Genomic DNA, 57,671 nt, shown 5'->3' with positions numbered 1-57,671 from the left:
CCTGGCATATTGGAGCAAGTGGTGTTATTTATGGTTTGGCAGCCTTTCTCATTGTCGGTGGTTTTATCCGTAACTATATCCCCTTAATGGCGATCTCTTTGATGGTCATATTTCTATATGGAGGAATGATCTGGGGTATATTCCCTTTAAAATGGGATGTGCCTTATTCATGGGAATCTCATTTGTGGGGAACAGTTGCTGGTGGAGTACTGGCAGTTATCTATCGCAAAAAGGGTCCTCAAAAGCCAGTGAAGGAGTGGCCCGATGAAGACTATGAATATCCTTTTTGGGAAGTGAGTAGCGAAGAAAGGGAAACGGAAAAGTAATTAAGATGAGACTTTTTGTTGCAATAGACTGTGATAGAGCTAAAAATGAATTGGTTCTTGCTCAAAAGGAATTTGCGACTTTAAACGCACGTTTTACACAAAGTTTCCATCTTACGCTTTTGTTTATAGGTAAAGTCGATAACGACAATGCTGAGGTGATCATAGATAAGTTAAGAACAGTTCCTTTAACTCCCTTTGAGCTGCACCTAACTCAATTGAATACATTTAAATCACACGCTCAAAAGGTAATCTGGTGCGGTGTTAATGAGTCACAACCATTACTGCAGTTGCATGAAGATATATCTAAAGCAATATATGGTGAAAAGACGATTCATAAATATTCGCCACATATTACGCTGGCACGGGTGAAAAATTACCGAAGCCTGACGAACAATGAAAAAATAGTGTTGGATAGAGGATTGAAGAAGGAGGTGACTGCTTGTAGTTTCGAGGTCAGGCACTTTGTTCTTTATGAGAGCAGGAGTTCCCCTGGGGGACCAATTTATAAGGTGCTTAAAAAATACTAGTGATGGATTTGGAGAGATGTTACGTGCAGGTGGAGGGCGATTTGTTTCCATAGTGATTACGTTTTTATTAAACTTTCTAAAACAAAAGTGGTAAAAGACAAATAGCAAGAAAAAACTATTCAATGTTTCAATAATCTTTCTCTACTAACAACAGCTGTCGTTCAAAGAATCGATATATTGGTCGTTGGTAGATAAAATAATGCTGTTTGTAGAAAAGAAAATCCATTAATTGAAAATGCGGTATTTTTGTAATATGATAAAATGGGCACGATCAAGACGTAAAGAAATAATAGTACATGCAGCCTGGTGGATTGGCTTCGGGCTTTTACTGTCTTATTTTCCACTGATTATAATGGATACTGCAGATGCTGTCGTTTTTGTGTTTCGAACATTAATTGCCAGTATAATAATATTTTACATTAATGCCTATTGGCTCTTGCCACGTTTTATAGGCCGGGGGAAGTACCTTAAATATTTGCTGGGTATCCTCATTACTATTTTTGTTACAGGTATAGTGTTTCATCTTTCCAACGGACGACGGGGAGTTGGGCCGGCCCCTTTTACCCAACGTGACAGGGAATGGGAAGAAGTTATTGAAAGCGATCGCTTTTTGAGTGAAAACAAGGAACTGATTTACCAACCTATACGTCCTAAAATAAAAGACAGGCGCTTTTTTGGAATGAGTATGATGGGGGTGCCATCATTTATAGCAATGCTATTCATCAGTACTCTGTTCTGGATCTACAGCGATTCACGTCAACGTAATCAGCATGAGTTAAGTTTAGTTAATCAAAACCTGGTTAATGAGATGAAGTTTTTGAAGTCTCAGATGAACCCACACTTTTTATTTAATGCACTCAATAACATTTATAGTCTGTCAATGCTACATTCTGTTAAAACGCCAGAGATGGTGTTAAAGCTATCTGCCATGTTGCGTTATGTTTTGTATGAATCAGAGGATGTGAAGGTAAAACTGGGTAAGGAAGTTGATTACATTAAAAACTTCATTGAGTTTCAACGAATCAAGATAGAGGGTATTCCCAATATACATGTAGACATAGACCGTGCTGATCGTATGAAAATGATCGAACCGATGTTATTGATTCCCTTTGTTGAAAATAGCTTTAAACACAGTAAAATTGAGGATACTGATAATGGATGGATCTCTATGACATTAACCACTTCAGATAAAGAAATAAATTTTGAAGTATCCAATAGTGTTCCAAAGAAGAAGTTGGCCGCAGATAAGAACAGTGGAATAGGTGTTGAGAATGTTAAACGGCGTTTACAATACCTATACCCGGGAAAGCATAATGTGGATATAAAGGTTGATGAGAAGGAGTATAAGTTGAATTTAAGAGTAATAACTGATTAAAAAGGAAATGGATAGTAACATCCTGCGCTGAAAACATCAGGATGATTACCCCAAAGTATGTGTTCATTTCTATACATAAATACAAACCAGGAACAGATGAAAGTTAAGTGCATAATTGTTGATGATGAGTTTCCGGCACGTGAGTTGTTGCAAAGTTTCATAGCTAAGTTTGCCCATTTAGAATTGATAGGCAGTTTTAAGTCACCACTTGAGGCCATGGGCATCATTCAAAATGAAGAAGTTGACCTGATGTTTCTGGATATTCAAATGCCTGATATTACAGGTATTGATTTCCTGAAGACCCTCACGAAGAAACCATTGGTCGTTTTTACTACCGCCTATGAAGAATATGCTGTTGAAAGCTATAAATTGGATGTGCTGGATTATCTGGTAAAACCTTTTTCGTTTGAACGCTTTATGCATACAATCAATAAAGTAGGTGACAGGTTATCCTATAAAAATGTAGTCAACGATTTTCAGACACTTCCTCCAAAGGTTGAAACCAAGAACTTTATGATGGTTAAGGCAGACCATAAAATATACCGCGTTAAGTTTAAGGATATCCTGTATATTGAAGGTTTACGTGAGTATGTAACATTCTTCTGTGTCAACGAAAAGATTGTATCTCTCGAGTCGCTTAGAAACCTGGAACAGCAGCTGGAAAGTCATGGGTTTATGCGTGTCCATAAATCATACATTGTAAATATTGAGCGGATTGTTGCTTTTTATGGTAACCAGTTAAAGCTCGATAATGTTGAGAAATACATTCCGATTGGAAAGTCATTTAAAGAAGTGGTTAACAAACGGCTTGTGAACAGTTAATAATTAAATCACCAGAAGGGAATAGTCGGTCAAATATCCTGTTATACTTTCTCTAATTTTTCTATTTTTGCGCCTAAATTTTTGGCTTGTTATTTGTTTCAGGCTTATAAAACAAAAAATAGACAAATATGAGTAACCCAGTTGACAATACCCTTGAAGTTAAAAGTGATTTAGAAATTGCTCAGGCTGCCCTGATGCAAAACATTTCTAAAATTGCTGCCAAACTAAACATTTCCGATGAGGATTTGGAATTGTATGGAAAGTACAAAGCCAAACTGCCTCTGGAATTAATTGATGATACAAAGGTAGACAGCAATAACCTTATTTTAGTTACTGCCTTGACACCAACTCCTGCCGGTGAAGGAAAAACAACCATTTCCATAGGACTTACCGAAGGTCTGAATAAAATAGGCAAACAAGCTACTGCTGTTTTGCGTGAGCCATCTTTAGGACCTGTTTTTGGTATTAAGGGAGGTGCAGCAGGCGGAGGTTATGCTCAGGTTGTTCCAATGGAAGATATCAACCTTCACTTTACAGGTGACTTCTCGGCTATTGAGAAGGCAAATAACCTATTAGCAGCGTTAATAGATAATAATATACAAAGCAAAACACGTAGCCTGAACATTGATCCCCGAACTGTTATCTGGAAGCGTGTGATCGATATGAATGATCGTACTTTACGCGATATCGTTGTTGGATTGGGTGGTACACCAAACGGAATTCCTCGTCAGGATGGTTTTAATATCACAGCAGCTTCTGAAATCATGGCTATTCTTTGTATGTCAAATGATATTGCTGATTTAAAACGTCGCCTTGGTAATATCTTCGTTGGTTTTACCTATGACAAAAAAGCCATTTATGCGCGTGATCTTAATGCCCAGGGTGCCATGGCATTGCTACTGAAAGATGCAGTGAAGCCAAATCTGGTTCAGACGCTTGAAGGTAATCCTGCTATTATTCATGGTGGGCCATTTGCTAATATCGCACAGGGTACTAATACCATTCTTGCCACAAAAATGGGCTTGTCATTATCTGATTATGTGGTGACTGAAGCTGGCTTTGGCGCTGATTTAGGGGCTGAGAAATTCTTGAATATCAAATGTGTTGCGGGAGGCTTGAAGCCAAAAGCAATGGTAATTGTTGCTACCATCCGTGCTTTACGTCACCATGGTGGTGCATCCAAAGAGGAATTAAATACCCCGGATACAGATAGAGTAAAGACAGGTTTTGCCAACTTACAGAAACACATCGAAAATGCTAAGAAATTTGGCTTGAACCCGGTAGTTTCCATCAATAACTTTATTTCTGATACTGAAGAAGAAGTTGAGTTGGTGAAGGCTATGTGCGCCGATCTGGGGGTTAAGGCAGTACCTACCAAGGCATGGGCTATGGGAGGCGAAGGTTCAATGGCATTAGCACAGGCGGTGGTAGAAGAGGTTGAGAGCGGTAAAAACAGCTTCAAACCTTTATACGATCATAATCTTGGCGTTAAAGACAAAATCAAAACCATTGCTCGTGAGATTTATGGTGCTGATGGTGTTGATTTTTCAAAACAAGCATTGGCTGACATCAAAAAAATAGAAGGATTACAGCTGGATAAGCTGCCAATTTGTATGGCAAAGACACAAAAGTCCTTCTCTGACAATGAAAAGCTTATTGGTCGCCCTGAAGGTTTTACAGTGACGGTTCGTGAGTTTGAAATAGCAGCGGGTGCAGGTTTTATCATTCCTATTTTAGGTAAAATGATGCGTATGCCAGGATTACCTTCTGTTCCTGCGTCTGAAGGCATGGATATAGATGAAAATGGCATAATTACCGGTTTGTCGTAAAGACTTGTAATGGACTTATGATATAAAAAAACCTCGCATCTGCGAGGTTTTTTTTGTATCGTATATAATAAGGTCTTACTTCTCTGCTGGTAATTCTTTTAACTTAAGGTGGTCACCCGAGTCTTTTACAATAGTTTTGTAATATTCCTGAGAATAACCAGGGAATTTAGCATGCTTTGGATTACCATGCTCGTTGCGCAGAAACTCACCATCTACTTCTTCGTGTAAGTTACCATCATTGTACTTAACCAATAAGAACTCACCAAGCTTGCGCCATCTGTTAGTCACCAGTTCAGCCTGATTCATCGAGAAATCAGTCAGGAACTGACGGGCTAATTCAGGGTTTTGATCATACAATGCTTTGGCTGACTGGTCAATGGCAGTTGTATAAGAAGTTAAGTTATCTTCTAATTCGGTCTGTACCTTTTTAATATCTTCGATCATGAAGCTGTAGCGGCCATATGCACGGTTACTTACAGTTGTAAAAACCCAGAAGGCAGAACTGTCAGAGTATGTTAGAAGATCGCCATTGCCCTGGGCAAGACAGTTAGGAACAGCTGTCATACCGGCATACATTGGCATATATACGCTTGAAGCCGCATCATCAACACCAAACCAAAGAATACCACCAATATGAGCTGGTAACCAACTACGCATTTGAGCGACAAATGAGAAACCGGTTTGCTGAGTAGCAATGGCACGTTCGTTGAAATACTTTTCTCCATCAACTTCCCATGTTAAAGGACGGAAACGGTAAGGTTTACTATAAGGACCAGCACCTGCATCTTTAGTCATGTCAAGAGCAGTTCCTTCATAATGGTCGCGCATGATATTCATTACATCGCGATGCGAAATCTTACGATCAGGCTTGATATACAATGGCATTCTTTCTGTTGAATTACCCAATGCATAATCTTCGTATTGACCCATATCTGCAGGGTTCATAATATTAAAAGCACTCCATACGCGTGCGTCGCAAAAACGAACAGCACCAAAGTCAAGAGGAGCATAGGCATCTGCAAAACTAAAATCTTTGTTCTTGCCATTAAAATATCCTTTTTCGCGAGCAAATGAGATTACATCTTCAGAGTAAAGACAATTATCGCTGTCTTTTAAAGGAAATGTCGTGATACGAGCCTGGTTAGCGTGTGCAGAAACATATCCGTCAGGAATTTTTACTGCAACCCATACAGCCCCTTTATTACCTTCGCCCTTACCAATCATCTCCATTACCCATACTTCATTGGCGTCGGCAATTGAAAATGATTCACCAGAACTGTAGTAACCGTATTTTTCAACTAATTCGGTCATTACCTTGATCGCTTCTCTAGCTGTCTTAGCACGTTGCAATGTAATGTAGATCAAGCTACCATAGTCAATTAGACCATCATTGTTTTTAAGCTCTGAACGACCACCAAAAGTGGTTTCGGCAATGGTTAACTGGTGCTCATTCATATTACCAATTACAGTGTAAGTCTGAGCCGCCTGCTCAATCTCACCAAGGTATTTACCAGTGTCCCATTCATATACTTTCAACATTGTACCGGCTTCATAAGTAGCAGCAGGCCAAAAATATAACTCTCCATAAAGGTCATGAGAATCTGCAGCATACGAAATTAATGTAGAGCCATCAACAGATGCATTTTTTGTAACCAAAACGTTGGTACAAGCGTTAGCAGGAGCGAAATGGAATAGCAATGCTGCAACCCCAACTAAAGCCATTATTTTCTTCATCATATCAAATAATATTAAGTGAAAATGTTTGTTCTGACACAAATATATAAAATCCCAACTATTAGAAAGTGAGTTTTGACAGGTTTAGCAAGGCTTGTTTTGAGATGTCATAAACGAACTAACGTTAATGACATATTAGTGTAATAGTTTGCGTTTTACTTTCATTTTTACTTATTTGCATAAGGTATATCGGGGAAAAATGGATTTAAGCGATGAACTTATTCAAGCATTAGACTATTCTGAAAGCATTGTTGTACTTACGGACGATAAAGGCAATGTGCGTTATGTGAATGAAAGTTTTGTAAAAAAGTATGGCTATTCAAAAGAAGAAATAAAAGGACAAAATCCTCGATTGTTCAAGAGTGATTACCACGACGAAATATACTACCAAAACCTATGGAATACCATCAGAAATGGTGAAACCTGGAGAGGCATTTTTAAAAACCGAACAAAAAGTGGTGCTTATATCTGGGAAAAAGCAATTATAAGTCCGGTTGTTATCAATGATAAATTAACTGGTTACATTGCCGTAAAAGAAGATATAACCCGCCAGCGGGAACTTGAAAGTCAGCTGGACCGGGATAATCATTTTCTGGATGAGCTATTCGATAACTCCCCAATCGGCATTGCTATTATACAGCCACAATACAATGAAGAGAAAGAAGTCACAGACTTTATCGTGATACGTGCCAACCCATCTGCCGGCAATGTAATTGGAAAGTTGGGATTAGTGGGTTTAAAGGTTTCTGAGATACTTCCTAAAAATGATGTGATTGATAAACGGTTGCGTTTAATATCCAAGCGAAAATCATCCTTTGAAGCGCATTTTAAGGAGCAGGGAAAGTATGTCAAGTATCGTACGTTTCCCTTTGGCAAGGATAATATTTGCCTTTTCTTTTATGATGTATCACCTTATCGCCAAACCATCGAGGCCCTTGGCGCCAGTGAAGAGAGGTATTTTTCATTGGTTGAGGATGCTCCCGCATTGATCAGTCGTTTTGATAAGGACGGTCTTTTAATATATGCCAACGAACAGTATTGTAAAACCTTTGAAGTTGACAAAGAGGAACTGGTAGGGAAATGTATTTATGACTGGTATCCTGATGAAGAAAAGGAGCGGGCAAAACGAACCATTGAATCACTGACTGCAGATAATCCCATTAGCGTTGTTGAGCATCAGCTGTTATTAAAGAATGGCAAAGTAAAATGGATGCGCTGGTTAGACAGGGCTTTGGTTGATTCATCAGGAAACATATTCGAATATCAATCGGTAGGTATGGATTTGACGCCACTGAAACAGACCGAGATAGAGTTAATACAACACAGGAATAAACTGGATGCGGTGGTCAATAGCACTGTTGCAGGTATTGGCGTGGTTTCGCCAAAAGGTAAGTTTGTACTTGTCAATGAACGCTTGCAGAAGCTATTGGGTTTTGGATCAAAGGAAGCCATGTATCAATACAGTCATTTGGAGGTGACACATCCTCTGTGGCAGCATGAAGCCGAAATGTATTTTAATAAATTACTGGTTGGTGAAATTGATGATTACAATCTGGAATGTCAATTTATCAGAAATGATAAAGCAACTTTTTGGGGCGATCTGCATGTTTCCCCTATAAGGGATGTGAACGGGCAGGTATTGGAAATTATAGGCATTGTTACAGATATTACCAGTAAAAAAGAGATAGAATTTCAATTAAAGGAACGGGAAAAAAAGCTGAAAGAACTCAATGCTACCAAGGATAAACTGTTTTCGATAATTGCTCACGATATTAAAAATCCGTTTAATAGTATTCTGGGTTTTGCAAGTCTGCTGAAAAACAACCTGGAGTTCTATACACAGGAAGAGGTTAAATACTATGTGGATCAGATAGCAATAAGTAGTGAAAATGTATATAAGCTATTGGATGATTTGCTGATATGGGCAAAAAGTCAACTTGGACAGATGAAGGTTAAACCACAGTTTTTTAAACCCCGACATCTGGTTAATGAAGCCATTGATAATTATGGTATATTGGCAAAAAACAAACAAATTCACCTCGAGAATGATGTTAGCCACCAATTGGTTGTATATGCTGATCTGGATATGATTAAGTTTGTAATACGCAATTTGCTTCATAATGGTATTAAGTTTACCAATGCCAATGGAGAAGTGAGATGTTCATCATATGAATCAGATGATTACAATGTTATTTCAATACGGGATACGGGAATTGGCATAAGACCTGAAAAACTAAAGGTTCTTTTTGATATAAGTGATTATATCAGTACCACCGGTACAGCTGAAGAAAAAGGAACCGGGCTGGGGCTGCATTTGTCGAAAGATATGATAGAGAAGAATAAAGGTCTGATAGAAGTGGAGAGTCAGGAGGGCAAAGGAACCGAGTTCAGACTCTTATTGCCAAAAGATAAAAACGAAAAAAGCACCGAATAATACGGTGCTTTTTATAATTAGAACTTGTTTACTACTTTTCGTATTTCTACCAACCGGGACATCAAACCTTCCAGTAGATCCAAATGAAGCATATTGGCACCATCAGATTTTGCATTGGCAGGATCAAAATGTGTTTCTATAAACAGGCCATCAGCTCCAACTGCTATGCCTGCACGGGCTACAGTTTCAATTAACTCTGGTTTACCACCTGTAACTCCACTTGATTGATTTGGCTGCTGTAAAGAGTGTGTAATATCCAGAACAACAGGTACATCAAATTGCTTCATGGCTGGTATGCCACGGTAATCAACGATCATATCCTGGTATCCAAACATGGTTCCACGGTCGGTCAATACCACATCGTTATTGCCCATGTCACGCACTTTTTTAACTGCAAACTGCATGGCTTCAGGGCTCAGAAACTGTCCTTTTTTGATGTTAACCACTTTGCCTGTTTGGGCTGCAGCTACCAATAAATCGGTCTGACGGCACAAAAATGCCGGAATCTGCAGGACATCAACATATTCAGCAGCCATTGCTGCTTCATCTGCCGCATGAATATCAGTTACTGTAGGCACATCAAATGTTTCACTTACCTTGCGAAGAATCTTCAATGCTTTTTCATCGCCAATACCACTAAAAGAGTCAATGCGAGAGCGGTTTGCTTTACGGTAAGATCCTTTGAATATGTATGGTATTTCAAGTTTATTAGTAATCTCAACCACACGCTCAGCAATTCGTAAGGCCATTTCTTCGCCTTCGATGGCACAGGGACCGGCTAATAGAAAGAAATTGCCACTATCAGTATGTTTGATTTTAGGTATCTTATTAATATCCATGTTTTTAATTTAGTTCGAATTCCGTAAGTCCGAAGTCCGTTGTTAATGATTGAAGTACAAAAATAGTAATTGATAAGCGATTAACACTAATTCATTTGCATTCTTATGGACAAAGCAAGTTGTCTATTGTCTTATAGAATCAGACTTGAGTCACTTTTAATCCTTGAATCTGTCTTTCCAAAGAAATTTCATTCGTTCATCCACTTTGCTTTCCTGCGGGTTATTCTGTGGTTGATAAATACGTTGGTCCTGCAATTCATCAGGCATATAATCCTGGATGACAAAGTTATTGGGGTAACTATGCGCATACATGTATTCTTTGCCGTAATTCAGCTCTTTCATCAGCTTTGTTGGTGCATTTCGCAAGTGCAGCGGAACAGGCAAATTACCGGTTTGCTTAACAATTACCTGGGCATCTTTAATGGCCTGGTAGGCCGAATTACTTTTAGGGCTGGTGGCCAGATAGATGGTTACCTGTGACAGGATGATGCGCGCTTCGGGCCATCCCACCATTTTAATGGCTTCAAAGCAGTTAGTTGCCAATAGCAAGGCATTAGGATTGGCCAGTCCAATATCTTCAGAAGCAGAGATGATCAATCGGCGTGCAATGAACTTAGGATCTTCTCCTCCTTCGACCATGCGTGCCAACCAGTACACAGCAGCATCGGGGTCGCTGCCACGTATGGATTTGATAAAAGCGGAGATAATATCATAATGCATTTCCCCATTTTTATCGTATTGAGCCGGATTCTGTTGCAGATGTGTGGTTACCAGTTCATCGGTTATTTCAATTTTATCGTTATTTATCTCAGCATTGGTAACCAGTTCGAGAATGTTCAGTAATTTACGGGCATCACCACCTGAATAGCGCAGTAGGGCGGTATCTTCTTTAATATCAATTGTTTTTTCCTTAAGAAGAATGTCGGTGCTTAAAACTTTATTGACCAGGTCAAGTAAATCTTCTTTTTCAAGTGATTTTAAAACGTATACCTGGCAACGCGAAAGCAATGGTGAAATCACTTCGAACGATGGATTCTCGGTTGTGGCACCAATCAATGTAATTACGCCCTCCTCAACGGCTCCCAAAAGGCTGTCTTGTTGTGATTTACTAAAGCGATGAATCTCATCTATGAACAATATGGGAGAGGGAGAACTGAAAAAACGTGCTTTTCTGGCTTTTTCAATAGCTTCACGTACATCTTTCACACCCGAATTAATGGCAGATAAAACAAAGAAAGGTCTCTCCAGTTGTTTAGATATTATCTTGGCCAGGGTGGTTTTACCAACTCCCGGAGGCCCCCACAGTATGATGGATGAGATAACTTTACGATCCAGCATTTTTCTAAGTACGGCGCCTTCACCAACAAGGTGCTTCTGACCAATATATTGTTCAAGGTTTGTAGGCCGCATTCTTTCAGCCAGGGGAGGATATCCACTCATGTAATATTGTTTTATGTGACCAAAATTACAAAATGAAAATTAATTTTGTACTCATTGACACCTTACAATATGGCAAAACAAACAAAGACAAATGCAATGCGTATTCTTGATCGAAACAAGGTTGAGTATGCGTCTTTTCATTATTATACCGACGATGAAAATACAGATGGTACCTTGGTAGCCCGTCTGAATAAGCGTGATGTTAAGCTCGTGCACAAAACACTGGTAGCCAGAAGTACGAAACATGAATTGTATGTCTTTATAATTCCCATTAGCAGTGAGTTAGACTTAAAAAAAGCGGCACTTGCGGCTGGAGAAAAGAAGATTGAGATGTTACCTCATAAAGATCTCCTGAAATACACCGGGTATGTCAAAGGCGGCTGTTCGCCAATTGGTATGAAAAAACAATTCCCTACTTTTCTTGAGTTGAGTTCAGAACAACAGGCTAAAGTTATTGTGAGTGGAGGTAAAAAAGGTCAGATCATAGAAATTGAGATCAATAATTTGCTTTCTGCAATAAAGGGGGAGCTAAAAGATTTGATTAAGCTGTAACTCATGTCATCGCTATCAACGATGAGATCAATATATAAATTAGCATGCTCTTAACACTTAAAATTCCTGAATGTTATTAGTTTTGCTTCCAACAAAATTTAAACAGAATAATATGACAATATTTAGTTTTGGTGAGTACAACAACGAATTAGGTTATAAAGTTGTTGATGAGCGCGTTTGGCGAGGTAGTGCCGGCATAATGTTATTGCTGGGTATCATTGCTTCCATAAATGGCTTTATCCTTAATAAGTATGAAATAATACCTTATATATCAGGTTTTTTAGCAATTAACTTCGCCATAGGCGTTTTTATTAATCCGAAGTTTTCTCCTACAGCACTGGTTTCACGAATGGTGACCTATAACCAAAGCCCGTTGTGGATTGGAGCTGTTCAAAAGCGTTTTGCCTGGAGTTTAGGTCTGGCTTTATCAGTTACCATTTTTGTTTTATCGCTTCAGTTGGTTAACGATGTTAGCTATTTTGGACCGGTTTGTATGTTGTGTTTACTCTGTTTACTGTTGTTATACCTTGAGTCTGTATTTGGAATTTGTGTTGGTTGCCAGCTGTACCATGGCGCCATAAGATTGAAGATCATTAAAGCACCAGAGGTAAAGCCCAATTGCATGGGCGATGCCTGTGAGGTGTAGATAAAAATATTAATGTATAAAAGCTCAAAGCCGCATAGCCTGCTTTGAGCTTTTTTTGTTTACGTATGTCATTGCTTCAAGTGACGACATTCCTGATTAAACATTCCTCTTTTTGCCCTGTTATGCTTGAAAGAAATAGATATGAGAGCAATTAGTTACATAATTTTAACCCTGGTATTAAGTATAAATATGAATGGACAAAAGAGAGCAACAGCAACTTTTGGAGGCGGCTGTTTTTGGTGTACTGAAGCTTTTTTTGACGCCCTGGATGGCGTTGATAAAGTAGAATCGGGCTATAGTGGAGGAGAAGGTGCCAATCCTACATACAAAGAGGTGTGCAGTGGTTTAACCGGCCACGCCGAAGTTGTGCAAATCACATATGACCCTGAAAAAGTGAGTTTTGTTGACCTGCTTGAGGTGTTTTTTGCAACACACAATCCTACAACCTTAAACAGGCAAGGGGCTGATGTTGGTACCCAGTATCGTTCGGTGGTATTTTATCACAATGAAGCACAAAAGAAAGAGACCGAATTTGTGATACAGTCATTGGAAAAGGAAAAGATATTTAAAGATCCGATCGTAACCGAAGTAAGTGCTTTTGATACTTTTTACAAGGCTGAAGATTATCACCAGGATTACTTTGCCAACAATCCAAGACAACCGTATTGTAATGCTGTGATAAATCCTAAAATGGAAAAGTTTAAAAAACTGTTTTCAGAAAAGTTAAAAAAGTAATGTCATCTAAGTGTTTGAATGGTAGTTGTTAAGGGTGTTTTTATGAAGGTCTGTGTAAACTTTGTATTAAGTAAATGTTGTTTTATAACATATAAAATACTTACCTTTGAACTCCGGAATGAGGCAACAGATGAATCAATATCTCAGACGACGAAAGTCAGATAATCATCCGGGAAAAGATGGTTTAGCAACCCGTTTTTCTTTATTCTCATTCAATCGTTTTAACGTTGAGCAACTTATTATTTTTAGATATTTTCAAAAAGACCTGATTTTTATTTCAGGTCTTTTTTTTGTGCTCATTTTCCCGTTCAAAGCATCTCTTATTACAATTAATATTAGTAATCCAAACCAAATAATGTGGGATTTATCTCACACAAAACAGTTAAGCAAATGAAGGATAAAAGTTTAGTTTCCATTACTGATTTCTCAAAAGAAGAAATCTTGCGCATTGTGGAATTGGCAGCCGAATTTGAAGCCAACCCTAATCAGAAGTTATTGGATGGTAAAGTGGTATCAAGCTTGTTTTTTGAGCCATCAACACGTACGCGTTTAAGCTTTGAAACAGCTATTAATCGTTTAGGTGGTGGAATTATCGGATTTACTGATTCATCATCGTCTTCAACATCCAAAGGAGAGTCGGTAAACGATACCATTAAAATGGTAAGTAACTACAGCGACTTGATTGTGATGCGTCACCCGCTTGAAGGATCAGCCCGCTATGCATCTGAGGTATCTGATGTGCCGGTGATAAATGCAGGCGATGGAGCTAATCAGCATCCAACACAAACATTGTTGGACATGTATTCGATTTATAAAACGCAGGGAACTTTAGATAACCTGAATATCTTTTTGGTAGGTGATTTAAAGTATGGTCGTACAGTACACTCTTTGTTAATGGCCATGTCACAGTTTAACCCTACGTTTAACTTTATATCACCAGACTCATTGAAGATGCCTGATGAGTACAAACTGTTCCTTGATAAGAAGGGTATTAAATACTATGAGCATCTTGAGTTTACTGATATAATTGAAGAGGCTGATATTTTATATATGACACGCGTACAGCGCGAGCGTTTTTCTGACCCTATCGAATATGAAAAGGTGAAAAACGTTTATGTATTGCGTAACTCAATGTTAGATAATACTAAGGACAATCTACGAATTCTTCATCCACTGCCACGTGTAAATGAAATTCATACCGATGTGGATGCTAATCCAAAGGCCTATTACTTTGAGCAGGCTGAAAATGGTGTGTATGCACGTATGGCCATCATGGCTTCTATATTAGGATTAAAGTAAGTCGTATTTTAAAAAACATTGAATCATGACAAAGAAAGAATTAAGCGTTAGAGCGATTAAAAATGGTACTGTAATTGACCATATACCAGCTACTCACTTATTTAAGGTAATCTCAATCCTTGGTTTGGATAAAATTGAGAACCAGATCACATTTGGTACTAACCTTAAGAGCAAGCAGCAGGGGCATAAAGCTATTATTAAGGTTGCGAAAAAGTATTTTGCTGACGAGGATATCAATAAAATTGCATTGGTTGCTCCTTCGGCCAAGCTGAATATTATTGAAGATTACCAGGTAGTAGAAAAGAAAGTGGTTGAGATTCCTGAGCAAATTATAGGAATTGCCAAGTGCTTTAACCCTAAATGTATTACCAATAATGAAAACATGACTACGAAGTTTTCATTGATTGAGAAGGAACCATTAGCTTTAAAATGTCAGTATTGTGAGAAAATCACTAATGAAGAGCATTTAGAAGTACTTTAATCAGATGGACCAGGTGCTTCAGCATCTAACTTAAATAGAAAATTCCCGCGTCGCCCGATGCGGGAATTTTTGTTTATTTCAGCACACCACACGTAAAAAGAATAAGGCCAATAAAACTTCTAAGAAGAAAGCTTTTGCTTGGCCCAACTATTGTGTAAAATTCCATACAACGGAATTTTCACTAAAAGCAAGCAGGACTTTATTAATTATGGTACCAGGTTTTTTCAAAAAGATACCGAAGGTTTTTCAAAAGGGTACCGAAGATTTTTCAAAAAGATACCGAGGGTTTTTTAAAAATATGGTAGCAGGGATTATTCAAAGTGTATGTGTGGTTTTATAAGTATTACAATAATAGAGTATTAAAGCGTTATCTCGTTGTCCTGTTACAATGGCATCCAAAGTCATTTCAACTTTTAACTATCTGTTTTGTTTCATATCTGGAAATTTATTTAACGACTAAAACACAAATAAATGAGTAAAAGAGACAAAATAATTTACTGGATAGCAACAGGATTGTTGTCTGCCATGATGCTGATGTCTGCAGGTATGTACATTTTTAATAATGCCGCCATTAATGAGGCATTCATAAAGCTGGGTTATCCCACTTATATTATTTACCCACTTGCCATTGCCAAATTATTTGGACTATTAGCTATTCTCACCAACAAATCAAAAGTACTTAAAGAATGGGCTTATGCCGGTTTTTTCTTTGACTTTGTATTGGCTGCGGCTGCCCATATTAGTGTGAATGATGGGGAAGAAGGAGGCGCTTATGTCGCATTGGCATTATTGATTGTTTCGTATATATTCGGACGAAAACGATAAGCTATCTAAGCATAGTAATAGTTGGCAAAGCCCCCAAATGACTGTAGTTTGATTTCAGTTTTTGTGGGCCTTGCTTTATTCATTCATATAGGGCTTGCAATACAATTGCAATGCCCGTCACTATTAAAATCTGACGAAATAGCCGACGTTTAGGATGCCTTTATAACCGGCACCAAGGCTGCCGCACAAACCATGTTTTTGTCCCCATCGAAAACTAACAAAATTAAAATGTACCGTTACCCCGTCAATATCAACATTGGTATTGATACCGCCTGTCGTTGTAAAGTTTTCATTTGCATAACCTAGGGACATGCCACTGCTAAGTTTAAATTTAGGATGATTTAAGTATTCAAAATCAATTTGTGGTGCGACTACAAACGCATGTTTAGAAGATTTATATGTTAAATTTGCCAGGGAAGAGACCGAATAGGGTGTATAATAATAGGGACTGCCTGAGCCTTCGACAGAAGCATAGTCATACATCACATTGACACCAAGTTTAAGCCATGAATTAATGTAGCGGTAATAGTTCAGGTTAAAGGCTCCAAGTACCTTGTAATTGTGCTGATCGTTACCCGTCCCTTCAACCCATTTTTCAAGTCGGTACAGTGATAAGGGTGAGTAGGTCACGCTGATCTCATCTTTTTGCGCGACAAGATGCAGATGCATTACACCCAAAAGCACAATAAATAAAGCTTTCTTCATGTATTAAGAGTTAAGTTAATTTCGTTATTATGACAAGTAAGTATTATAATTCACGTATATGGAGTTTTGATAGTGTTCTTTTTATTAAATTACCAGACAATTGCATAAGGTAAATGGTGGCTTATTTGGTCTGTCATAACTTTTCCACGACTTTAGTTATGTTGATCATTACAAACTCACGATTCTTGAAGAGGCTTTGAATGAAGTGATGTATCTTTGTGAAATATAATTTTAGGCTCAATTTAAAGTAAAAAGGCTGTAAGATGGCAAAGCAAGACTGGAAACCGGGAAATATGATATATCCCTTGCCAGCAGTAATGGTAACTGTTGGTAATTCGCCCGAGAACTATAATATTATTACCATTGCCTGGACAGGAACGATCTGTTCAGATCCACCAATGTGCTATATTTCTGTTCGTAAAGGGCGTCATTCATATCAAACATTAAAGGAAACCGGTGAGTTTGTTATTAACCTTACTACAAAAGATTTGGCTTATGCTACTGATTGGTGCGGTGTGCGTTCTGGCCGTCAGTACAATAAGTTTGAAGAGATGCATCTGACACCAGGAAAAGCCTCTGTTGTCAGTGCGCCAATTATAGAAGAATCGCCCATTAACATTGAGTGTAAGGTCACAGATATTAAAGAGCTTGGAACGCACGATATGTTTATGGCCGAAGTGGTAAATGTTAAGGCTGATGAAAAGTACATTGATGAAGCAACAGGTGCTTTTAGTCTTCAAAAAGCAAAGCCCATTTGTTACTCACATGGTCATTATTTCGAAGTAGGAAAGAAAATTGGTAAATTTGGATATGCTGTTGAAAAGAAAAAGAAAAGAAGAAGAACAGGCAGAAAGAAATAATAAAAAACCCGGCTGATAAGCCGGGTTTTTTATTGAGCTTGACATTATATTAGTCAATGGTTTCATTTTCTCTTTTCACTTTACCACCAGTGTTTTCCTTTTTCTCAATTTTATTAGGATCACCTTTGTAATAAACAACACCGCCTGAACCGGCAGTTCCGCCTAAGCGCTCATTGGCCATCACTTCAACAACACTTCCTAATGTGGCCTTGGCATAGGTTTCATCGCTTTCTAGGTTGTATGCCAGGTATTTACCACCAGTACCAATACTTACTTCCTGGTATTTGGTCTTACCTTCAATTTCAATCTTACAGGTAGAGCCGCTTACTTCAAGGCTGTTTACATCAACATCAAGTAACATGTTGGCCTCTGTACCGGCGTGTAACTTAAGACTTTCGGCATAGATCGTGTTTTCAGCATCAATGGTAGCTCCCGATCCGGCTTCAATTTCCCTTAAACGCTTATAGGTGACATAAACCTGTACATGAACATCTTTGTAAATTTTGGTTTTCATTTTAACCGTCAGTTTACGGTTTTTAACCTCTGTGATTACATCAGTCACTTCAGCATTTTTAATATGAACATCAACCTGCTCCTTATCACCTTCAATAAGGGTAACGTTAATGCCTTTAGATGCCTTTATTTTATCAAAAGAACCTACTTTTCTGATCTGAGTATGATCTGGTTCTTGTGCCAGTGAGTTTATGATTAAAGCGAATAAAAGTACAAATGTGCTAGTTAGTTTCATATTCTTTCCTATTATTGGTTGTATTACGCAATTTAATGGCATTGGTTAATGCCTTTTTTCTTAAAATTATTTAAACTTTCGCTGATGCATCAAAAACTATGCAAATAATTCGCGAAGCTCGGTTTCTGACAAATCTTTTATCGGGTTATTGGTTGTAATAAACGTGTCTGCCAGTTCTGTTTTACGCTCTTGCAGCTTAGCAATCTTTTCTTCAATACTATCGGCAGATATAAATTTGTAAACAAACACATTCTTAGTTTGTCCAATACGGTGTGCGCGATTAATCGCCTGCGCTTCTGCAGCCGGGTTCCACCAGGGATTTAGAACAAATACATAATCTGCTTCGATAAGGTTGAGCCCAACACCTCCGGCTTTTAAAGAAATTAAAAAGACACGACAATCTTCGTCATTTGTAAAACTCTTAATTACTTTTTGCCTGTCAGTTGTGGAACCGGTTAATTTGGCATACTTGATTTTCTCCAGTTTTAAATCTTTCTCGATGAGCTCCAGGTCCTTAACAAACGATGAGAATATCAGTACTTTATGATTTTCGTTAATGGCATTATGAAGCTTCTGGAATATTTGCTCATACTTGCCCGAAGATCCCTGGTAGTCTTCATCAACCAATGCCGGATGGTTGGCTATCTGGCGAAGTTTAGTAAGTGCCTGCAAAGCCAAAATGGCATTCTTATTAACGCCATTCTGCTCAATGGCTTTCATCAACTCATTTCTTATGCCAGACTTCTCGCGCTCATAGAACTTTTGCTGATCTTCTGTCATATCACAGATTAGTGTTTGTTCTGTTACAGGTGGCAAGTCTTTAGCTACCATATCTTTGGTGCGGCGCAGAATAAACGGGTTGATTAGTTTTCGCAGTTTCTGTTCCTTGCTTTCGTCCCGTTTCTTTTCAATAGGACCCGCATAATGATTTTTAAAGAAATTAAGGTTACCCAATAAACCGTTGTTTACAAAATTCATTTGTGCCCAAAGGTCAACCAAAGCATTTTCAATGGGCGTACCGGTCAGTACCAGCTTATTACTGGCTTTTAGTTCAGATACAGCCTGGTATATTTTTGATGTAGGGTTTTTAATGTTCTGACTTTCGTCCAGTATAAGGTAATGAAACTGGTAGTTGTCGAGGTATTCAATATCATTACGTGCAATACCGTAGCTGGTCAGTACAACATGGTAATGTTTAAATATTTTACCAATTTCCTTTGATTTGGTGCGGTTATTTCCTGTATATAGATATATTTTTAACTGGGGGGCAAACTTCTTTATCTCATTGGCCCAGTTGTGTACAAGTGATGTGGGCATTACGATCAAACTGGCCGGTAGGGATGTGGTGTTAAACCCTTGTACTGCATCAAACATTGATAACTGACCTTCACCCGCGCTCTCAGAATCGTTAATTTGCTTAGCAGAACTATATTGATCAAGCAGCATGGCAATGGTTTGTATGGTTTTACCCAATCCCATATCGTCGGCCAGGATACCGCCGAATTTGTTGGTGTTAAGCATACGCATCCAGGTATAGCCTTCAAGCTGGTAAGGGCGAAGTGTTGCTTCCAGTCCATCAGGTGAGTCGAAGTCAATACTTTTTTGCTGCAATTGCGCCATGCGTTTTTGCCATTCTGGCGATGCTTCTTCCAGTTTATCTTGTTCGAGAAGATTAAAATGAATTTTATCAAGTGTCATTTTATCATCATCAGTATTAACAAAATGCATGAGGTCGGTGTACCTGGTAAACCATTCTTCAGGTATGATAAAAAGTTGGTTATTGGGTAATTTGAATTCGCGTTTACCTCTTAGGATATGCTGACGAATACTTTGAAAAGGAATATCAAACTCATCTATTTTAATAATGGCTTTAATGTCAAACCAGTCATTTTCTTCTTCGTATTTCATCGATAGCCTGGCCGAACCGGTATAGTAATTATCTTCCCAGCCATTTTGAATGACTTTAATACCAGACGCAGCTAGGGACTTGGCGTTGGTATTGAGCCACTCTATGGTATCATGCAGCCCAATGTTTTCATTGTTGGTGTTTGCAGGCTTATATTGTGAATCGCTGATGCCTTTGAGACCGAGCTTTTTAAGTTGAGTCACAATGCTGTTTTCTTCATCGGTATGTCGACGGAAACGGTCAAAGATATGATGCCCTTTCATGCTGCGATGATTCACAAAAACCGTTGAGCGTGTTCCGGCCAGGTATTCGCGATTATCGTAACGAAACTTTAGTGTTAGAACGGCCTGCTGTGACAGATCCTTTTCCATTAACAATATAGGAACCAGCTTTACTTCTTTATTATTAATAAAAAAACCTTCAGCTTTTACCGGGTAGTCACGAATGCAGTTTTCGACAAAACTTGACATGTAAGTATCGACGCTTCGAGGTTGAATTAAGAGGTGGTTAACCCGCAGGAAGGGTTTGAACTTCTTGGAATCAATTTTTTCAAAACGGAACAACTGGTTGTTGATCAAAAAGACAGCAGGCGTGGCACATATTTCTTCAATCTCACGATTGGTCAGTCCCATTTCTCCTTTGTCGGTCTTTATCTTTAATGTGTATTTTAAGCCGGCTTTTTCGAGGGTAAAATCAAACAATGGCTCATGAAACAATGTTTGCACCCTGATACGATCAGTATCGTACATATGGCTGTAGTTCGGGTTTTTATGGAATACCGGAATGTCAGCGAGGGCAATGATCTCAAGGGCCTGTGATATTTTACTATCCATTAGTGGACGAATATGATCATGTGTAAACTGTTCATCTAATTTGTCGAAAAAGAGCTTTAAGCTTTTCTGCTTTGAAAATTTCTTGAACAGACTCTGTTCATTAATGGAGGTGAGCAATTTAAGCACTTCGACCTGTGCCTTTGAAAAGGCAAAACGGTCATTGTCAATATGCTCAGGTGTTGCTTGTTCAACTAATTTCAATACACCGTTTTCATTGGTCTGCGCGTAAAAAGGCATTAAAGTAAATCCAATATTGCGCTTCTCAGAGATAACCGTGATAAATTGCTCCATAACTTTGCAATAATTTATTTTGAGTGTTTGATTGAATTAAACGAACCAACAAAGATAGCATCATTCTGTATTGTGCAAATCGGGAAGGGGGATTAGTTTGTATTATTTGCAGGAATGTTGATTTGCCCGGATTGTTAAATATGGATCGTTGCAATTACTTTGATAGAATGCTTTCTGATGGAAAAAGTTGCGTATCACTTAGACAATAAGGGGGGAGAGCCTACTGCCCTGCGTAAAGCTCTCCATGACGAAACTGGATTGACAGTTTGTGGAATATATTAATTAAAACGAAGAAAGGCCGGCATCAGGCCGACCTTTCAACTATTCTGTATTTAACTTTTACATGTCCTCAAGCATATCCAGCTTTTTATTCAGAAGCTTGATATTGCGTCGTCCGGTTTCGATCTTATGCTGGAAATCACGAACAAGGGCATCTGATTTTTTAGATTTGGCAAAGAAACCAATGTTGTTTTCCCAAACGGTAATATCGTTTTCAATTTGCTTCAGCTTATTAATGATCTTATTACGCTCTTGCGTTAATTTATCATTAGCATGCTCCGTTTTATAGCTTTCAATTTTATTTCTGAATTTCTCAACGTTCTTCTCAAATTCGTTCAGATTCAGATTATCAAAATAGTGGTTGATATGTGAACGGAATTCCTGATTAACACGGTCCTTCTCCTTAATTGGTACATGACCTATCTCATTCCAGCGGTGCTGGTATGCCTGTAACTTCTGGAAGTTTTCTTCAGCATTATCACTTGGTTCAAAAGCTTTCACTTCTTCAATTAAGGCGAGTTTCAGTTTCAGGTTTTCATCCTGAGACTCGTCTTTCTTATTAAAGAACTTGTTCTTATGATCAAAGAATGCATCACAAGCCGTTCTGAAACGTTTCCAGATAGCATCACTCTGTTTACGTGGCACAGGGCCAATTTCTTTCCACTTCTTTTGTATTTTGATGTATTCGTCGGTAGTGCGCTTCCAGTCAGTACTCTCTTTCATACTTTCAGCCTGAACGCATAGATCGGTCTTTAACTGTAAATTATGTGCCTGTTCTGATTTGTAAGACTTGAAGAACTGACGTTTGTTATTAAAGAATGTATCACAAGCCGAGCGGAACCGCTCATAGATCTTGTTGTTATCTTTTTTAGGAGCAAAACCAATGGTTTTCCAAATGGTCTGTAGCTCGATCAATTCTTTACTTTTCGCTTCCCATTCTTTTGGTGAATGCAGTTCCAGTGCCGATAAGACTTCTGCTTTTTCGCACAATTCAGTTTTAGCCTCCAGGTTTTTCTGCAGTTGATCTTTCAATCCTTCAAAATATTCCTGGTGACGCTTATTGATGCTTGAAGTTGCCTCTTTAAAGCGCGCCCATAGTTCTTCTTTCTGCTCACGAGGTACAGGACCAATTTCGCGCCATTGCTCGTGGTATTTCTGAAGTGTTTTAAATGCCTTAACAATTGTAGGTTCCAGGAGTAATTTTTCAGCCTTTTCGCATAGATCAACTTTGGCTTCCATGTTCTTTTTCAGGTCCAGGTCGCGCAATTCTTTATTGATCTTAATATAGCTGTAAAAACTTTCAATGGTATGGTTGTAGGTTTCCCAAAGGTCATGAACACGGTTTTGTGGAATCACGCCTATGTTACGCCATTTTTCTTGTAATTCTCTGAAATGCTGGAAGGTTTCATTTAACGATTCCTTACCATTAATAAGCTCTTTGATGCCTTCAATAACATCAAGTTTAGCTTGCAGGTTGGCTGCCTTTTCTTCTTCAAGGCGTTTGTTGAACTCGGCGCGGCGCTCTTTGAATTCCTTTAAATATCCCTTTAGGTCAACTTCATTGGTATCGACAGGAGCGGTGAAATCTTCTTCTTTTTCACCTGATTCAATAAACTTGCGTTTTAAATCATCGACCTCGGCAGCATGTTTCTTGTAGAAGGCAGATTTTATTGCTTCAACTTCTTCTTTGATATTTTCAACAGGAAAATCCTTTAGCACATATTTTAAGCGTTTTACCAAATCTTCTTTGGTCAGCATGATGTGGTCAACAGGTTCCAGTTCAGTATGCTTTTCCTCAGTCTCAGGAGTTTCGACAATCTCTTCAGAAGAAGGTTCAATAGTTTGGTTTTCTTCAGCGGTAGTTTCATCCGCAGGAGTAGGCACCTTGTTTTCAGGTGTGTTGCTAGCAGGCGTATTTTCAGCTTGTTTGTCTGAATTCAAACCATCGTTTTCTCCTGGTTTGTTTAGGTCTTGTGCTTCCATAAGCTTTGAGTTCGTTTACAGTGCCAGGTATATAATTACCTTAGCATGAATTTATTTTATACGAATATATTGTAAATCGTGCAATAGGCAAATTTTTATGCTTAAAAAGAGGTCAATAGTACATGTATATACGACAGCGATGTAATAAACTTTAAAACACAGGCGTGTATTTAACTGCTACCACATTTAATGCGTTTCGCACCTTTAACATGAAAAGGTTAATAGCTTGATTGCTTTCCATTGCAATGACTGAGAAAAACATTGGACTTAAAGTTTCGGACTTCGAACTTCATTTTTCTATCTTTGCCAAAAATTGAGGAATAATCATGCGCATAGATATTTTAACCTTATTTCCGGAGATGTTTGAAGGGCCTTTAACACAATCAATAATGAAACGTGCTGTTGATAAGGGGCTTGTGGAGATGCATTTTCACGATATTCGTGATTATACATTGGACAAGCATAAAAAGGTGGATGATTATGCTTTTGGTGGTGGTGCCGGCATGGTGATGACCATTCAGCCAATAGCCGATTTGATTGATAAGCTAAAAGCAGAACGTGACTACGATCATGTGATATATATGACTCCTGATGGACAGCGCTTTGAGCAGCGCATCGCCAATACACTTTCATTGTGTGAGAACATTATCATATTATGTGGTCATTATAAGGGTGTTGATCAACGGATACGTGATCACTATGTGACAATGGAAATATCCATAGGCGATTATGTGTTGACAGGAGGTGAGCTGGCTGCCGCTGTTGTGTCTGATGCTATCATCAGGTTAATACCAGGTGTTATGTCCGATGAAACGTCGGCCTTAACAGATAGCTTCCAGGATGATTTACTATCGCCGCCGGTTTATACACGTCCTGCCGATTACAATGGCTGGAAAGTTCCTGATGTTCTGTTAAGTGGTAATCAGGCTAAAATAGATGAATGGCGTGAGCAGCAGGCTTATGAACGAACCAAAAAGATTCGACCAGATTTACTGGAAGAGTAAATAAACCTGGTTTTTGTTATTGTTTTTCAAGTGAATGACACTTGCTTACGCTTATGTGTTGTCTTATTTTTTTGTTCTTACTAGAAGAATTCTTTTATTCCTGACAAAATGCTCTGTGCGGCATATGAAGCTAAAATAAGTCCCATAACTTTACTTATCACGATAATACCTGATTCTCCAATTTTCTTTTGAATAAAATTTGAAGCTAGCAGTAAAATGCAGGTTAAGATTATAACGATCAAAAGCAATGCTATTGTTGTTATTTGTTGACCTAATGTGTATACATGATTATCTGTCAATAACACAACAGCCATGATGGCACCGGGTGAGGCAATGGAAGGAACGGCTACCGGGAAAATGGTAACTTTCTTATAGTCCTTGATCAGGTTCTTTTCTGATTCAGGCTTACCTTCACCAAATATCATGGTCAAAGCAAAAAGAAACAGAATAACTCCTCCCGAAATTTGAAATGCTTCAAGAGTAATATCCATTCCTTCCAGAATAATTTGGCCAACTACAATGAAAAATAAGAGCACCAGAAAAGCAATAATCGATGCATTAATGGCAATTTTCCTTCTGTGCTTTTTATCGAAATTCTTTGTTGCTTCAAGGTATACAGGTATAGAACCCAACGGATCTATTACTGCAAAAATTAATAAGACGGAATTGATCAGCTCTTTCATATCATTCGGTGATTTGTATACCCCTTGTGGTGAATGAAATACCTTGTTGACCGTAGGTCGAAATCATCACAGCCTCAAACAATGGAGGGTTTTTACCATTTTTGCAAGCCCAGTCAAAAACAAAGTTGGCTCCTGAACCTCCCTCAATATCCTGCTCTTTAATAACAATTTCCATTGTTTCCAAGGGGTTAAGATAGATTGGTTTTTCTATATATTGCCTGACATTTTCGCCTAAAGTATTAAAATAATCCGCTTTTAGAATAAAAACCGAATCACGTGATGAAATGTTGCGCAAACTAACTGTAATGGTAAGATCAAAAGTCCTTTCTCCGTGAATATGATATATGTGCGAATAAACAGGCAGGTAGGTTTTCCCCTTATAGTAATCTGCGTAGTTTTCAATATTAACCTGCTTGCTTTTCCAGTCTGCTTGTTTAATCGGATATCTGCCGGCTTTGTCACTATTACAGCCGAGAACTGTAAACACGATGATTATTAGTGTAAATGTATATCGCATGGTGTTTTCATTAAATTATATGCTTATAAATTTACAATAAAATTTGGCTGCAGAAAGGGTATTAATTAGTTGTTAAAAATTAACTGCTTGTATTTTGCTGGTTCTATCAATATGTTGATCAGAAATCCGTGAATTGAAAATTTGTGATACTAATACCGATGAATCCTTTGCTCATTACTCAATGATACGTTTATCACTTCTTGTTGCCTATTAAGGTAAATTGGAAAAAACTCTCGTAAACATTATTTTTTTATATTTGAAATATCGTGCTTAACGTGATATATAAAGACTTTAACTAAGCTAAAACCTCATATTTAAATGAAAAGATTGCTTTCAGCCTTTCTAATTGGAGTGAGTTGTAGTTGCCTGGTATCACAGGAAAAGTTTAGCGACCAGATAAAGGTCAAAGAAGATTTAAGTGAAATATTAAGGAATATATCACAGAACTATATTTACCTGGAGGATAAAAGTGTTGATCTGGACTGTATAAAGGCGCATTACGAAAAGCAAATACCTTTTATTAAGACAGAAGAGCAAACAGTACTATTCTTTGAATACCTGTTAGACGAGTTTTATGACAGTCATTTGATTTTAAATACCAACAGGAGATCTTCATACAGGCTTTATTCGCCAATTTATGTCACAATAAAAGAACAGAAACCTATTATTTCAAATGTTTGGATATCACAAACCGAAAATCCTTACCAAAATGTAGTAGGAGCTGAGGTATTAAAAATCAATGGGATTGACATTAATAGGGCAATGGAAGATTTTCCTACCCATTGCCATAATAAGAACTCTCTTGCAGTTAGGGAATGGATTGTAAATAAAATACTGGCAGGTCGATATAATAAGCCAAGAGTCATTACTATTAAAATGCCTGGCAATAAACCGGTCGAGATTGATCTGGATAAAATTACAATAAAGGCAGAGAAAGGGTTGCTCACATCAAGCATTGAAAATGAAATAGGTATCATCAGGATAAATAATTCATTAGGTAATAACAATCTTATATCCACTTTCGATAAAGCACTTGATAAAATGATGGATACAAAGGGCTTGATCATCGATCTGAGAAATACTGTTGATGGGGGTAATTCTTATGTTGCCCGTGGTATTATGGGGCGCTTTATCAGTGAGACAAAGCCTTATCAGAAGCATTGGACAATTGAACAGTTTGATGAAAAAACTTCAGTTGAGCGAACCTGGCTCGAGTATGTTAGCCCAAGGAAACAGCAATACAAACAACCGGTGGTGATATTAGTGGGCAGATGGACAGGTAGCATGGGGGAAGGACTTGCCATAGGATTTGAAGGGATTGAACGAGCTCAAATTGTGGGCACTGAAATGGAACGTCTGGCAGGTGAGATGACTGGATTTACATTCAAAAATCAACCCTTTGGATACAGGCTTTCTACGGCAAAATTGTATCATATCAACGGAACACCCCGTGAAGAATATATTCCTACAAACTATGTTGAGCAAGCAACAACAGATGAAGATCTGGTACTTATTAAAGGCATTGAGATGATTAGTGAAATGCAACAATGAAATACATAATGTGAGAAGATTATCATATTTTTCATCATTGGCTAAGGAGTTATCTGTAAGGTCATTGACAGGCTAATTGTTCAAGCTCTATACATGTCTGTTTTCTTCTTCATGAAAATTAAACTTACTTTTAAAATCAGTTCTGGTGGAGTGTTAAAATATGCCTTCACTCTATATCTTATTGATCTCATGAATAAATATCATAACATTGAAACAGTTTCCCAATACAATAAAATTTAAGTTTGACTGGAGAAAATACCAGAAAAGAGTGTTGGATGAATTAGAATCCCATCTTGATGATAATCATCTTCATATAATAGCTCCACCTGGTTCGGGCAAGACGGTACTTGGTCTTGAAGTAGCCTTAAGGCTTAATAAACCGACATTAATTTTTGCACCGACTGTAGCCATCAGAAATCAATGGATACAAAGGTTTTGTGAACTTTTCCTGCAAACCAGCAAGGAGCCGGAATGGATTTCAAGAGATATTAAAAAGCCTGCCTTTTTAACCGTTGTTACATATCAGGCGCTTCATGCAGCCTGCACCAAATCTGTGATTGAGGAATATGATCTGTTTGAGGAGGAAATCGAAAATGGAATCCAGGAAAAGGTAAAAAAAACCTTGGATGTAAAAGAACTTGTTAACAAATTAAAGAAACAAGACATTGGAACAATCGTGGTTGATGAGGCACACCACTTAAAAAACGAGTGGTGGAGGTCATTAAACGCAATTAAGGATGCTTTAAATCCAACGATTGTTGGTCTGACAGCAACACCGCCTTACGATGTCACTTATACGGAATGGCAAAGGTATATTGATTTAAATGGTCCTGTCGATGCAGAGATTTCCGTTCCGGAATTGGTTGTTGAAAATGATCTGTGTCCACATCAGGATTATATCTACTTGGCTGAGCCAACAGAAGATGAATGCAAACACATTGCTGATCAAAGAGCAAGAACATTAAGCGTCTTTGAAAATATAAAAAGAGATGATGTGTTGATTCAATCATTGATCGAGCATCCGATTTACAAGTTTCCTGCAAAAAATTTAGGATGGATATATTCAAGGCTTGAATGCTACTCATCGGTACTTATTTTTCTTAATGCTGTAGGAAGAAATATAACAGAGGAACATTTAGAAGTTATCGGAGATAAAAAATATGTCATTCCACCTCTGAATTACGAATGGCTTGAAATCTTATTGACATTCTATTTATTCGGAGACAAGGATAATTTTAACGCATACGAAGAGCATAAGGAAAAACTAAGAAATAAACTCAAGCGAAATGGACTTCTCAACAGGCGGTCGATCAGTTTCAGTAATAACCATAAGATCAGTCGCGCATTAAGTACATCAATTAGTAAATTGCAAAGTATTGATGATATTGTCGATATTGAACATGATATATTGGGCAGTGACCTTAGAATGGTTATTCTTACTGATTATATTCGTAAGGAGTTTCTTGTGAGTGAGCAGAATAACAATCTGGCCTTAAATAAAATTGGAGTATTGCCAATATTTGAAAAACTGAGAAGGACCAATGAGAGGAATATGAAGTTGGGGATTCTTTCTGGTTCGCTGATCATTATTCCCAAAACAGCATTAAATCCTTTGCATGAAGCAGCCCGAAGCATTCATATTGATGAGATATCGTACAAGCCTTTGGATTATGATGATAGCTTCCTTATTATCAATACCAATGAAAAGATAAAGCATAATATTGTTCAATTAGTTACTGTTTTATTCGAATCGGGCGAGATAGAAGTACTAATAGGCACAAAATCACTATTGGGTGAAGGGTGGGATGCACCAACAATAAACGCATTGATACTTGCAAGTTTTGTAGGATCCTATGTCCTTTCAAATCAAATGCGTGGACGAGCTATTCGCTCTGACCGTTATAATAGCAGTAAAACAGGGAATATATGGCATTTGGTTTGTGTTGATTCAACTGCAGAGGATGGAGGAGACGACTTGCAGTTGATGAAACGTCGGTTCAAATCTTTTGTTGGAGTATCTAATAATAGCGAGGTAACGATTGAGAATGGAATAAACAGGTTGAATCTTCCTAAAGCATTCAACAAGCCTGAAATTGAATCATATAATTCAGAGGTAATTAAAAAAGCGGGTAATAGAGATGTACTGTATCAGAATTGGATAAGTGCACTTTCAGGTGGAGTTAAATTGATTGAAGAAATAAAAGTCCCATTTCCCGATGACAAAAAATATAAGGAGATCAAATCACTGTATTATAATAAAACTATTGCCAACTTGATGGCAGCCTTAGGATCTGGCTTAATGGGTTTTGCTGAATGGTTTTTTGATCTTTTAGTAAGAAATGGCAGGCATATTAAAAGTCGTGAGGATATATTTCGTTTGCTTATGTTTGCAGGAGTTGTGGGTGTATTGTATTTTGGAAGGCAATTCCACAAAACATTCACGATCTTCTTTAAATACAGAGACATCTCAAAAGATATTCAGCAGATAGGCGAAGCATTGCTTTGCTCATTAGTGAAATCAAAAGCCATTAAAACTGATATGACCGATTTACATGTTGTTTCTACAGTTGACAATTTCGGTGCAATTTATTGTCATCTGGAAGGAGGCACAACGTTTGAAAAATCCACATTCATTAAATCAATGCAGGAGATTGTTTCGACGATTGATAATCCGAGATATTTGATACAAAGGAAAAGTCTTTTCCTGAAGGTGATATCTCAAAACGATTACCATGCGATTCCTGAATTACTGGGAAAAAATAAGAAAACAGCAGTATATTTCGAAAACCAATGGAGACGTTTTGTGGGGGCTTGTAATTTGGTTTATACGCGCAGTATTGAAGGAAGAAAAATATTGCTTAGATCGAGGGTGAATTCCCTTTCTTCTGAATTTCAGGAGAAAACAGAAAGAATAAACAAATGGAGATAAATAAAAGGGAATATAAATAATAAAGCAATGGCATCGAAAAGAATAGGTATTGAAGTTTTTCTCCTTATATAGAAGTAGAACCTGTATTTTTAGATACTTAAAACACCATTACTGTTTATTAGCGATCACTATGAAGCCAACAGAAAAGCAAATTAAAGAAATAGCAGAATACCTTGATTGCGGAATGAGGTGCTATTTTAACAAGAAGACGGGAGAGGTCAAACACATACTAAACTTTGATAGTTGGGAATCTGACTATGAAGAACCATGGCAAGAGGATATAGATGAAATAGAGAAGAATCATCAGAACTACATGGAGTTTGAAGCAATGCCTTCGCGTGATTTGTTTAATTTAATGGTTGATTTTACTGATTCTATTGATGATTTAAAGCTTAAAGAGCGTTTAATAAGAGCGCTGAATAAACCAAAACCATTTAGGAACTTTAAATGGGAAGTTGATAATTCAGGAGACTATCGTCAGCAATGGTTTGACTTCAAAAGTATGAGGTATATAAGTTATGTAGAGAAGCAATTGGGCTATTGTAATGAGGCCGATAATGAGAGATTTGAATTGGATCCTGAGGTTTGAGTTTAATATCGAACTCAGGTTAATAGTAGCCATTTTATCAGTCTTATAAAGTTAGATCATAATTGCCTACCTGTTGCACAAAGTTTTATACACACAATACCTGCATTTGTCAACATTATCCACTGGTTGAAAAGGAATATCAGGATTGTACAACTCTTCAAACAGGGAGTTTAGTCCTGCCTTAAATTCATCACGAACGGGTTGCAGGATAATTGGGTTCTTGCTTTTTCCTTCTTTTAAAAAGAGTTGAGTATCATAGCTCTTCTTAAACACATCACGAACCCATATAACACCCGGCTGTACAGGGGAGCTGTCTCCCGTTTCTTCCAGAATAAGCGAATAAAGTAAGGTTTGGAAGGTAGCTTTGTTCTTTTTGTGTTTATCGGTATCGAATAAATCATTAATACTGCTGATGGTCGGATCCCCTGTTCCTGTTTTATAATCCATTACTCGTAGTATACCATCTTTATTTTCGAGGCGATCGATAAAACCACCGATGTTCAATTTAAGTTCGTTACTGCTATAGCAGTGTTGAACTTTACGTTCCAGATCTACAATAGTGAAAGGGCTGCGTGCCTTTTCCAGCTTCAGGAATTGCAGCAGATAGCGACGTATCACTTCAAATACCATTACATTTTTACCATGAATCTCGGTAAACGTGCTTTTACCTTTTTCGTAATCGGTCAAATGAGTGTTAAATCCTTCTCGAATCAGGCCGTCAATGAGCTTCTTATTTTTGATCCATCCTTCAATGGTAGCAGCTTCAACTTCTTTTCCTATATGTGTTTTATAAAGGTTTTCAACCACATCATGAAAGATGAGTCCAAAAATGCGTGCATCAGCCTCTTCGGTAATCTCATCCGGTTCTTTTATGCCGGCAATTTTCTGATAATAGAAGCGCATGGGGCATTCAATATATACCGACAGTGCACTTGGAGAAAGGAACTTTTCATGACCTGCTTTGTATTGCTCCAGTCGTTCCATTATGGCTTTTGTCTTTCTGGCAACAGGCACCGGTGGGCTTAATAATGATACATTTCCCGAGGATGTTTGCGACTTGATCTGTGCATTAAATTCGTATCTTAACTGGTACAGGAAACGACTCATTTCATTCGATTTCATACCCTGTGCACCAGTAGAGTAGAGCAATTCCACTTTTTTGGCTCTATGTATCAGACGAAAGAAATAATAGGAGAAGATGGTATCCTGTAATTCAATGGTCGGCAGCTCAAATCCGGCTCGCAGTGTAGCAGGAATAAAGGTGTTGGGTGCCGAGGTTTTTGGGAAAACACCTTCATTCAAATCCAATATGATCAGCTTGTCAAAGTCCAGGGCACGTGTCTCCAGTATACCCATTACCTGCAAACCAGCCAATGGTTCACCTTTAAAAGGGACTGTTTGAAAATCAGCTAGTTTCTTATAAAGCTTTATCCAGGTTTCGGGCTGTAAATCATCTTGTTGATTTTGTTCCAGTAAATCCTGCAAGCGCACAATGCTTTTGTGCAACGCAAACACAAACTCCTGCTCCAGTAATTTATCTTCTTCAGGTTGAAGTAATTCGTATATTTTGGTCAGTATATCTGTCAGGTAACTGGCTAGCTCGCTACCGTTATTAACTTTACCAAACAGTAATTTAAATAAGGGATTAATTTGAAGGTCTCTGGCTTTTACAAAGATAATGTTCTCTTTGACCAGTTTTTTATGAAGTGTACGACAATCATCTTCAGCCAATAATGAAATATACTGGTGCTGTAATATAGGTAGTACATGACGATGATACAACCATACGCCTTCTTTGCTTTTACGTGCATTGCGCTGCATTTCAAACAATAAGTTGACCAAACCAAACACAGGTGTATTATTTAAGGGATATCCCATGGTCACATTAACCCGGTCTACATTCCCCGGTATGCCATGTAAAGCTGGCATCAACATGGTTTCATCAGCAAGTACAACAGCCGTTTTTAAATCGCTCTCGTATTCCTTTTTAAGAAAAGAATGAACGGACTTTAACTGTTCGGTAGGATTGGCAACTGCTGTTATGGTAATATCAGGGCCTTCTTCGTTTAGTGGTAAAGAAAAATCTTTTGGTGAAGGATAACGCAGGCGGTTTTCGTTTAAAAATAAACCTGGACCACGTGTCTGAAGAATATCGTTATCCGTTTTCTCCATCCATGGTGAGTAATCCCAGAAGAAATCGGCTGTTTTTTGTTTTCTCAGCCTGTCCATCAGCTTCCGTTCCGCGGGAGTCAATGCGTTTAAGCCTACAAAAACAACCTTTTTCCACTTTATCTCTAAATGCTCTTCTTGTTTTATTTTGTCTGCTATTTCACGGTAAACAATACCATCGTATGCCAGCGATTGCTCTGTCAGTTTTTCCTTAAAAGCCTTATATACTTTAGGTATGTGTTCCCAGTTTTCAAGAAAGTAAGACTGGTGAGATGATAACTGTTCTGCCTTGAAAGCTCCCCAGAACGTTTTTATCGCTTCCAGCTGTTTCTCATTAAGGTGACTGTAATCGTCATCTAACTCTTTAAAAGAGATAAGGTTGGAAAACAGTTGATCAACATCCACCAGGTATTTATCAATGTCATCGAAATCACCCAAAAACATATCGCCCCAAGGCAAAAACTCGTCAAAGGAGATGTTTTTACCACTTACCTGATTATACACCTGATGTAAAGTGAATAATAAGGTGATATTATCGGCCACAATTTGTTTCGTCAGTGACCCGAAAAAGTCATTAACTGTCAGTATCTGCGGTGCCCATGATGGTTCATCAACCAGCTGACGCAGGTAATTGGTAAAAAATATGCCGGCACGCTGACTCGGAAAGACAAAGCAGTAGTCAGACAGTTCATTTTTGGCATTTTTATAATAATACGAGGCTATTGCATTAAGGAATCCGGATGTCATGTGCTCAATTTATAGAATAACAAATATAGCTAATTGATGCCCGATGAAAGAAGCTTTACAACCTAAGTTTTTAATATGTCATTAATATACTGCCATGTTGAAATGCAACAGGCGAATGAAAAGTTATTATCGACCTGATGGATAGGCGTGAAAGCAGCCAATAATATTTTCCTGTAAATTTCCAATAAAAATCATTATTCAAAAACCTGTTTTACAATAGGTGTATGAGCTTAAAAATATTTTAACTTTAGTCTTACTTATTTGTTAATAGAGGAAAGAAAAACACAAAAATACCGAAACTAATATAGTTTTATGGATAAATTCTCATTTCTGGGTAATAGCGAAATTGGCTCAATAGATGAGCTTTACAAGCAATATAAAGAAGACCCGGACTCTGTCGAAGAGTCGTATCAAAAGTTCTTTCAGGGATTCGATTTTGCACTTGAAAACTATCAGCAATCAAGTACCGCAGGTTATGTCGATAAAGAATTTCATGTATTAAACCTGATTCATGGTTACCGCCAGCGAGGACATTTGTTTACTAAAACCAATCCTGTTCGATCACGTCGTAAATACTATCCAACTCTGGATGTTGAGAATTTCGACTTGTCTGAAAAGGATCTGGATTCTGTGTTCCAGGCTGGTAATGAACTGGGAATTGGCGCGTCTCCATTAAAAGACATTATTGCACACCTGCAGCAAACCTATTGTCAGTCTGTAGCTGTGGAATACCTTTATATTCGTCATCCGGAGATTCTAGGTTGGATGAAAAAACGAATGGAAAGTGTAAAGAATACGCCTGATTTTTCGCCTGAAAAAAAGCGTAAGATCTTTAATCAGCTGAATACCGCAGTTGGATTCGAGAGCTTTATCCATAAAAAGTTTGTGGGACAAAAACGTTTTTCTTTAGAAGGATCTGAAACATTAATTCCGGGCTTACATGCCCTGATTGATAAAGGAGCTGAACTGGGGGCAGAAGAAGTGGTGATCGGAATGGCTCACCGGGGCCGTTTAAATGTATTGACCAACATCTTGCAAAAACCATATAAGAATGTTTTTAAAGAGTTTGTAGGTGATGAATACGAAGAGGGTATATCATTGGGTGACGTGAAGTATCACCTTGGTTATTGTAGTGATATTGAGGCCAGCAATGGCAAAAATGTACGCGTCAACCTGACCCCTAATCCGTCGCACCTGGAAACTGTTGCGCCTGTTATTGAAGGTATTTCACGCTCAAAGATCGATCATAAATACAACAAGGATTTTGATAAAGTAGTGCCGATCGTTATTCATGGAGATGCCGCCATTGCCGGGCAGGGAGTAGCTTATGAAGTGGTGCAGATGGCTCAGTTGCGCGGATACAAAACCGGAGGAACCATTCACATTGTGATCAACAACCAGGTTGGCTTTACCACCAACTATCTCGAAGGCCGTTCTTCAACCTATTGCACAGATGTTGGCAAAGTAACCCGATCACCTGTTTTTCATGTAAATGGTGACGATGTTGAGGCCTTGGTTTATACCATTGAACTGGCTATGGAGTATCGACAGCGTTTTAATTCTGATGTGTTCATCGATTTATTATCATACCGTAAATATGGTCACAATGAAGGAGATGAACCGCGTTTTACCCAGCCAATATTGTACAAAGAGATTGCGCGACACAAGAATCCGCGTGATATTTATAAGCTAAAGCTAGAGGAGGAACAGGTGGTGTCGAAAGAAGATGCCAAAAAAGAAGAAGTGAATTTTAATCAATTGCTGGAGCAGGAACTGGAGGCCTCGCGCCAGATTGATAAGGTGGTTATACAACGTTTCTTAAATGATGACTGGGATGGATACCGACATTCAGAGCCACAGGACTTTGTTGAATCGCCTGATACTTCGGTTGATAAGGATGGCTTAATAAAGCTGTTGGAACGTATCAATTATTTGCCCGATGACAGAAAGTTCTTCAAAAAGCTCCATAAAATTGTTAATGACCGTAAACAGATGGTTGAAGAAGATCGTCTGGATTGGGCCCTGGGAGAACAACTGGCCTATGCTTCTTTAGTTAAGGAAGGTCACCCGGTGCGTTTAAGCGGTCAGGATGCAGAGCGTGGTACCTTTGCGCATCGTCATGCTGCTTTAACCATTGAAGACACTGATAAGCGCTATCGTCCATTACAGCACATTGCTCCTGATCAGGCTACCTTTAAAGTCTTTAACTCTCTTTTGTCGGAGTATGGGGTAATGGGTTTTGAATATGGTTATGCCCTGGCCAAACCAGATGGACTGACTATTTGGGAAGCTCAGTTTGGGGACTTCTATAATGTTGCGCAGGTAATTATCGATCAGTATATTTCTTCTGCCGAGGAAAAATGGGGACTTATGAATGGTCTGGTTCTTTTATTACCGCATGGATTTGAAGGGCAGGGGCCTGAGCATTCCAGTGCAAGGGTTGAACGCTTCTTATCGCTGGCTGCACGAAATAATATGCAGGTGGTAAATTGTACTACGCCGGCCAACTTTTTCCATGTGTTACGTCGCCAGTTAAAACGCGAATTCCGTATTCCATTGGTCGTCTTTACGCCTAAAAGTTTATTGCGACATCCGAAATGCGTGTCTTCGTTAGCTGATTTTGAACAGGGTGGTTTTAAGGAAGTAATTGATGATAATAATGTGGATGTTTCTGATGTGAAGCGTGTTGTCTTCTGTACCGGAAAGATCTATTATGACTTACTGGCTCGTAAGGAAGAGCTGGATGCACGCGATGTGGCTTTGGTTCGTATGGAACAGATGCATCCTTTCCCTCAGGTACAGGTGGAAACCATTATTAAAAAGTACAACAATGCCTTGTTGCATTTGTGGGTTCAGGAAGAGCCCGAGAATATGGGAGCCTGGAATTACATTCGCAGCAAGATGCCTGATGTTGATATTGTACCTGTTGCACGTATTGCCAGTGGTAGCCCGGCAACCGGATTGAATGGCTTGCATGTGATTGGCCAGAATGAAATCATCAACAAAGTATTTAAAGGCTGTCATTGTGAACGGCAGTTAAAATATTGTGGTTTGCAATGTGTTGAAGGTAAGTCGCGCACCGAAATCCTGAAACAGCACATGTATTTTGAAGAGAAACCTAGATTTTCCATATAAGAATTAGTCAGTAGTTAAATGTCAGTAGTCAGTATATACAGGTTGTAACCCAGGTTGCCTGAAACAGACTAAGGACTAAAAAATTGAAAGAAATGATAATTGAAATAAAAGTCCCTACTCCCGGAGAATCCATTACAGAGGTGGAATTGGCATCGTGGATGGTATCAGACGGCGATATTGTTGAAAAAGACCAGGAAATTGCAGAAATAGAATCAGATAAAGCAACTTTATCATTACTGGCAACCGAGGCGGGAAAAATTAAAATATCGGTTGAAGCAGGTGAAACAATTGCGGTGGGTGCTGTTGCATGCACCATTGATACCGACTTTGCAGGGGAGACTACATCTAAGGCTTCTGCTGATGTACCTTCAGAGCAAAAAGACGTTGAAGGGAAAAAGGATACAGAAAAAGAGCCGGAAGCAACTTCAAAGAAAGAAGTGACTAATACTCATTATCCTGATGCTAAAGTGTCTCCTTTGGCCCGGAAGCTAATGGAAGAAGCTGATCTGGATGTTGACCAGGTAATTAATGGTTTAAAGCGCTTGTCAACCAAAGAAGTAGAGTTAGTTAAAAATTTACCGGAACAGGATGATACTGCGGGAGGGAAAGGCCAATCAGCATTTATTAACAGCAATGTAAGTCGTGAATCCGAACGACAGAAAATGACCATGTTGCGTAAAAAGCTAAGTCAGCGTTTGGTAGCTGTTAAAAATGAAACAGCGATGCTAACTACTTTTAATGAGGTTGATATGTCTGCTGTTATGAATCTTCGTAAGAAATATCAGTCTAAATTTATCGATAAGCATGGTGTCAAGCTTGGTTTTATGTCTTTCTTTATTAAGGCGGCATCACTGGCATTAAAGCATCATCCAATGGTGAATGCCATGATCGATGGCGATGAGATCGTGATACCGGAATACCATGATGTATCTGTTGCCGTACAAACTCCTAAAGGACTCATGGTGCCGGTGATACGTAATATTGAAACACTAAGTCTTGATGGCATTGAGTTGTCATTAAAGAATTTGGCTGAAAAGGCCCGAAAGGGTAAAATCGGCCTCGAAGAAATGACTGGAGGAACTTTTACCGTAACTAACGGAGGTGTCTTTGGTTCTATGCTGAGCACGCCAATTATTAATCCACCGCAATCGGCCATTATGGGAATGCATAATATTGTAGAGCGTCCTGTTGCAGTGAATGGTAAAGTGGAGATAAGGCCTATTATGTACCTGGCATTGTCATACGACCATCGAATCATCGACGGTAAAGATTCTGTAGGATTTTTAGTGAAAGTTAAAGAGATGATTGAAGATCCGGCTAAGCTGTTAGCTGGTGGTTTCGACCCTGAAAAAGAGGTCTTGGGCTTATAAATTTTCTTTAAAATATGACCGCAAAGCCATCATGTGAACGAAGTTTGAGTTCACCTGATGGCTTTGCTATTTATTTATTGCAACAAATTGTTCAATTAGTATAATTTTGCAGGCTCTAATCTTAACACGAACAAAATGAACGATAAAAAGCAAAGCGAGAATTACAAGTTTACCCAGCATACCAAATGCGAATATTTTCCCTGTCATAAAGTAAAGGATATAAAAGAGTTTAATTGCCTGTTTTGTTATTGCCCCTTATACATGTTGAAAGATCAGTGTGGTGGCAATTTTAAATATACCAATGGTGTGAAAGATTGCAGCGAATGCCTTAAGCCGCATACTAAAGGTGCCTATGACCACGTCATGAGTAAAATGAAAATGGTAATTAAAATAGGCAGTCAACGTGACTAAAAGAACACTTTATTCGAAACGCATAGTTGTTCGGTATTAAGTATTTCTTAACTGAAATTGAACGAATTAAATTGCTAAAAAAAGCTCCTGATCAAGATTGTTACACTCAATGCGTTACCTGATTCTTTTCGTTGTAATGCTATTTTTCAGGTAACAATTAAGGATATGTGGCGTAGGACTTAATGCATTACTAAGAATAGTGATTCTAACGATAAGATTATTAACCTAAAGGCACAGCTAAGCAATATTTAAAGAGAAATGTTGTTTTGTGACGAATGAAAAAATGATGATGAAAAAGATGAAATGGATCTCAGCAATACTTATTGCTGGAGTTTTTGCTTTTACAGCTTGTAGTGATGATGAAGGCAGTGGGGAAGTTTTTAGTGACTTACCGGTTGAAGAGCAAAAGGAAAAAATGGAGAGCGAAGGTATTGCCATGGTTCAGAAAATGGACGAAGCAAAAAACCTTAAGACCTACGACGTTATTGATGGTTTCTTTGCCTTAATGGATATCGCAGATGCACAGGCGGTAAAAGCTGTCGAGTTCTCTTTAAACGAGGTGAAATCAGTTCAGGAAACTAAATCAATTGTTAATTTAAAGGGCGCGCTTGTAGACAAGATGAGAGCTTCGGATGAGTTTAAAGCTGAAGCTGGTGTTTACGAATGGGATTCTGAAATGAACGATTGGATGGTTGTTGAAGAATCTACAACTGAAATTACTTATCGCTTTCTTGTTGAAGGGCAGGATGCTGAAATAAGTGTTTATGACTTTAATGTGCAGGATGCGGCTCACCAGGATGACCCTGAGATGGTTGTTGAATTACCATTATCATTAAATGCTCATGTAAAATTAGGAGCAACTGTTATTACCAGTTTCTCTTTACAGGCCGAATGGAATGACGACGATACGCCCAAAAGCATCACTGAAATCATTACACTTGAAAATTTCTCTTTTACAAGTGAGTTAACAAACACAACAAGTAAAGTTGCTGCCAGCGCCTCTTTCAAGCATAATGAGGATGTTATCTATGGTAATGGTTTTTCATTGGAAGGTGATTTTTCATATACCGAAATTTTCAATACGCTTGAAGGTGAAGGTGGTATGGATGATGCATTAGCACAGGAAGTACTTGAAAAGGCAAATGTTTGGTTTCAGTTAGGTAACATTAAAATTGAAGGTATCCTTGATTTTAAGGGTTTTATGGAAGGCTTTGCTGAAAAAGTTGATTCAGGTGAGTTGAATGAAACTTCAACTGAACAAGATATGCAGGACATGATGGTTGAGCTTGTAAACGAGTACGCTCTTCTTTATGTTCGTTTTGCCGACTCAAACGAAATTATTGCTAAAGGTGAATTCTACCTTGAAGAAATGACTGATAACTATGGTGGAAGCTATGTTGAACCGGCTTTCCTAATGGTGTTTGGTGATGGTTCTAAAGTAACTGTTGACCAGTTTGTAGAAGAAGGATTTGCTGATTTGATTGCTGAAATCGAAAGCTTTATTGCTGCTCTTGAAGAAGCTTATGGTGAAGAAGAAGTTGTTGTAACTCCTGTATAGTCTTTACCGGAAAAGAAATATAGAAATTGGAGATCTGTGCAGGTCTCCAATTCTTTTTTATTCTTACCACTATTGAAGTACATACTATTACATATCTTTTATTTACTTGGCATAATTGCTCATGCTCAGGATACACCATGGTGCATTTATGGTCGTGTTTTGGACTTTGAGACCAATGAACCAATACCATCTGTTCATATCACATCATTAGATGGACGAAAAGGAGCTGTTTCGGGTGAAGATGGTCAATTTGAGTTGTGTGGTCTTAATAATGATACTATTACAATTAAAATAGGGCATACGGCGTTTGAGCAGCGACAAATGACTATTATCAAAGCCAAAAATGAGCAGTTGACAGTTAAATTGAGATTTAAAGTTTACCAGGCATCAGAAGTGCAGGTTAATGCTACTCAAAAGAACATTGTTGACAACTATATTCCTGGCAAGCTAACACTTAAGAAAGAAGATGTGCTGGCTATCCCTGCCTTTATGGGAAGTCCTGATGTTTTAAGAGGTTTACAATTGTTGCCTGGTATGCAGTCTGTCAGTGAAGGTAATGGAGGCATCTATGTTAGGGGTGGTTCACCGGGGCAGAATTTCGTGCTGTTTGATGGTATTGAACTAATGAACCCGACACACCTAATGGGTATTTATTCGGTGTTTAATCCTTTATTGACCAATAAGGTTGATTTTTTTAAAGGTAACGCGCCCATTCATTTGTCATCTCGCCTGGCATCATCTATTATTGTCGATACCTACAATCAGAAACCGGATAGTTCCAACTGGGCGGGTAACCTGGGGAATATTGTCAGTAACCTGACATACAATGGGGCGTCAAAGAATAAGAAATGGTACCTTAATACTGGTATACGCCGGAGTTACCTGGATATGCTGGGCCATATGGCCAGCCCGTTTATAAATGACGGTGACAACTACTTTAAGCAAAACAACTACACATTTTACGACTGGAATGGCAAATTAAAGTTTAAGTCGGGCAATGATAAAGTGGTATTCAGCTGGTACATTGGGCGTGATGATTTTTCAATGACAAGTGAAAGAAATGAAGTAACTTCAGACTCAGAATGGGGTAATGCCGGTGTTAGTTTAGCATGGAATAAACTTCTTTCACCCGATTTCAGTATGGAAAATTCCGTGTCCTATACATCTTATTTTTCAGATTTCGGCGCTGTAATACCTGATGGATCCATGCGCTTTGCAACAGATTATAAACAATATCAATTCAAAAATCGATACAGCTATAATCTGGATAAGCATTACCTAAGAGCCGGTGTTGAATTAACCATGTACAACATAATACCGCAGGATTTAAAAATAAGTTACCTAAATAATAATGAATCAACCCTAGATGATTACCAAAGTTCGGCTCTCAGAGCGTTTATTAGTGATTATTATCAACTTAATTCTCACTGGTCTGTATATACTGGTGTCGCTCTTAACTATTACAAATTAAATGAGGCCTCGGACGAAAGCTTTAAATCTGAAAAAGCACAGGTTTTACCCAATGCAACAGTCTCGGTGAATTATTATCCGCTTAAAACCGCCTCATATAAGCTTTCATACGCCTTTAATTCCCAAAACATTCATTTGGCTTCCATTGCGTCTATTCCTTTACCGTCAGATATCTGGATGCCTGCTACAGAAAAGTTACCACTAGAGACCGGACACCAGTTGACTTTCGGTTTCTTTAAAGAATATACCGAACGTCAACTCCAGTGGGGAGTTGAAGGATATGGTAAGTTAATGGATAATCAGCTGCTGCTTAAACTGAACACTGATCAAGCTGAAGTTGAAAGCATCGAAGAGAACTTTTATAAAGGCCGGGGAGTGGCCTACGGAAGTGAGTTTTACTTAAATAAGCAGGCAAAGGATTTTGAGCTGACTGTTGCATATACCTTAGGCTGGGCCCAACAGCAATATGATGGAATAAATGAGGGGGAGTGGCATGATGCCAAATATGATCGACGACATGATTTAAATCTGCAGGCAACATATGTTTTAAATGATCGCTTTGATTTTGGAACTGTATTTATTTATGCCAGTGGTAACAAAGCCACTTTGCCAACGGGACGATACTGGTTGATGGGTTCAATTGCCAATGACTATGCCGGAGTTAATAATTACAGGATGCCTGCTTATCATAGAATGGATATTTCAATGAATTATCATTTAAAATCCCGCTTGTTTGCCGAGTCCATCCTTAATTTTTCCATCATTAATTTATATGGACGAAGCAACCCTTATTATATCTATTATCAGGTTGAGGAAGGACAGCAGGATTATCAGTTAAGTATAAAAGCCATGCAGGTTTCCTTATTTCCAATTATGCCATCCATTAGCTGGCGATTTAAATTTTAAGTATGCGTATAATAGTGTTCATTGTATTAGTGGTATTGCTGGCCTGCTCGAAAGAAGTTGAAATTGATCAGGTTGATTACGAACGCAAAATTGTAGTCGATGGATGGATAGAAAATGAAGGAAGAGCCAATGTGCTTTTAACTATGAGTTCACCCTTTCTGACAGACTATGATTCGGCTTCGATCCGTAATACATTCTTAAACTATGCCAAGGTAACCATCACCAACGGAAAAGGTGAGTCAGAGGTATTGACTTTAACGCATCAGGATGAGTTTTTCCCCCCATTTATCTACAAAAGTATAAGCATGAAAGGTGAAACGGGTGAAAATTATCAATTGGAGGTAAGCTATAAAGGGAAATTAGTGACAGCTTTCACTACAATTCCTTCATTACCAGATGTCGAATGGTTGAAGTCAGAAGCTGTTTCGGACTCTGCAATGGTTATAAGCGGATGTGTGAATGATGATGCTTTGAATATAAACTATTACTATTCGCAGATTAAAACACTGCATTTCGATACCCGCTTTCATCCATCTGATAATCCGTTGATGAATGACAACTTATTCAATGGAAAACAACATATTTTTCAGGTCAAACGAAGCAATCAGCCCGATCCATTGAATATTTATAATATCGATTCGGAGCGCAATATCTTATCAGATGAGTTTGCCATTACAGATACTGTTTTAGTCAAAATTTCACAAATTGATGCTGAGTCCTACAGAGTGCTTAATGGGATATACCTTGATCATTTAAGTCATGGAAATCCGTTTTCACTGGTTGATCAAAAAACACATACCAATGTAAAAGGTGGTATAGGTCGCTGGACCGGTATGGCCTCATTGAATTATATGATTACACATGAAAAAGCCCCTCAGCAATAACTGAAGGGCTTTGAAATTTCTTTTCTGGTCGAGTTATAAACTCCACCATTTTAATTGGTTTTATTATCTGATCCTATCCATTGATTTTAATAATGCAATGTCTTTGCCAATAGCTCTTAAGGCCAAAAATGTTAGGATGAGTGCTACAACAGGGAAGGCTGTAGTAATACTGTAACTAACCACAGACGAATCATCGGCAAGTTGTGATCCTAAATAGTAGATCATGCCTGTAGAACCTAACAATAGGGCTAAATTAATTCCGCAAAGGCGTATTTGAAGCGTTCGGTTTTTGTATAAAAATATGGTAATAAAAGAAACCAGTGTGGCAACTGTTAGCAATATGCTTAATGCTAAAGTTGGTGTTACTGTTTCGCCTTCTGCGTTAGTTAAACCGCGGTAAATGAATTGAAATACCTCTTGTGTATCTGTTTCAATTTGTGCTAAGGGAATGAAAAATAAACTTCCCATAAGCAATCCACTTAATAGTAAATATAAAGTCTGAATTCTCTGTATCATCGCTTACTTATTTATACTTATTGAGCTGCGAATTTACATATTTATCGTTAAAAAACATGAAGAACTGATGAGCTTCGGTTCACGGTTCAGACCAATAAGTTTGTTTGCAGCGATTATTTATTAACACTTGCGTAAAAATGAGCCTATAAGATGTATTTTAACTCAAAAATTTCATTAATTTGAAATTAAAATAAATTTCACATGCGAAAAATAGAAGCTTCAGAGCTAATTATAAATCCGGATGGAAGTATTTTTCATTTATACCTTAAGCCGGAAGATGTAGCTCAAAATATTATACTGGTGGGGGATCCGGGTAGAGTTGAACTGATCAGTTCATTCTTTGACACCATTGAAGTAAGACGATCGAACCGTGAATTTGTATCATGCACGGGTACTTTCAACGGTAAGCGCCTAACTGTTGTAGCAACAGGTATTGGAACAGACAATATCGATATTGTTGTTAATGAATTGGATGCCCTTGTTAATATTGATTTTGAAACCAGAACTGTTAAAGAACAACATACACAACTAAACTTTGTGCGTATTGGTACATCAGGCGCCTTGCAAAAAGATTTACCGGTTGATACGTGGTTATTAAGTGAGAAAGGTATTGGTTTTGATGGATTGATCAATTTTTATGCCCGTCGCAATGAGGTAACAGACCTGGCCTTTGAAAAAGCCTTTACCGGGTCGCTTAACTGGAATCCTCTGTTAACGGCACCTTATGTTGTGGATGCTGCTGCCGAATTACTTGATAAGCTGACAGGAGAAAATGTAGTTAAAGGTGTTACAATATCAGCACCCGGTTTTTATGGTCCGCAGGGGCGTGAGTTGCGACTTGATATAGCTGATAAGCATATTAACGAGAAGATTACTGCGTTCAGACATGGTAAGTACCGGGTAACGAATTATGAGATGGAATGCTCTGCTATATATGGATTGTCTGCCTTATTAGGGCACAAAGCTGCAACTATTTGCATGATTATTGCTAATCGTTTGGCAGGAACGGCAAGTAAGGATTATAAACCTGTAATGAAAAAGCTGATTGAGCATGTATTGAATGGATTAACTAAATAATAGTCTGATGGATAGAGAGAAAATAAAGGCGCTGATCACCCTGCTGGATGATCCTAACGACGAAATATTTGCTTCTGTAGAAGACGCGTTGTTGAAGGAGCCGGTTGAAATTGTGCCTGAATTGGAAAAGGCATGGGAATCATCTTTGGATGATCTGTTTCAATCCCGTGTCGAAAATATTATCCACTCTATCCAATTAAAAGATATTTATTTCCAATTGAAAAACTGGGTGCAGACTCCAACCCGTGACTTATTATACGGGGCTTATTTGGTTTGTAAATACCAGTTTCCCGACGTTAGTTTAATTCATCTAAAAGAACAGCTGTCTGAGCTCAGAAAAGATATCTGGCTGGAAATGAATGAGCATTTGACATCGCTTGAAAAGGTAAGAATTGTTAATCATGTGATGTTTGATGTACATAAATTCTCGCGTAATACAAGCCGTTATCTCGCTCCTGAAAATAATTACATCAGCGAGGTGCTCGAAACGCATAAGGGTAATCCCTTATCTGTATCAGTCATCTATTCCATATTATGCCGCGAATTGGGGATGCCCGTATACGGGGTAAACTTACCCAAGAACTTTTTGCTGGCTTTTATTGATGAATCAGCCATGTCTGATAACGAGCAGATTAAAGATCAATCGGCTGTTCTATTCTACATTAATCCCATTAATAAGGGCGCTGTTTTGGGAAGAAAAGAAATTGAGTACTTTATAAAACAGCAAAAGCTGCAACTCAAAGAAGAGTATTTCTTACCTTGCGACAACCTGACAATAATTAAGCGGATGCTTAATAATCTTAGTTTTGGGTATGATAGTAAAGGTGAAGAAGGTAAAAGGGTAGAAATTCAAAGGATCTTAACCTTATTTGATGACTTAAAAGAGAATCCAATTTAACAATAATTCTAACTAATATACGATAATGGATAGATTATCAGGATTACAACCTCAAGAGGTATGGAAGCATTTTGAAGCGATTTGCAATGTGCCTCGTCCTTCAAAAAAGGAGGAAAAAATAATAGAGTTTTTATTAAAGTTTGCTGAAGATAACGGACTCGAGGCACATAAAGATCATATTGGTAATGTTCTTATCAGAAAGCCTGCAACTGCCGGAAGAGAAAATGTAAAATCGGTTGTGTTGCAATCACACATCGATATGGTATGTGAGAAAAACAGTGATAAGAAGTTTGATTTCGATAACGATCCGATTACACCGGTTATCGATGGCGAATGGGTAAAGGCCGATGGCACCACATTGGGTGCTGATGACGGTATAGGTATGGCTGCGCAAATGGCTCTGCTGGTGGCCGATAATATAGAGCACGGTCCGATTGAGTGTTTATTTACAGTTGATGAAGAAACAGGCTTGACTGGTGCATTTGAGCTTAAAGAAGGATTTTTTGATTCAAAAATTCTATTAAACCTGGACTCTGAAGATGACGGTGAACTTTTTATCGGTTGTGCCGGAGGTGTAGATACGATCGCAAAATTTCCTTTTACAACAGTAGCAGTCGATAAGGGATTTGCATTTAAAGTGACTGTTTCTGGTTTAAAAGGTGGACACTCAGGAGATGACATCCACAAAGGATTAGGTAATGCCAACAAGATCATTAATCGCTTTTTATGGGAGGCAAGTGAGAAATATGATTTACGATTAGCATCGTTTGACGGCGGTAATCTGCGTAATGCCATTGCACGCGAGGCTCATGCTATAGCAGTTGTTCCAGCTAGTTATAAAGAACAGGTAAGAGTAGCTTATAACATGCTGTTTCATGACGTTCAAATGGAATTAAAGGTTACTGAGCCTGAATTACGCATGAAGCTGGAGTCTGTTGATTTGCCCGAGTTTGTAATGGACCATGAAAGTCAAAGCAGACTTTTAAATGCATTATATGCCTGTCCACATGGTGTCATTGAAATGAGTCGCGATATTGAAGGATTGGTGGAAACATCCACTAACCTGGCATCGGTTAAAATGAAGGATGATCATGTTTTTGTTACAACCAGCCAGCGCAGCTCTGTTGAAAGTGCTAAAGAGGATATCGCTAATATGGTAATGTCAGTATTTAAATTGGCTGGTGCTGATGCCCGACACACAGATGGTTATCCTGGTTGGGCTCCCAATACTGATTCTGAAATATTAAAGATCACAAAAGAATCGTACGAAGCATTGTTTAAAGAAGAGCCTGTTGTAAGGGCAATACATGCTGGTTTAGAGTGTGGGTTATTCCTGGAGAAATATCCTGGAATGGATATGATTTCATTCGGGCCAACTATCAGGGGTGCACACTCGCCTGATGAGCGCATAGAAATAGTAACTGTTCAGAAATTCTGGAAACATCTGATCGATGTTCTTGATCGAATTCCAGAAGCATAAAATAAGAAAGCCGGATGATTATCCGGCTTTTATTTTATTTAGTCTTTTACTTTATCAGTGTAGGGTACTTTCCCTTTTTAATAGCGCTAAAAAGTTCTGTTTTGGCTTCACAACCGCAGCTTCCGCTGCTACATGCTGTCTTTCCCGCAGCTGGTTTGACCAGTCTGAAGAAGAATAGTATTACCTGATAAAAAGCCCAGATAACTGCGGCATATGTCAAAATATCCTGTATCATTGAAATTAGAACAATAAATGACCAATCTGGTTCACTGCAAAGGCTAATGTCCAGGCAAGGCCGGTTGTGTATACAATGGTGAATAATGCCCATTTCCAGGCGCCCGATTCTTTTCGTATAGCCGCAATCACTGCAACACAAGGGAAATAGATCAATATGAATAGCATAAAACCAAAAGCTGTAATTTTATTGAAAACAGGTGTTCCATCCGCATATTTCTCTTCCCGGATCTGACTGATTAGCTTGGATGATTCCTCCGAATCATCGTCAGAATGGTATATAACAGCCATGGTACTGATCACAATTTCCTTGGCTGCGATTCCGGTAATAAGGCTGACACCCATTTTCCAGTCAAAACCAAGTGGTTTTATGACCGGTTCGATTGATTTGCCCAATCGGCCAATATAAGTATTGCTTTGGTGTTCACTTTTCTTCAGCAGTGCGATGGAGTCTGTTTTAAAGGCTAATTCTTGCTCATAAGAGCTTTTGAGTTCCCCCTGGCTATTGGCAATCAGTGATGCATATTCAGTATTTAACAGCTCTGTTTTACTGTCAAAGTCCTGCGAATACTCCACATTTTGCGGGAAATAGCTCAGAAACCAAATAATTATAGATGCTACCAGGATAATACCTCCCATTTTTTTCAGATACTCGGCACCTTTGTGCCACATGTGGCGAATGGTGTTTTTTAGTGTCGGAATGCGATAGGGAGGGAGTTCCATCACAAATGGTACTTCGTCATGTTTGAATATAAAACGTTTGAACAGGCGGGCAATCAAAACTGCCAACAAAATACCTATGCCATAGATGGTGAATAGCATGGTGCCTGCATTTTCAGGGAAAATGGCACCAATGATCAGGATGTATACAGGTAAACGGGCGCTGCATGACATAAAAGGGTTAATCAGCATGGTTAGCAAACGATTATTCCTGTTTTCAATCGTGCGTGTTGCCATTACCGCCGGTACATTACAGCCAAATCCCATTACCAATGGAATAAATGACTTTCCATGAAGCCCCATTTTGTGCATTAGTTTATCCATAATAAAAGCTGCGCGCGCCATATATCCCGTATCCTCCATAAAAGAAATAAAGAAAAACAGGATGAGGATATTGGGTAGAAATACAATGACACCGCCAACGCCACCTATGACACCGTCAACCAACAGATGTTTAAAAGAGCCGTCGGGCATTATAGTACTCACAAAGTCTGATAAATGACCAACACCCGCTTCGATCCAGTTCATCGGGTATTCACCTAAGCGAAACGTAGCCTGAAACATGAGCCACATTAAAAAGATGAAGATTGGAAAACCGAATAAACGGTGTGTGATAATGGCATCAATACTGTCGGTTCGTCGCCTTCTTGTTCTCGGGTTTTCGGTAAATGTTTCTTTCAGTGCACCGGCAACGAATCCATATCTCGAATCGGTAAAAATTGATTCAGAATCCTCGTTGGATTGTTTTTCTATTTTAACGGTCAGTCGCTCTGTTTCTTCAATTATTGAACTGTAAAGGTTTTTGTTGGCGTTCATATAACTAAAGAGTTGTTCGTCTTTTTCAAGTGCCTTAATGGCCAGGTATCGCGGTGAAACGCGGTTGGCAATATCTCCCGCAGCAGAGAACAAATCATCCAGCTTGGCAATGGCTTTTTCCAGCAGTTCACCATAATTAACATGTATGTGTCTGACTACAGGATCTCTGTCTTCATAAACCTCTATCAGTTTATCAAATAGTTCTGTTACACCCTTACCTTTAGAGCTGACCGTTGGAACAAAAGGTATACCCAGCATACCACCCAGTTGCTTGTAGTCCAGCTGATCGCCCCGGTTTTGCATCTCATCAAACATATTGAGAGCAACAACTACTTTTATATCCAGGTCAATGAGTTGTGTTGTGAGGTACAGGTTGCGTTCCAGGTTTGAGCTATCCAGCACATTGACAACTATATCAGGTGTTTCGCTGGTGATGTGTTCCCTCACAAACGTTTCTTCCGGTGAATAGGCTGATATGCTGTAGGTTCCCGGTAGATCTATAATGTTGAAATTGTAGCCATTATGACTGAAAGTAGCAGCCTTCGAATCGACAGTGACACCACTGTAATTACCAACATGTTCCTTTGCGCCACTGGCATAATTGAACAGTGTTGTTTTGCCACAATTGGGGTTACCAACCAGTGCTATGTTTATTGAACGGTGTTTTTTATTGGCCGTCTGCTTGAGTATGTCATCGGTTAAAGTGCCTTGAAATGGTGTATCACCAATGTTTTTAGCTTCTTCAACCGTTATGACTTCAATAAGTTTGGCTTCGCTGCGGCGAAGTGATATTTTATAGTCAAGTATTTGGTATTCAATTGGATCTTTTAAAGGGGCGTTTTTAACAACGGTAACTTTTTTCCCTTTGATAAAGCCCATTTCTGTAATACGTTTACGAAAAGCACCGTGTCCCTTAACTTTAACGATTACTCCTTCGCTACCATTGCTTAATTCAGATAAATTCATGAAAACTTAATTGTATAGTCCCAATTGTTATAACGTACAAAACTACTTTTGTAAAGTGGCTATTGCAATACCTAAAAGTAGTGATTTTGTCCGTATGCCAAAATAATCCTCCTTATACATTATAACTTTTTAGGCCCGATTCCGTTTATATAATTAATATGAAAGAAATGGAAAGTGACAATAAACTGGAACAAATACTTAAAAACTACCCCGATAGCGTAACAGTACTGGAAGAGGCAATTGATGTTAAGCTACAGGTTAAATATTTTAAGGAGACCAGGAAACAAAAAGAATCACTGGATAAAGTGACTGCTTTGAAAAAAAAGGATAAACTGTTTGATAAAGATTATTCTGAGGATGAGAAGAAATTGCTTTTATGCCAGTTGGCTTCGATCAATGAAGTTGAAGCTTATCGTACAATTGAGCGATATGTGTCTTGTCCTGATGAATCTCTCGCTCAATGGGCAATCTTAGCTTTTCAGGAGAGTAAGATGTTGATGCATAGTGAGTTTATGGATCAAAAACCACTTTTTATATCCACCGGTCTTGGTGGGAAAGGCAGTCAGCTGCGCTATTTTGTTGTTATTTTTACACGTGACCAGGCTGTTTTTACTCCATACCAGGAGAAATTGGTCATGAATGAGATTGTGTATGCTTTTAATAAAGAAAAGGCAGAATTGGAAGAAATCGAATTTATGGGGTACTATGTGAAGTTTACCGGTCTGGTGCCATTAAATACCGGATTAAAAAAATTACTTTCAGACCTGGTTAAACATTGTAACGAACTAGGCGATTTTTTAGATACGTCTGTTTTAGTTACCAATGTTAAAAAATTGTCTGCTGGCGAAATTGAGCAGCTGATGGATAAAAAAACAGCATGAAAATTAATTAAGGATCCGCTTAAAATGGAAAATAAAATTGTAAATGTGGCCATACAAGTATTGCCAATGTCAGATAAGTATGAAATGTATGATATGGTAGATGAGGCAATTGCTCTTATTCAAAATTCTGGTTTGAAGTATAGAATAACACCTTTTGAAACGGTAGTTGAAGGTGAATATACAGAAGTGATGAATTTAGTTCAGAGAGTTCAGGCCGCTTGTTATGCAAGTGGTGCCGAAAAACTGCTTTGTAATCTCAAGATACAGTCACACAGCACTAATGACGTTCAGATAGAGGATAAAGTAGGAAAGTATGAATAAAAAAAAAGGCTGCATTTGCAGCCTTTTTTATGATGTTAATGTCAAATTATTCATGTAAATCTTCAAATTCTACACTTGTGTATTCAGCTGTAGCCGGTTGCTCTTCAACATTTTCAATCGTTTGGTTTTGCTGAATAAAACCTACAGTTTCCTGAAGACCGTTGATGAACTTTTCGAAGTCTTCTTTATATAGAAAGATTTTATGTTTTTCAAAATGATACTTACCATCTTGATCGTAACGCTTCTTACTTTCTGTAATCGTTAAATAATAATCATTCTTTCTAGTGGCTTTAACATCAAAAAAGTAAGTTCTTTTTCCTGCTCTTATTGCCTTTGAAAAGATTTCATCTCTATCATTCTTTTCAAATCCATCATTTTTTTCAAATCCTTCCATCGTTTTCTTTATTGTTTTGGAAACAGCTTGTGGGCTTGTGTGCTTCAAAAATGATAATTATTTCCATATTTACCAATCTTTTTTTTACAATTTTTTGATGTTTTTTATAGAAAGAAACATTAATGATTCTAAACTAACTATCTAATGTTAATGCTAAAATAAAGTGGAACAGGTGTTTAATATAATTGAAATTGATTTAGCTACACTTTAGATTATTTAAATAATATTCACAAAGGCATTTTGCTTTACTTGTTAGCTTTATATTATCATTTCTTTAAGAATATACATCGTGCAATTCAGCGTGTCTGATTAACTTACCAATTTTATAAAATAACTCTTTTCAAAAGGCCTTGATGCAATTAAAAAAAAAGCTACTTTTGCATTAGTAAATAGTAAAAAAAGTTCTTTAAGGATGTTAAGTAGAAGATTGTTAAGAGTAAAAGTTGTGCAAATGGCATATGCACATTACCAAAAGGGTGAGGTGTCGATACAACAAACAGAAATTGAGTTGTTTCATAGCATAGCTAAATCTCATGAGATGTATCACTCGTTCTTGCTGTTGTTGCTTGAACTAAAGAATTTTGCCGAGAACAGAATTGAGCTTCGTAAACAAAAGAAACGTCCTTCAGAAGAAGATTTAAACCCCAATATGCGTTTCGTGGAAAATGGTTTTCTGATGCAATTGGCTGGTAACGAGGCGTTGATGGCTTACAATAGTAAGAATGGAACGCCATGGGCAGATCAACCTGAAACCATTAAGGCATTATTTAATGTTGTTGCCGAATCAGATATGTATAATGACTACATGACTACTGAGGCTGGTGATTATGATGCTGATAAACGATTTATTGCCAAACTTCTTGAAAAGGTAATTGCTCCCTTTGAGAGCTTGTATACCATATTCGAAGAGCAAAGTGTTTATTGGAATGATGAAGTTGAGTTTGTCATTTCAATGGTAGTAAAAACCATTAAAGGATTTGCTCAGGAAAATGGTTCTGCAGAAGCATTATTGCCAGAATTCAAGGATGATGAAGATCGCGATTTTGTGCAGCGCCTGTGTCGCAAGACCCTGGTGAACCAGAAAGATAATATGAATCTGATTAAGAAGTTTACCAAAAACTGGGACTTTGATCGTGTTGCATATCTGGATGTGGTATTAATGCAGGTTGCCATTGCCGAAATTGTAGAGTTCAAGAATATTCCGATTAATGTTTCACTGAATGAATACATTGAGATTGCGAAGTACTACTCAACCAATAAGAGTGGTGTTTTCATCAATGGTGTATTGGATAAGATAAGTGAGCATTTAATTGAAGAAAAAATTATCAATAAACCAGGTAAGGTTAGTAAATAATTGATAATGAATTTTCGCCTGATAGGTTTTTTTGTTTTTAATGTTGTTGTTTCTGTTTCGTGCATTAACACAGCTAAAAAACAACCCCAAGGTAAAGGGAAGCTAAGATTCACCGAGTTGTCATATAATTTTGGAGAACTCAAACATGGTGATGTTGTGGGGCACCGGTTTAAGGTGATCAACGACGGCGCGTATCCGGTAGTCATTCAAAAAGTTAAAAAAGGATGCGGATGTACCGATGTCGTTTTTCCCAAGAAACCAATTGAGGCGAAGGATTCTGCTTATGTTGAAGTTGTTTTTGATACCAAGGGCTGGAATGGGAGGCAGGTGAAACAAGTGGTTGTACACGCTAATGATTCAATAAAAAAGCACGAGTTATTAATTTGGGCTAGTATTAAATAAAAGATAACATTATAACTATGAACGTATTATTAAACATGCTTCCTCAGGCTGCTGAAGGAGGAAGTCCATTAATGTCATTTGCACCATTTGTGCTTATCATCATCGTTTTTTATTTCTTTATGATTCGTCCGCAAATGAAGCGTCAGAAGGAATTGCGCAAGTACCGTGAAGCTTTGAAAAAAGGAGATAAGGTTATTACTACCGGTGGAATTTACGGTAAAGTATCTGAAGTGAAAGATCAGTTTGTTACTGTTGAAATTGCAGATGGTGTTAAAGTGAAAATGGACAAGTCAGCCATCGTTATGGATATGACCGATGTTGCTGCAAATAAATAGCAGGTAGTTTTGATATGAGGTTTCTGCTAAAGATTATTTACTTTTGTGGGTAATCTGACAAGTAAACCATGGATAAGGTAAAAAAACTACTAGATAAATATTTACAACGTATTAAAGGAAAAACCAGGGAGGTACGCGATGATGGAAACGCGCTTATCTTCTTGGTTTTTTTATTTTTAGCCGCTTGTTTCTGGGTTCTGAATGCCTTGAGAAAGGATAATTATACAACCGAAGTAAATTTTCCTGTAAAATATACGAACGTAGGAAGTAATGAGATTGTAAAAGGTAGCCTGAAACGTGATCTGACACTGAAAATAAGAGGAGGAGGTTTCAAAATTTTACCTTATCATCTTCGTCAACGCTTTTCCGCCGAAGCAATCGATATATCACGTTTAAGAAGGGTCAATATCGATGGAGTTAAAGGAGCATATATTAACTCGGGTGAGTATTATTCACTGATCGAAGGAAAGTTGGCTGTAGGGTTGGAGTTAGTTGATATCTCGCCTGATACCTTGTTTATACCTTTAATTGAAAAGAAATCGAAAAAAGTACCGGTTAAGGTTGACGCCAATGTGAGTTTTGAACAGCAATGTCAATTATCTGGTGATATTAAGGTTGAACCTGATTCTGTTCTTATTTCAGGTTCTGATGAAATATTACAGGAGGTAAGTTTCGTTTCAACCAAGTCAATGTTTTTTGAAAAACTGTCTGATACAATAGTCAGAAATATTGCACTCGAAAAGAATGAGAGTTTCGATATTGCGGTAAAACGGGTTGTTGTTACAGTGCCTGTTGAACCGTTTACAGAGGCCAATGTTCTTGTACCCGTAAGGGCAATTAATCTGCCGGATAGTCTTGTGCTCAAATCATTTCCACCTGAGGTTGTAATATCCTATCACATAGGCTTAAGTCGTCCCTTATTTTCAATCGACGATTTCAAAGCCAATGTTGACTTTAGTAATATTGATCTGAATAAGTTACCCAGTCGCCTAAAGGTAAAGGTTAATACATCTCCGGATGATATCAATAATATGGCGTATCAGCCTGTGTTTGTGGAATATTTGTTGGAGCGAAAGGATAACTAATGATAAAAATTGGATTGACAGGAGGGATTGGAAGTGGTAAGTCAACGGTTGTGAGGTTGATTGAATTTTTGGGATATCACGTGTATGTGGCCGATGTTGAGGCGAAAAGAATAATTAATTCTGATCAGCTTGTTAAGCAGCGTGTCATTGAACTACTTGGGGAAGATGCTTATACCCAATCAGGGTATAATGTAAAGTTTGTGGCGAAAAAGGTTTTTAGTGATAAAAAACTGCTTGCTGCCCTAAATACGATTGTGCATCCGGCAGTTTATGCTCATTTTAATAACTGGTGTGATGCCCATAAGCATGAGGAAATGATTTTTCAGGAGGCTGCGATCTTATTTGAAAATGGTAGTTACACAAAGTTTGATAAAACAATTTTAGTGACTGCACCTGAACTGATGCGAATGGGTAGGGTAATGAGACGTGATGGTTTAAGCGAAAAAGAAGTAAAGGTCAGAATTGATCGGCAATGGGATGATAAGGATAAAATACCATTGGCAGATTACATTGTGAAATGTGATGGGAATCATTTGGTGATACCTCAATTATTAGACATTATTAAAAAGATAAAATGGGATTGTTAGGGTCATTTTTAGGAGCACAACTGGGATGGTGGACAATGGGTTCGATTGGTGCGATATTAGGTCTTGTATTTGGTCATATTACCGAAGAACAGGCGTCGTTCATAAAAGGGAAGAAGCAAAGCCCCCGGCAACAATCACGTAGTGGTTTCCTGGCAACATTGCTGGTGCTGATAGCTGCCGTTATGAAGGCTGACGGGCGTGTGGTGAAGTCTGAGTTGGACTACGTGAAACGAAGTTTGGTGGCCACATTTGGTGAAGATGAGGCCGCTAAGGCTTTGTTGATGTTGCGTGATATTTTAAATCAGGATATACCTCTAAATGATGTGGTACACCAGGCGCGTGTTAATATCGATTACCCGTCAAAAGTGCAGTTAATGCATTTGTTGTTTGGCATTGCCCTGGCTGATGGTAAAGTAACAAGCGATGAGCAGCATTATTTATTTCATATTTCTTCGGGTCTTGGAATTTCAAAGCAGGATTTTGAGGCAGTAAGTGCTATGTTTATTAAAAGTACTACTTCGGCCTATAAAACCCTGGAGATAAATAAGGATGCATCGGATGATGAAGTGAAAAAAGCATACAAGAAAATGGCCATGCGCTTTCATCCTGATAAGGTGGCCCACCTGGGAGAGGATATACGAAAAGATGCTGAAGCCAAATTCAAAAAAATTAATGATGCCTACATGGAAATTAAAAAAGAAAGAGGTATAAAGTAAATAGTGTTAACTGTTGAAAAAATCTTTTGCTTAAAGCGTCTTTAGTTTTATTTTTGCACAAAATCTAAAATAGAATACAATGTTAAAAGGATTATTAGCAATATCAGGTCAGAGAGGATTGTTTAAGCTGGTGTCGCAAGCCAAGAATTCGATTATTGTTGAATCGTTAATCGATGGAAAAAGAATACCTGCTTATGCTACTTCAAGAATCAGTGCCTTGGAGGATATATCAATATATACTGAAGATGAGGATGTTAAGTTGTTCGATGTCTTTAAGGCTATATATGAGAAGGAAAGTGGAGGAGCTGCCATCTCTCCAAAAAGTTCTGGTAATGACTTAAAATCTTATTTTGAGGAAATATTGCCTTTGTATGATAAGGACAGAGTATATGTGTCAGACATTAAAAAAGTTTTGACCTGGTATAATCTGTTGATTGAAAAAGAACTTTTCGATCCTAATGCTACTGAAGAAGAAGAAGTTGAAGAGACTGAGGACTAGAAAAATAAGTCAATGAAATACAAAAGGTGCCTGTTTAGGCGCCTTTTTTTGTATATTACCTGTAACATTTCTTAGTTTGTAAGCGTCGTACTTTTTTAATTATGAAAAACCTTATCTTATGAGAATTACATTTCTACTATTCTTGCTTTTTGCTGCTTTCGCACAGGTAAATGGCCAAAGTCGTGTTTATACAGTTACCAGTGGCGAAATGATTTTTGGCTGGGCCGATGTTGAACAAGCCCCTCTCGGAGGTGGTGATATGGAAAATATATCCAATAATCTTCGTTTTACTGTCTTTTTGCATTTAGGACAATATGTTCATCTTGATTTGAGCAATTCTATTGGCTTATTCTCAGGTTTAGCCATTCGTAATATTGGTTTTATTACCGATGATGATGCATTGGACCTCGATGTTGAAAAGGAAAAGCATCGATCATACACATTGGGGTTGCCGCTCGCACTTAAGCTTGGGTCATTTCGCGACCATTTTTACTTATATGGAGGTGGTGAATATGAATTACTTTTTCATTATAAATACAAATACTGGATAGATGGTGATAAACACAAAACCTCGGAGTGGTTTAGTGATCGGACAAACAGATTTGTTCCATCTTTATTTGCGGGAGTGCAATTTCCAAGAGGTTTAAATGTGAAGTTTAAATACTATCTGGATGATTTTCTGAATAGTGATTTTAAGAAGGGAGATAATCCATTGAATGATTATTCACGATATGGTAAAACCCAAATGTTCCACATCTCGGTGAGCTGGCAATTTGATACACGTGATATAGAGAAAATATGGGGAGGAGAAGGTTCTGGAAGAACCTATGATGCCAGAATATAGCTTAAGAATAAAATCATCATAAAAGAAAAGGGCTCCGCAAGGCGCCCTTTTTTTATACCCACTATTTATCACTTCCAATACACTTTGATACTAAACCCAGTTTAAACACACAATAAACACATACCAAATACAGATTAAATTCAGCCTGAGTCGA

The 57,671-nt window shown here is 38.1% G+C and carries 49 protein-coding genes (1 of these 49 running past the window's edge); 36 read left to right on the top strand and 13 right to left on the bottom strand.

All coding sequences use genetic code 11. The features are described from left to right. From ACRD69_RS19735 to ACRD69_RS19715, 5 genes are all read left to right on the top strand, one after another. On the top strand, positions 1-326 hold the 3' end of the coding sequence (locus tag ACRD69_RS19735; protein WP_430816859.1) for a rhomboid family intramembrane serine protease. It extends 337 nt beyond the left edge of the window; the window shows 326 of its 663 coding nt (coding positions 338-663); its start codon lies beyond the left edge, outside the window; the stop codon is at positions 324-326. A 5-nt stretch (positions 327-331) separates the two neighbouring features. Then, positions 332-853, top strand: a complete 522-nt coding sequence (gene thpR, locus ACRD69_RS19730) for an RNA 2',3'-cyclic phosphodiesterase (RefSeq protein ID WP_430816858.1) — start codon at positions 332-334, stop codon at positions 851-853. Between the two features lie 253 nt (positions 854-1,106). Beyond that, positions 1,107-2,228 (top strand): sensor histidine kinase, encoded by a 1,122-nt coding sequence (locus ACRD69_RS19725; RefSeq protein WP_430816857.1) that lies wholly within the window; start codon positions 1,107-1,109, stop codon positions 2,226-2,228. Positions 2,229-2,324: 96 nt separating this feature from the next. Next, entirely contained in the window at positions 2,325-3,050 is a 726-nt protein-coding gene (locus ACRD69_RS19720; RefSeq protein ID WP_430816856.1) for a LytR/AlgR family response regulator transcription factor, read from the top strand. 128 nt (positions 3,051-3,178) lie between these two features. Further along, positions 3,179-4,879, top strand: a complete 1,701-nt coding sequence (locus ACRD69_RS19715; protein ID WP_430816855.1) for a formate--tetrahydrofolate ligase — start codon at positions 3,179-3,181, stop codon at positions 4,877-4,879. Between the two features lie 75 nt (positions 4,880-4,954). Here the strand turns inward: ACRD69_RS19715 and ACRD69_RS19710 are convergent, their stop codons facing one another. Beyond that, entirely contained in the window at positions 4,955-6,616 is a 1,662-nt protein-coding gene (locus tag ACRD69_RS19710; protein WP_430816854.1) for a dipeptidase, read from the bottom strand. Between the two features lie 196 nt (positions 6,617-6,812). On the opposite strand from ACRD69_RS19710, the gene ACRD69_RS19705 reads away from it, so the two are divergent. Next, positions 6,813-9,047, top strand: coding sequence for a PAS domain-containing protein (locus ACRD69_RS19705; RefSeq protein WP_430816853.1), 2,235 nt, complete (start codon positions 6,813-6,815; stop codon positions 9,045-9,047). Between the two features lie 17 nt (positions 9,048-9,064). Here ACRD69_RS19705 and kdsA read toward each other — a convergent pair whose 3' ends face one another. Next, on the bottom strand, positions 9,065-9,886 hold the full coding sequence (gene kdsA / locus ACRD69_RS19700; protein WP_430816852.1) for a 3-deoxy-8-phosphooctulonate synthase: 822 nt from the start codon (positions 9,884-9,886) through the stop codon (positions 9,065-9,067). Positions 9,887-10,042: 156 nt separating this feature from the next. Next, positions 10,043-11,326 (bottom strand): replication-associated recombination protein A, encoded by a 1,284-nt coding sequence (locus ACRD69_RS19695; protein WP_430816851.1) that lies wholly within the window; start codon positions 11,324-11,326, stop codon positions 10,043-10,045. A 69-nt stretch (positions 11,327-11,395) separates the two neighbouring features. On the opposite strand from ACRD69_RS19695, the gene ybaK reads away from it, so the two are divergent. From ybaK to ACRD69_RS19665, 6 genes are all read left to right on the top strand, one after another. Next, positions 11,396-11,878 carry a Cys-tRNA(Pro) deacylase gene (gene ybaK, locus ACRD69_RS19690; RefSeq protein WP_430816850.1) on the top strand — a complete coding sequence of 161 codons (483 nt, stop codon included), beginning with the start codon at positions 11,396-11,398 and terminating at the stop codon, positions 11,876-11,878. Between the two features lie 112 nt (positions 11,879-11,990). Continuing rightward, the gene (locus tag ACRD69_RS19685; protein ID WP_430816849.1) at positions 11,991-12,524 is read left to right on the top strand and encodes a DUF4395 domain-containing protein; all 534 of its coding nucleotides are present in this window, start codon (positions 11,991-11,993) and stop codon (positions 12,522-12,524) included. 141 nt (positions 12,525-12,665) lie between these two features. Then, positions 12,666-13,259 carry a peptide-methionine (S)-S-oxide reductase MsrA gene (msrA, locus tag ACRD69_RS19680; RefSeq protein ID WP_430816848.1) on the top strand — a complete coding sequence of 198 codons (594 nt, stop codon included), beginning with the start codon at positions 12,666-12,668 and terminating at the stop codon, positions 13,257-13,259. Positions 13,260-13,649: 390 nt separating this feature from the next. Then, positions 13,650-14,558 carry an aspartate carbamoyltransferase gene (pyrB, locus tag ACRD69_RS19675; RefSeq protein WP_430816847.1) on the top strand — a complete coding sequence of 303 codons (909 nt, stop codon included), beginning with the start codon at positions 13,650-13,652 and terminating at the stop codon, positions 14,556-14,558. 25 nt (positions 14,559-14,583) lie between these two features. Continuing rightward, on the top strand, positions 14,584-15,039 hold the full coding sequence (gene pyrI / locus ACRD69_RS19670; protein WP_430816846.1) for an aspartate carbamoyltransferase regulatory subunit: 456 nt from the start codon (positions 14,584-14,586) through the stop codon (positions 15,037-15,039). Positions 15,040-15,510: 471 nt separating this feature from the next. Beyond that, on the top strand, positions 15,511-15,864 hold the full coding sequence (locus ACRD69_RS19665) for a DoxX family protein (RefSeq protein ID WP_430816845.1): 354 nt from the start codon (positions 15,511-15,513) through the stop codon (positions 15,862-15,864). A 123-nt stretch (positions 15,865-15,987) separates the two neighbouring features. Here ACRD69_RS19665 and ACRD69_RS19660 read toward each other — a convergent pair whose 3' ends face one another. Then, positions 15,988-16,569: a hypothetical protein gene (locus ACRD69_RS19660; protein WP_430816844.1), complete on the bottom strand. Its 582-nt coding sequence runs from the start codon at positions 16,567-16,569 to the stop codon at positions 15,988-15,990. A gap of 263 nt (positions 16,570-16,832) precedes the next feature. On the opposite strand from ACRD69_RS19660, the gene ACRD69_RS19655 reads away from it, so the two are divergent. Then, positions 16,833-17,429, top strand: coding sequence for a flavin reductase family protein (locus ACRD69_RS19655; protein ID WP_430816843.1), 597 nt, complete (start codon positions 16,833-16,835; stop codon positions 17,427-17,429). Between the two features lie 49 nt (positions 17,430-17,478). On the opposite strand, the gene ACRD69_RS19650 is transcribed toward ACRD69_RS19655, so the two are convergent. The 3 genes from ACRD69_RS19650 to ACRD69_RS19640 all read right to left on the bottom strand — a co-directional run bounded on the left by ACRD69_RS19650 (position 17,479) and on the right by ACRD69_RS19640 (position 23,469). Further along, positions 17,479-18,177: a head GIN domain-containing protein gene (locus tag ACRD69_RS19650; RefSeq protein ID WP_430816842.1), complete on the bottom strand. Its 699-nt coding sequence runs from the start codon at positions 18,175-18,177 to the stop codon at positions 17,479-17,481. A 96-nt stretch (positions 18,178-18,273) separates the two neighbouring features. Next, complete coding sequence (locus ACRD69_RS19645) at positions 18,274-21,207, bottom strand: DEAD/DEAH box helicase (RefSeq protein ID WP_430816841.1); 2,934 nt, start codon at positions 21,205-21,207, stop codon at positions 18,274-18,276. Positions 21,208-21,546: 339 nt separating this feature from the next. Further along, on the bottom strand, positions 21,547-23,469 hold the full coding sequence (locus ACRD69_RS19640; RefSeq protein WP_430816840.1) for a DUF349 domain-containing protein: 1,923 nt from the start codon (positions 23,467-23,469) through the stop codon (positions 21,547-21,549). Positions 23,470-23,795: 326 nt separating this feature from the next. Between ACRD69_RS19640 and trmD the strand changes: the two genes are divergently transcribed. Then, positions 23,796-24,473, top strand: a complete 678-nt coding sequence (gene trmD / locus ACRD69_RS19635; protein WP_430816839.1) for a tRNA (guanosine(37)-N1)-methyltransferase TrmD — start codon at positions 23,796-23,798, stop codon at positions 24,471-24,473. 80 nt (positions 24,474-24,553) lie between these two features. Here the strand turns inward: trmD and ACRD69_RS19630 are convergent, their stop codons facing one another. Both ACRD69_RS19630 and ACRD69_RS19625 read right to left on the bottom strand, forming a co-directional pair. Further along, positions 24,554-25,156: a MarC family protein gene (locus ACRD69_RS19630; protein WP_430816838.1), complete on the bottom strand. Its 603-nt coding sequence runs from the start codon at positions 25,154-25,156 to the stop codon at positions 24,554-24,556. 1 nt (position 25,157) lies between these two features. Beyond that, a complete protein-coding gene (locus tag ACRD69_RS19625) occupies positions 25,158-25,673 on the bottom strand; it encodes a DUF3124 domain-containing protein (RefSeq protein ID WP_430816837.1) in 516 nt (171 codons plus the stop codon). A 318-nt stretch (positions 25,674-25,991) separates the two neighbouring features. Between ACRD69_RS19625 and ACRD69_RS19620 the strand changes: the two genes are divergently transcribed. From ACRD69_RS19620 to ACRD69_RS19610, 3 genes are all read left to right on the top strand, one after another. Continuing rightward, positions 25,992-27,224, top strand: a complete 1,233-nt coding sequence (locus ACRD69_RS19620; RefSeq protein ID WP_430816836.1) for a S41 family peptidase — start codon at positions 25,992-25,994, stop codon at positions 27,222-27,224. A gap of 208 nt (positions 27,225-27,432) precedes the next feature. Continuing rightward, positions 27,433-30,153 carry a DEAD/DEAH box helicase family protein gene (locus tag ACRD69_RS19615; protein WP_430816835.1) on the top strand — a complete coding sequence of 907 codons (2,721 nt, stop codon included), beginning with the start codon at positions 27,433-27,435 and terminating at the stop codon, positions 30,151-30,153. A 130-nt stretch (positions 30,154-30,283) separates the two neighbouring features. After that, on the top strand, positions 30,284-30,742 hold the full coding sequence (locus ACRD69_RS19610) for a UPF0158 family protein (protein ID WP_430816834.1): 459 nt from the start codon (positions 30,284-30,286) through the stop codon (positions 30,740-30,742). A 66-nt stretch (positions 30,743-30,808) separates the two neighbouring features. On the opposite strand, the gene ACRD69_RS19605 is transcribed toward ACRD69_RS19610, so the two are convergent. Beyond that, entirely contained in the window at positions 30,809-33,658 is a 2,850-nt protein-coding gene (locus ACRD69_RS19605) for a PD-(D/E)XK nuclease family protein (RefSeq protein ID WP_430816833.1), read from the bottom strand. Between the two features lie 312 nt (positions 33,659-33,970). Here ACRD69_RS19605 and ACRD69_RS19600 point away from each other — a divergent pair, with 312 nt between their 5' ends. From ACRD69_RS19600 to ACRD69_RS19575, 6 genes are all read left to right on the top strand, one after another. Then, positions 33,971-36,793, top strand: coding sequence for a 2-oxoglutarate dehydrogenase E1 component (locus tag ACRD69_RS19600; protein ID WP_430816832.1), 2,823 nt, complete (start codon positions 33,971-33,973; stop codon positions 36,791-36,793). A gap of 92 nt (positions 36,794-36,885) precedes the next feature. Then, positions 36,886-38,163: a 2-oxoglutarate dehydrogenase complex dihydrolipoyllysine-residue succinyltransferase gene (odhB, locus tag ACRD69_RS19595; RefSeq protein ID WP_430816831.1), complete on the top strand. Its 1,278-nt coding sequence runs from the start codon at positions 36,886-36,888 to the stop codon at positions 38,161-38,163. A gap of 135 nt (positions 38,164-38,298) precedes the next feature. Next, the gene (locus ACRD69_RS19590; protein ID WP_430816830.1) at positions 38,299-38,574 is read left to right on the top strand and encodes a cysteine-rich small domain-containing protein; all 276 of its coding nucleotides are present in this window, start codon (positions 38,299-38,301) and stop codon (positions 38,572-38,574) included. Between the two features lie 289 nt (positions 38,575-38,863). Then, positions 38,864-40,132 (top strand): hypothetical protein, encoded by a 1,269-nt coding sequence (locus ACRD69_RS19585; RefSeq protein WP_430816829.1) that lies wholly within the window; start codon positions 38,864-38,866, stop codon positions 40,130-40,132. Between the two features lie 72 nt (positions 40,133-40,204). Beyond that, a complete protein-coding gene (locus ACRD69_RS19580; RefSeq protein ID WP_430816828.1) occupies positions 40,205-42,508 on the top strand; it encodes a TonB-dependent receptor in 2,304 nt (767 codons plus the stop codon). 2 nt (positions 42,509-42,510) lie between these two features. After that, positions 42,511-43,392, top strand: a complete 882-nt coding sequence (locus tag ACRD69_RS19575) for a DUF4249 domain-containing protein (protein ID WP_430816827.1) — start codon at positions 42,511-42,513, stop codon at positions 43,390-43,392. A gap of 63 nt (positions 43,393-43,455) precedes the next feature. Here the strand turns inward: ACRD69_RS19575 and ACRD69_RS19570 are convergent, their stop codons facing one another. After that, positions 43,456-43,908: a DUF4293 domain-containing protein gene (locus ACRD69_RS19570; protein WP_430816826.1), complete on the bottom strand. Its 453-nt coding sequence runs from the start codon at positions 43,906-43,908 to the stop codon at positions 43,456-43,458. A 201-nt stretch (positions 43,909-44,109) separates the two neighbouring features. On the opposite strand from ACRD69_RS19570, the gene ACRD69_RS19565 reads away from it, so the two are divergent. The 3 genes from ACRD69_RS19565 to ACRD69_RS19555 are packed head-to-tail and all read left to right on the top strand — an operon-like array spanning position 44,110 to position 47,363. After that, on the top strand, positions 44,110-44,985 hold the full coding sequence (locus tag ACRD69_RS19565; protein WP_430816825.1) for a nucleoside phosphorylase: 876 nt from the start codon (positions 44,110-44,112) through the stop codon (positions 44,983-44,985). Positions 44,986-44,992: 7 nt separating this feature from the next. Continuing rightward, entirely contained in the window at positions 44,993-45,883 is an 891-nt protein-coding gene (locus ACRD69_RS19560; protein WP_430816824.1) for a transglutaminase-like domain-containing protein, read from the top strand. A gap of 25 nt (positions 45,884-45,908) precedes the next feature. Continuing rightward, positions 45,909-47,363 carry an aminoacyl-histidine dipeptidase gene (locus ACRD69_RS19555; RefSeq protein ID WP_430816823.1) on the top strand — a complete coding sequence of 485 codons (1,455 nt, stop codon included), beginning with the start codon at positions 45,909-45,911 and terminating at the stop codon, positions 47,361-47,363. A gap of 240 nt (positions 47,364-47,603) precedes the next feature. Here ACRD69_RS19555 and feoB read toward each other — a convergent pair whose 3' ends face one another. Beyond that, the gene (gene feoB, locus ACRD69_RS19550; protein WP_430816822.1) at positions 47,604-50,099 is read right to left on the bottom strand and encodes a ferrous iron transport protein B; all 2,496 of its coding nucleotides are present in this window, start codon (positions 50,097-50,099) and stop codon (positions 47,604-47,606) included. A 158-nt stretch (positions 50,100-50,257) separates the two neighbouring features. Between feoB and ACRD69_RS19545 the strand changes: the two genes are divergently transcribed. Together ACRD69_RS19545 and ACRD69_RS19540 are read left to right on the top strand one after the other, a co-directional pair. Further along, the gene (locus tag ACRD69_RS19545; RefSeq protein WP_430816821.1) at positions 50,258-50,980 is read left to right on the top strand and encodes a hypothetical protein; all 723 of its coding nucleotides are present in this window, start codon (positions 50,258-50,260) and stop codon (positions 50,978-50,980) included. A gap of 24 nt (positions 50,981-51,004) precedes the next feature. Then, positions 51,005-51,301, top strand: a complete 297-nt coding sequence (locus ACRD69_RS19540; RefSeq protein ID WP_430816820.1) for a thiamine-binding protein — start codon at positions 51,005-51,007, stop codon at positions 51,299-51,301. A 46-nt stretch (positions 51,302-51,347) separates the two neighbouring features. Here the strand turns inward: ACRD69_RS19540 and ACRD69_RS19535 are convergent, their stop codons facing one another. Beyond that, on the bottom strand, positions 51,348-51,695 hold the full coding sequence (locus ACRD69_RS19535; RefSeq protein WP_430816819.1) for a DUF3276 family protein: 348 nt from the start codon (positions 51,693-51,695) through the stop codon (positions 51,348-51,350). Between the two features lie 451 nt (positions 51,696-52,146). Between ACRD69_RS19535 and nusB the strand changes: the two genes are divergently transcribed. From nusB to ACRD69_RS19495, 8 genes are all read left to right on the top strand, one after another. Further along, positions 52,147-53,049, top strand: coding sequence for a transcription antitermination factor NusB (gene nusB, locus ACRD69_RS19530; protein ID WP_430816818.1), 903 nt, complete (start codon positions 52,147-52,149; stop codon positions 53,047-53,049). Between the two features lie 6 nt (positions 53,050-53,055). Then, a complete protein-coding gene (locus ACRD69_RS19525) occupies positions 53,056-53,451 on the top strand; it encodes a DUF1573 domain-containing protein (RefSeq protein WP_430816817.1) in 396 nt (131 codons plus the stop codon). A gap of 17 nt (positions 53,452-53,468) precedes the next feature. Further along, the gene (gene yajC, locus ACRD69_RS19520; protein WP_430816816.1) at positions 53,469-53,786 is read left to right on the top strand and encodes a preprotein translocase subunit YajC; all 318 of its coding nucleotides are present in this window, start codon (positions 53,469-53,471) and stop codon (positions 53,784-53,786) included. A 68-nt stretch (positions 53,787-53,854) separates the two neighbouring features. Continuing rightward, complete coding sequence (locus ACRD69_RS19515) at positions 53,855-54,871, top strand: YbbR-like domain-containing protein (protein ID WP_430816815.1); 1,017 nt, start codon at positions 53,855-53,857, stop codon at positions 54,869-54,871. Continuing rightward, on the top strand, positions 54,871-55,458 hold the full coding sequence (coaE, locus tag ACRD69_RS19510; RefSeq protein ID WP_430816814.1) for a dephospho-CoA kinase: 588 nt from the start codon (positions 54,871-54,873) through the stop codon (positions 55,456-55,458). Before ACRD69_RS19515 ends, coaE begins: the two co-directional genes overlap by 1 nt. Continuing rightward, positions 55,446-56,174, top strand: a complete 729-nt coding sequence (locus tag ACRD69_RS19505) for a TerB family tellurite resistance protein (protein WP_430816813.1) — start codon at positions 55,446-55,448, stop codon at positions 56,172-56,174. The genes coaE and ACRD69_RS19505 overlap by 13 nt, the downstream gene beginning before the upstream one ends. Positions 56,175-56,253: 79 nt before the next feature. Continuing rightward, on the top strand, positions 56,254-56,673 hold the full coding sequence (locus ACRD69_RS19500; RefSeq protein WP_430816812.1) for a DUF5606 family protein: 420 nt from the start codon (positions 56,254-56,256) through the stop codon (positions 56,671-56,673). A gap of 118 nt (positions 56,674-56,791) precedes the next feature. Continuing rightward, positions 56,792-57,517 carry an outer membrane beta-barrel protein gene (locus ACRD69_RS19495; RefSeq protein ID WP_430816811.1) on the top strand — a complete coding sequence of 242 codons (726 nt, stop codon included), beginning with the start codon at positions 56,792-56,794 and terminating at the stop codon, positions 57,515-57,517. Positions 57,518-57,671 lie beyond the last annotated feature (154 nt).

This window comes from Carboxylicivirga agarovorans, assembly GCF_050589845.1.
Classification (GTDB): domain Bacteria; phylum Bacteroidota; class Bacteroidia; order Bacteroidales; family Marinilabiliaceae; genus Carboxylicivirga; species Carboxylicivirga agarovorans.
Note: the sequence above shows the minus strand (reverse complement) of the source record. Positions and strands in the feature narration are given on the sequence as shown.

What these genes read in the sequence shown, in the direction of transcription:
- odhB (WP_430816831.1), top strand. Translation starts at nt 36,886, where the DNA reads ATGATAATTGAAATAAAAGTCCCTACTCCCGGAGAATCCATTACAGAG.
- ACRD69_RS19605 (WP_430816833.1), bottom strand. Translation starts at nt 33,658, where the DNA reads ATGACATCCGGATTCCTTAATGCAATAGCCTCGTATTATTATAAAAAT.
- ACRD69_RS19630 (WP_430816838.1), bottom strand. Translation starts at nt 25,156, where the DNA reads ATGAAAGAGCTGATCAATTCCGTCTTATTAATTTTTGCAGTAATAGAT.
- ACRD69_RS19645 (WP_430816841.1), bottom strand. Translation starts at nt 21,207, where the DNA reads ATGGAGCAATTTATCACGGTTATCTCTGAGAAGCGCAATATTGGATTT.
- ACRD69_RS19685 (WP_430816849.1), top strand. Translation starts at nt 11,991, where the DNA reads ATGACAATATTTAGTTTTGGTGAGTACAACAACGAATTAGGTTATAAA.
- ACRD69_RS19585 (WP_430816829.1), top strand. Translation starts at nt 38,864, where the DNA reads ATGAAAAAGATGAAATGGATCTCAGCAATACTTATTGCTGGAGTTTTT.
- pyrI (WP_430816846.1), top strand. Translation starts at nt 14,584, where the DNA reads ATGACAAAGAAAGAATTAAGCGTTAGAGCGATTAAAAATGGTACTGTA.
- kdsA (WP_430816852.1), bottom strand. Translation starts at nt 9,886, where the DNA reads ATGGATATTAATAAGATACCTAAAATCAAACATACTGATAGTGGCAAT.
- ACRD69_RS19610 (WP_430816834.1), top strand. Translation starts at nt 30,284, where the DNA reads ATGAAGCCAACAGAAAAGCAAATTAAAGAAATAGCAGAATACCTTGAT.
- ACRD69_RS19590 (WP_430816830.1), top strand. Translation starts at nt 38,299, where the DNA reads ATGAACGATAAAAAGCAAAGCGAGAATTACAAGTTTACCCAGCATACC.
- ACRD69_RS19515 (WP_430816815.1), top strand. Translation starts at nt 53,855, where the DNA reads ATGGATAAGGTAAAAAAACTACTAGATAAATATTTACAACGTATTAAA.
- ACRD69_RS19665 (WP_430816845.1), top strand. Translation starts at nt 15,511, where the DNA reads ATGAGTAAAAGAGACAAAATAATTTACTGGATAGCAACAGGATTGTTG.
- ACRD69_RS19625 (WP_430816837.1), bottom strand. Translation starts at nt 25,673, where the DNA reads ATGCGATATACATTTACACTAATAATCATCGTGTTTACAGTTCTCGGC.
- ACRD69_RS19535 (WP_430816819.1), bottom strand. Translation starts at nt 51,695, where the DNA reads ATGGAAGGATTTGAAAAAAATGATGGATTTGAAAAGAATGATAGAGAT.
- ACRD69_RS19650 (WP_430816842.1), bottom strand. Translation starts at nt 18,177, where the DNA reads ATGAAACTAACTAGCACATTTGTACTTTTATTCGCTTTAATCATAAAC.
- ACRD69_RS19565 (WP_430816825.1), top strand. Translation starts at nt 44,110, where the DNA reads ATGCGAAAAATAGAAGCTTCAGAGCTAATTATAAATCCGGATGGAAGT.
- ACRD69_RS19720 (WP_430816856.1), top strand. Translation starts at nt 2,325, where the DNA reads ATGAAAGTTAAGTGCATAATTGTTGATGATGAGTTTCCGGCACGTGAG.
- ACRD69_RS19655 (WP_430816843.1), top strand. Translation starts at nt 16,833, where the DNA reads ATGGCAAAGCAAGACTGGAAACCGGGAAATATGATATATCCCTTGCCA.
- trmD (WP_430816839.1), top strand. Translation starts at nt 23,796, where the DNA reads ATGCGCATAGATATTTTAACCTTATTTCCGGAGATGTTTGAAGGGCCT.
- ACRD69_RS19495 (WP_430816811.1), top strand. Translation starts at nt 56,792, where the DNA reads ATGAGAATTACATTTCTACTATTCTTGCTTTTTGCTGCTTTCGCACAG.
- ACRD69_RS19545 (WP_430816821.1), top strand. Translation starts at nt 50,258, where the DNA reads ATGAAAGAAATGGAAAGTGACAATAAACTGGAACAAATACTTAAAAAC.
- pyrB (WP_430816847.1), top strand. Translation starts at nt 13,650, where the DNA reads ATGAAGGATAAAAGTTTAGTTTCCATTACTGATTTCTCAAAAGAAGAA.
- ACRD69_RS19555 (WP_430816823.1), top strand. Translation starts at nt 45,909, where the DNA reads ATGGATAGATTATCAGGATTACAACCTCAAGAGGTATGGAAGCATTTT.
- ACRD69_RS19695 (WP_430816851.1), bottom strand. Translation starts at nt 11,326, where the DNA reads ATGAGTGGATATCCTCCCCTGGCTGAAAGAATGCGGCCTACAAACCTT.
- ACRD69_RS19600 (WP_430816832.1), top strand. Translation starts at nt 33,971, where the DNA reads ATGGATAAATTCTCATTTCTGGGTAATAGCGAAATTGGCTCAATAGAT.
- nusB (WP_430816818.1), top strand. Translation starts at nt 52,147, where the DNA reads ATGGCATATGCACATTACCAAAAGGGTGAGGTGTCGATACAACAAACA.
- ACRD69_RS19505 (WP_430816813.1), top strand. Translation starts at nt 55,446, where the DNA reads ATGGGATTGTTAGGGTCATTTTTAGGAGCACAACTGGGATGGTGGACA.
- ACRD69_RS19540 (WP_430816820.1), top strand. Translation starts at nt 51,005, where the DNA reads ATGGAAAATAAAATTGTAAATGTGGCCATACAAGTATTGCCAATGTCA.
- ACRD69_RS19705 (WP_430816853.1), top strand. Translation starts at nt 6,813, where the DNA reads ATGGATTTAAGCGATGAACTTATTCAAGCATTAGACTATTCTGAAAGC.
- ybaK (WP_430816850.1), top strand. Translation starts at nt 11,396, where the DNA reads ATGGCAAAACAAACAAAGACAAATGCAATGCGTATTCTTGATCGAAAC.
- ACRD69_RS19640 (WP_430816840.1), bottom strand. Translation starts at nt 23,469, where the DNA reads ATGGAAGCACAAGACCTAAACAAACCAGGAGAAAACGATGGTTTGAAT.
- feoB (WP_430816822.1), bottom strand. Translation starts at nt 50,099, where the DNA reads ATGAATTTATCTGAATTAAGCAATGGTAGCGAAGGAGTAATCGTTAAA.
- ACRD69_RS19620 (WP_430816836.1), top strand. Translation starts at nt 25,992, where the DNA reads ATGAAAAGATTGCTTTCAGCCTTTCTAATTGGAGTGAGTTGTAGTTGC.
- coaE (WP_430816814.1), top strand. Translation starts at nt 54,871, where the DNA reads ATGATAAAAATTGGATTGACAGGAGGGATTGGAAGTGGTAAGTCAACG.
- ACRD69_RS19715 (WP_430816855.1), top strand. Translation starts at nt 3,179, where the DNA reads ATGAGTAACCCAGTTGACAATACCCTTGAAGTTAAAAGTGATTTAGAA.
- ACRD69_RS19570 (WP_430816826.1), bottom strand. Translation starts at nt 43,908, where the DNA reads ATGATACAGAGAATTCAGACTTTATATTTACTATTAAGTGGATTGCTT.
- ACRD69_RS19710 (WP_430816854.1), bottom strand. Translation starts at nt 6,616, where the DNA reads ATGATGAAGAAAATAATGGCTTTAGTTGGGGTTGCAGCATTGCTATTC.
- ACRD69_RS19560 (WP_430816824.1), top strand. Translation starts at nt 44,993, where the DNA reads ATGGATAGAGAGAAAATAAAGGCGCTGATCACCCTGCTGGATGATCCT.
- thpR (WP_430816858.1), top strand. Translation starts at nt 332, where the DNA reads ATGAGACTTTTTGTTGCAATAGACTGTGATAGAGCTAAAAATGAATTG.
- yajC (WP_430816816.1), top strand. Translation starts at nt 53,469, where the DNA reads ATGAACGTATTATTAAACATGCTTCCTCAGGCTGCTGAAGGAGGAAGT.
- msrA (WP_430816848.1), top strand. Translation starts at nt 12,666, where the DNA reads ATGAGAGCAATTAGTTACATAATTTTAACCCTGGTATTAAGTATAAAT.
- ACRD69_RS19500 (WP_430816812.1), top strand. Translation starts at nt 56,254, where the DNA reads ATGTTAAAAGGATTATTAGCAATATCAGGTCAGAGAGGATTGTTTAAG.
- ACRD69_RS19525 (WP_430816817.1), top strand. Translation starts at nt 53,056, where the DNA reads ATGAATTTTCGCCTGATAGGTTTTTTTGTTTTTAATGTTGTTGTTTCT.
- ACRD69_RS19660 (WP_430816844.1), bottom strand. Translation starts at nt 16,569, where the DNA reads ATGAAGAAAGCTTTATTTATTGTGCTTTTGGGTGTAATGCATCTGCAT.
- ACRD69_RS19725 (WP_430816857.1), top strand. Translation starts at nt 1,107, where the DNA reads ATGATAAAATGGGCACGATCAAGACGTAAAGAAATAATAGTACATGCA.
- ACRD69_RS19575 (WP_430816827.1), top strand. Translation starts at nt 42,511, where the DNA reads ATGCGTATAATAGTGTTCATTGTATTAGTGGTATTGCTGGCCTGCTCG.